At 63.0% G+C, this 53,852-nt stretch carries 61 protein-coding genes, 1 tRNA gene and 1 riboswitch (2 of these 63 cut by a window edge); of the genes, 45 read left to right on the top strand and 17 right to left on the bottom strand.

Annotated elements, in window-relative coordinates:
• The 3 genes from B0G80_RS14300 to B0G80_RS14290 form a co-directional block, all read right to left on the bottom strand.
• On the bottom strand, positions 1 to 82 hold the beginning of the coding sequence (locus B0G80_RS14300; protein ID WP_116118415.1) for a hypothetical protein. Its footprint begins 389 nt before the window's first position; 82 of the gene's 471 nt are visible here — the first part of the coding sequence; the start codon lies at positions 80 to 82; its stop codon lies off the left edge, out of view.
• Positions 83 to 318: 236 nt separating this feature from the next.
• Complete coding sequence (locus B0G80_RS14295) at positions 319 to 1,128, bottom strand: SDR family NAD(P)-dependent oxidoreductase (protein ID WP_116118414.1); 810 nt, start codon at positions 1,126 to 1,128, stop codon at positions 319 to 321.
• Positions 1,125 to 2,876, bottom strand: coding sequence for an ABC transporter ATP-binding protein/permease (locus B0G80_RS14290; protein ID WP_116119657.1), 1,752 nt, complete (start codon positions 2,874 to 2,876; stop codon positions 1,125 to 1,127). Before B0G80_RS14290 ends, B0G80_RS14295 begins: the two co-directional genes overlap by 4 nt.
• 392 nt (positions 2,877 to 3,268) lie before the next feature.
• A riboswitch (TPP riboswitch) is annotated at positions 3,269 to 3,392 on the top strand.
• 216 nt (positions 3,393 to 3,608) lie between these two features.
• On the opposite strand from B0G80_RS14290, the gene B0G80_RS14285 reads away from it, so the two are divergent.
• The 29 genes from B0G80_RS14285 to tatC all read left to right on the top strand — a co-directional run bounded on the left by B0G80_RS14285 (position 3,609) and on the right by tatC (position 25,800).
• On the top strand, positions 3,609 to 4,739 hold the full coding sequence (locus tag B0G80_RS14285) for an FAD-dependent oxidoreductase (RefSeq protein ID WP_116118413.1): 1,131 nt from the start codon (positions 3,609 to 3,611) through the stop codon (positions 4,737 to 4,739).
• An 81-nt stretch (positions 4,740 to 4,820) separates the two neighbouring features.
• Entirely contained in the window at positions 4,821 to 5,018 is a 198-nt protein-coding gene (thiS, locus tag B0G80_RS14280; protein WP_106284181.1) for a sulfur carrier protein ThiS, read from the top strand.
• A gap of 56 nt (positions 5,019 to 5,074) precedes the next feature.
• Complete coding sequence (locus B0G80_RS14275; protein ID WP_116119656.1) at positions 5,075 to 5,890, top strand: thiazole synthase; 816 nt, start codon at positions 5,075 to 5,077, stop codon at positions 5,888 to 5,890.
• Entirely contained in the window at positions 5,887 to 6,990 is a 1,104-nt protein-coding gene (gene thiE / locus B0G80_RS14270) for a thiamine phosphate synthase (protein WP_116118412.1), read from the top strand. Before B0G80_RS14275 ends, thiE begins: the two co-directional genes overlap by 4 nt.
• 99 nt (positions 6,991 to 7,089) lie before the next feature.
• Positions 7,090 to 7,911, top strand: coding sequence for an ABC transporter ATP-binding protein (locus B0G80_RS14265; RefSeq protein ID WP_106284183.1), 822 nt, complete (start codon positions 7,090 to 7,092; stop codon positions 7,909 to 7,911).
• Entirely contained in the window at positions 7,908 to 8,675 is a 768-nt protein-coding gene (mlaE, locus tag B0G80_RS14260; protein WP_106284184.1) for a lipid asymmetry maintenance ABC transporter permease subunit MlaE, read from the top strand. The genes B0G80_RS14265 and mlaE overlap by 4 nt, the downstream gene beginning before the upstream one ends.
• Positions 8,676 to 8,766: 91 nt before the next feature.
• Positions 8,767 to 9,327 carry an outer membrane lipid asymmetry maintenance protein MlaD gene (gene mlaD, locus B0G80_RS14255; RefSeq protein WP_116119655.1) on the top strand — a complete coding sequence of 187 codons (561 nt, stop codon included), beginning with the start codon at positions 8,767 to 8,769 and terminating at the stop codon, positions 9,325 to 9,327.
• Positions 9,328 to 9,338: 11 nt separating this feature from the next.
• Positions 9,339 to 10,373 (top strand): VacJ family lipoprotein, encoded by a 1,035-nt coding sequence (locus tag B0G80_RS14250; protein ID WP_116118411.1) that lies wholly within the window; start codon positions 9,339 to 9,341, stop codon positions 10,371 to 10,373.
• 115 nt (positions 10,374 to 10,488) lie between these two features.
• Entirely contained in the window at positions 10,489 to 11,121 is a 633-nt protein-coding gene (locus B0G80_RS14245) for a phospholipid-binding protein MlaC (protein WP_116118410.1), read from the top strand.
• Positions 11,118 to 11,411 (top strand): lipid asymmetry maintenance protein MlaB, encoded by a 294-nt coding sequence (locus tag B0G80_RS14240; protein ID WP_116118409.1) that lies wholly within the window; start codon positions 11,118 to 11,120, stop codon positions 11,409 to 11,411. Before B0G80_RS14245 ends, B0G80_RS14240 begins: the two co-directional genes overlap by 4 nt.
• Positions 11,412 to 11,582: 171 nt before the next feature.
• Positions 11,583 to 12,515, top strand: a complete 933-nt coding sequence (locus B0G80_RS14235; RefSeq protein WP_116118408.1) for an ABC transporter ATP-binding protein — start codon at positions 11,583 to 11,585, stop codon at positions 12,513 to 12,515.
• Positions 12,512 to 13,267 carry an ABC transporter permease gene (locus B0G80_RS14230; protein WP_116118407.1) on the top strand — a complete coding sequence of 252 codons (756 nt, stop codon included), beginning with the start codon at positions 12,512 to 12,514 and terminating at the stop codon, positions 13,265 to 13,267. The genes B0G80_RS14235 and B0G80_RS14230 overlap by 4 nt, the downstream gene beginning before the upstream one ends.
• 15 nt (positions 13,268 to 13,282) lie before the next feature.
• Positions 13,283 to 13,522, top strand: coding sequence for a BolA family protein (locus tag B0G80_RS14225; RefSeq protein WP_006052280.1), 240 nt, complete (start codon positions 13,283 to 13,285; stop codon positions 13,520 to 13,522).
• A gap of 111 nt (positions 13,523 to 13,633) precedes the next feature.
• A complete protein-coding gene (gene murA, locus B0G80_RS14220) occupies positions 13,634 to 14,896 on the top strand; it encodes a UDP-N-acetylglucosamine 1-carboxyvinyltransferase (RefSeq protein WP_116118406.1) in 1,263 nt (420 codons plus the stop codon).
• Entirely contained in the window at positions 14,893 to 15,591 is a 699-nt protein-coding gene (gene hisG / locus B0G80_RS14215) for an ATP phosphoribosyltransferase (protein WP_106284191.1), read from the top strand. The genes murA and hisG overlap by 4 nt, the downstream gene beginning before the upstream one ends.
• A gap of 53 nt (positions 15,592 to 15,644) precedes the next feature.
• Positions 15,645 to 16,967, top strand: coding sequence for a histidinol dehydrogenase (gene hisD / locus B0G80_RS14210; protein WP_106284192.1), 1,323 nt, complete (start codon positions 15,645 to 15,647; stop codon positions 16,965 to 16,967).
• 167 nt (positions 16,968 to 17,134) lie between these two features.
• A complete protein-coding gene (hisC, locus tag B0G80_RS14205; RefSeq protein ID WP_116118405.1) occupies positions 17,135 to 18,205 on the top strand; it encodes a histidinol-phosphate transaminase in 1,071 nt (356 codons plus the stop codon).
• A gap of 107 nt (positions 18,206 to 18,312) precedes the next feature.
• Complete coding sequence (gene hisB / locus B0G80_RS14200) at positions 18,313 to 18,900, top strand: imidazoleglycerol-phosphate dehydratase HisB (RefSeq protein WP_064267519.1); 588 nt, start codon at positions 18,313 to 18,315, stop codon at positions 18,898 to 18,900.
• Positions 18,901 to 18,979: 79 nt separating this feature from the next.
• Positions 18,980 to 19,600, top strand: a complete 621-nt coding sequence (locus B0G80_RS14195) for a MarC family protein (protein ID WP_106284194.1) — start codon at positions 18,980 to 18,982, stop codon at positions 19,598 to 19,600.
• Positions 19,597 to 20,238, top strand: a complete 642-nt coding sequence (gene hisH, locus B0G80_RS14190; protein WP_116118404.1) for an imidazole glycerol phosphate synthase subunit HisH — start codon at positions 19,597 to 19,599, stop codon at positions 20,236 to 20,238. Before B0G80_RS14195 ends, hisH begins: the two co-directional genes overlap by 4 nt.
• A 214-nt stretch (positions 20,239 to 20,452) precedes the next feature.
• Positions 20,453 to 21,205, top strand: a complete 753-nt coding sequence (gene hisA / locus B0G80_RS14185) for a 1-(5-phosphoribosyl)-5-[(5-phosphoribosylamino)methylideneamino]imidazole-4-carboxamide isomerase (protein ID WP_116118403.1) — start codon at positions 20,453 to 20,455, stop codon at positions 21,203 to 21,205.
• Positions 21,206 to 21,437: 232 nt separating this feature from the next.
• Positions 21,438 to 22,211 carry an imidazole glycerol phosphate synthase subunit HisF gene (gene hisF, locus B0G80_RS14180; protein WP_013589770.1) on the top strand — a complete coding sequence of 258 codons (774 nt, stop codon included), beginning with the start codon at positions 21,438 to 21,440 and terminating at the stop codon, positions 22,209 to 22,211.
• Between the two features lies 1 nt (position 22,212).
• Positions 22,213 to 22,623 (top strand): phosphoribosyl-AMP cyclohydrolase, encoded by a 411-nt coding sequence (gene hisI, locus B0G80_RS14175; RefSeq protein ID WP_181196648.1) that lies wholly within the window; start codon positions 22,213 to 22,215, stop codon positions 22,621 to 22,623.
• Positions 22,620 to 23,015 (top strand): phosphoribosyl-ATP diphosphatase, encoded by a 396-nt coding sequence (locus B0G80_RS14170; protein ID WP_116118402.1) that lies wholly within the window; start codon positions 22,620 to 22,622, stop codon positions 23,013 to 23,015. Before hisI ends, B0G80_RS14170 begins: the two co-directional genes overlap by 4 nt.
• A 93-nt stretch (positions 23,016 to 23,108) precedes the next feature.
• Positions 23,109 to 23,504 (top strand): hypothetical protein, encoded by a 396-nt coding sequence (locus B0G80_RS14165; protein WP_106284198.1) that lies wholly within the window; start codon positions 23,109 to 23,111, stop codon positions 23,502 to 23,504.
• A gap of 81 nt (positions 23,505 to 23,585) precedes the next feature.
• The gene (locus B0G80_RS14160; RefSeq protein WP_106284199.1) at positions 23,586 to 23,951 is read left to right on the top strand and encodes a histidine triad nucleotide-binding protein; all 366 of its coding nucleotides are present in this window, start codon (positions 23,586 to 23,588) and stop codon (positions 23,949 to 23,951) included.
• Between the two features lie 237 nt (positions 23,952 to 24,188).
• The gene (tatA, locus tag B0G80_RS14155) at positions 24,189 to 24,428 is read left to right on the top strand and encodes a Sec-independent protein translocase subunit TatA (RefSeq protein ID WP_106284200.1); all 240 of its coding nucleotides are present in this window, start codon (positions 24,189 to 24,191) and stop codon (positions 24,426 to 24,428) included.
• A gap of 39 nt (positions 24,429 to 24,467) precedes the next feature.
• Positions 24,468 to 24,986, top strand: a complete 519-nt coding sequence (gene tatB, locus B0G80_RS14150; protein WP_116118401.1) for a Sec-independent protein translocase protein TatB — start codon at positions 24,468 to 24,470, stop codon at positions 24,984 to 24,986.
• Positions 24,987 to 25,020: 34 nt separating this feature from the next.
• The gene (tatC, locus tag B0G80_RS14145; protein ID WP_106284202.1) at positions 25,021 to 25,800 is read left to right on the top strand and encodes a twin-arginine translocase subunit TatC; all 780 of its coding nucleotides are present in this window, start codon (positions 25,021 to 25,023) and stop codon (positions 25,798 to 25,800) included.
• Between the two features lie 135 nt (positions 25,801 to 25,935).
• Here tatC and B0G80_RS14140 read toward each other — a convergent pair whose 3' ends face one another.
• Positions 25,936 to 27,159, bottom strand: a complete 1,224-nt coding sequence (locus B0G80_RS14140; RefSeq protein ID WP_106284203.1) for a Do family serine endopeptidase — start codon at positions 27,157 to 27,159, stop codon at positions 25,936 to 25,938.
• Positions 27,160 to 27,178: 19 nt separating this feature from the next.
• Between B0G80_RS14140 and B0G80_RS14135 the strand changes: the two genes are divergently transcribed.
• The 8 genes from B0G80_RS14135 to B0G80_RS14100 all read left to right on the top strand — a co-directional run bounded on the left by B0G80_RS14135 (position 27,179) and on the right by B0G80_RS14100 (position 33,831).
• Entirely contained in the window at positions 27,179 to 27,925 is a 747-nt protein-coding gene (locus tag B0G80_RS14135; protein WP_106284204.1) for a Nif3-like dinuclear metal center hexameric protein, read from the top strand.
• Between the two features lie 230 nt (positions 27,926 to 28,155).
• Positions 28,156 to 28,776, top strand: a complete 621-nt coding sequence (gene petA, locus B0G80_RS14130; protein ID WP_106284205.1) for a ubiquinol-cytochrome c reductase iron-sulfur subunit — start codon at positions 28,156 to 28,158, stop codon at positions 28,774 to 28,776.
• Positions 28,776 to 30,155, top strand: a complete 1,380-nt coding sequence (locus B0G80_RS14125) for a cytochrome bc complex cytochrome b subunit (protein WP_116118400.1) — start codon at positions 28,776 to 28,778, stop codon at positions 30,153 to 30,155. Before petA ends, B0G80_RS14125 begins: the two co-directional genes overlap by 1 nt.
• Positions 30,156 to 30,176: 21 nt before the next feature.
• Positions 30,177 to 30,932 (top strand): cytochrome c1, encoded by a 756-nt coding sequence (locus tag B0G80_RS14120; RefSeq protein ID WP_116118399.1) that lies wholly within the window; start codon positions 30,177 to 30,179, stop codon positions 30,930 to 30,932.
• Between the two features lie 95 nt (positions 30,933 to 31,027).
• Positions 31,028 to 31,639 carry a glutathione S-transferase N-terminal domain-containing protein gene (locus B0G80_RS14115; RefSeq protein WP_006052302.1) on the top strand — a complete coding sequence of 204 codons (612 nt, stop codon included), beginning with the start codon at positions 31,028 to 31,030 and terminating at the stop codon, positions 31,637 to 31,639.
• Between the two features lie 69 nt (positions 31,640 to 31,708).
• A complete protein-coding gene (locus B0G80_RS14110; protein ID WP_116118398.1) occupies positions 31,709 to 32,218 on the top strand; it encodes a ClpXP protease specificity-enhancing factor in 510 nt (169 codons plus the stop codon).
• A 19-nt stretch (positions 32,219 to 32,237) separates the two neighbouring features.
• Positions 32,238 to 32,313 (top strand) — tRNA-Thr (locus tag B0G80_RS14105).
• A gap of 393 nt (positions 32,314 to 32,706) precedes the next feature.
• On the top strand, positions 32,707 to 33,831 hold the full coding sequence (locus B0G80_RS14100) for a class I SAM-dependent methyltransferase (RefSeq protein WP_116118397.1): 1,125 nt from the start codon (positions 32,707 to 32,709) through the stop codon (positions 33,829 to 33,831).
• A gap of 52 nt (positions 33,832 to 33,883) precedes the next feature.
• On the opposite strand, the gene B0G80_RS14095 is transcribed toward B0G80_RS14100, so the two are convergent.
• Positions 33,884 to 35,149 (bottom strand): TIGR03862 family flavoprotein, encoded by a 1,266-nt coding sequence (locus tag B0G80_RS14095; RefSeq protein WP_116119654.1) that lies wholly within the window; start codon positions 35,147 to 35,149, stop codon positions 33,884 to 33,886.
• Between the two features lie 382 nt (positions 35,150 to 35,531).
• On the opposite strand from B0G80_RS14095, the gene B0G80_RS14090 reads away from it, so the two are divergent.
• Positions 35,532 to 35,741 (top strand): DUF1059 domain-containing protein, encoded by a 210-nt coding sequence (locus B0G80_RS14090; RefSeq protein WP_106284210.1) that lies wholly within the window; start codon positions 35,532 to 35,534, stop codon positions 35,739 to 35,741.
• Positions 35,742 to 35,831: 90 nt separating this feature from the next.
• On the opposite strand, the gene B0G80_RS14085 is transcribed toward B0G80_RS14090, so the two are convergent.
• Positions 35,832 to 36,152 (bottom strand): hypothetical protein, encoded by a 321-nt coding sequence (locus B0G80_RS14085; protein WP_012434486.1) that lies wholly within the window; start codon positions 36,150 to 36,152, stop codon positions 35,832 to 35,834.
• 383 nt (positions 36,153 to 36,535) lie between these two features.
• Between B0G80_RS14085 and B0G80_RS14080 the strand changes: the two genes are divergently transcribed.
• Positions 36,536 to 37,372, top strand: coding sequence for an SAM-dependent methyltransferase (locus B0G80_RS14080; RefSeq protein ID WP_116118396.1), 837 nt, complete (start codon positions 36,536 to 36,538; stop codon positions 37,370 to 37,372).
• 60 nt (positions 37,373 to 37,432) lie between these two features.
• On the opposite strand, the gene B0G80_RS14075 is transcribed toward B0G80_RS14080, so the two are convergent.
• Both B0G80_RS14075 and B0G80_RS14070 read right to left on the bottom strand, forming a co-directional pair.
• On the bottom strand, positions 37,433 to 37,987 hold the full coding sequence (locus B0G80_RS14075) for a DUF1415 domain-containing protein (protein ID WP_116118395.1): 555 nt from the start codon (positions 37,985 to 37,987) through the stop codon (positions 37,433 to 37,435).
• A gap of 94 nt (positions 37,988 to 38,081) precedes the next feature.
• Complete coding sequence (locus B0G80_RS14070) at positions 38,082 to 38,738, bottom strand: TetR/AcrR family transcriptional regulator (RefSeq protein WP_116119653.1); 657 nt, start codon at positions 38,736 to 38,738, stop codon at positions 38,082 to 38,084.
• Between the two features lie 154 nt (positions 38,739 to 38,892).
• Here B0G80_RS14070 and B0G80_RS14065 point away from each other — a divergent pair, with 154 nt between their 5' ends.
• On the top strand, positions 38,893 to 40,176 hold the full coding sequence (locus B0G80_RS14065; protein WP_116118394.1) for an MFS transporter: 1,284 nt from the start codon (positions 38,893 to 38,895) through the stop codon (positions 40,174 to 40,176).
• Between the two features lie 228 nt (positions 40,177 to 40,404).
• A complete protein-coding gene (locus B0G80_RS14060; RefSeq protein WP_181196649.1) occupies positions 40,405 to 40,998 on the top strand; it encodes a nitroreductase family protein in 594 nt (197 codons plus the stop codon).
• A gap of 58 nt (positions 40,999 to 41,056) precedes the next feature.
• Here the strand turns inward: B0G80_RS14060 and B0G80_RS14055 are convergent, their stop codons facing one another.
• Positions 41,057 to 42,532 carry an MFS transporter gene (locus B0G80_RS14055; RefSeq protein WP_116118393.1) on the bottom strand — a complete coding sequence of 492 codons (1,476 nt, stop codon included), beginning with the start codon at positions 42,530 to 42,532 and terminating at the stop codon, positions 41,057 to 41,059.
• Between the two features lie 189 nt (positions 42,533 to 42,721).
• Between B0G80_RS14055 and B0G80_RS14050 the strand changes: the two genes are divergently transcribed.
• Positions 42,722 to 43,972: an Hsp70 family protein gene (locus tag B0G80_RS14050; RefSeq protein ID WP_116118392.1), complete on the top strand. Its 1,251-nt coding sequence runs from the start codon at positions 42,722 to 42,724 to the stop codon at positions 43,970 to 43,972.
• Between the two features lie 110 nt (positions 43,973 to 44,082).
• On the opposite strand, the gene B0G80_RS14045 is transcribed toward B0G80_RS14050, so the two are convergent.
• Positions 44,083 to 44,286, bottom strand: a complete 204-nt coding sequence (locus B0G80_RS14045; protein WP_007180251.1) for a cold-shock protein — start codon at positions 44,284 to 44,286, stop codon at positions 44,083 to 44,085.
• 482 nt (positions 44,287 to 44,768) lie between these two features.
• Here B0G80_RS14045 and B0G80_RS14040 point away from each other — a divergent pair, with 482 nt between their 5' ends.
• Positions 44,769 to 46,364, top strand: coding sequence for an APC family permease (locus B0G80_RS14040; RefSeq protein WP_116118391.1), 1,596 nt, complete (start codon positions 44,769 to 44,771; stop codon positions 46,362 to 46,364).
• Between the two features lie 88 nt (positions 46,365 to 46,452).
• On the opposite strand, the gene B0G80_RS14035 is transcribed toward B0G80_RS14040, so the two are convergent.
• The 7 genes from B0G80_RS14035 to B0G80_RS14005 all read right to left on the bottom strand — a co-directional run bounded on the left by B0G80_RS14035 (position 46,453) and on the right by B0G80_RS14005 (position 52,604).
• A complete protein-coding gene (locus B0G80_RS14035) occupies positions 46,453 to 47,238 on the bottom strand; it encodes a class III extradiol ring-cleavage dioxygenase (protein WP_116118390.1) in 786 nt (261 codons plus the stop codon).
• 158 nt (positions 47,239 to 47,396) lie between these two features.
• Entirely contained in the window at positions 47,397 to 47,996 is a 600-nt protein-coding gene (locus B0G80_RS14030; protein ID WP_116118389.1) for a UbiX family flavin prenyltransferase, read from the bottom strand.
• A gap of 42 nt (positions 47,997 to 48,038) precedes the next feature.
• Entirely contained in the window at positions 48,039 to 48,350 is a 312-nt protein-coding gene (grxD, locus tag B0G80_RS14025; protein ID WP_012434475.1) for a Grx4 family monothiol glutaredoxin, read from the bottom strand.
• 118 nt (positions 48,351 to 48,468) lie between these two features.
• On the bottom strand, positions 48,469 to 49,329 hold the full coding sequence (gene prmC, locus B0G80_RS14020; RefSeq protein WP_116118388.1) for a peptide chain release factor N(5)-glutamine methyltransferase: 861 nt from the start codon (positions 49,327 to 49,329) through the stop codon (positions 48,469 to 48,471).
• Positions 49,330 to 49,336: 7 nt separating this feature from the next.
• Positions 49,337 to 50,419 (bottom strand): peptide chain release factor 1, encoded by a 1,083-nt coding sequence (gene prfA, locus B0G80_RS14015; protein ID WP_116118387.1) that lies wholly within the window; start codon positions 50,417 to 50,419, stop codon positions 49,337 to 49,339.
• A gap of 124 nt (positions 50,420 to 50,543) precedes the next feature.
• On the bottom strand, positions 50,544 to 51,830 hold the full coding sequence (hemA, locus tag B0G80_RS14010; protein ID WP_106284222.1) for a glutamyl-tRNA reductase: 1,287 nt from the start codon (positions 51,828 to 51,830) through the stop codon (positions 50,544 to 50,546).
• Between the two features lie 63 nt (positions 51,831 to 51,893).
• On the bottom strand, positions 51,894 to 52,604 hold the full coding sequence (locus B0G80_RS14005) for a response regulator transcription factor (RefSeq protein WP_116118386.1): 711 nt from the start codon (positions 52,602 to 52,604) through the stop codon (positions 51,894 to 51,896).
• 204 nt (positions 52,605 to 52,808) lie between these two features.
• Between B0G80_RS14005 and B0G80_RS14000 the strand changes: the two genes are divergently transcribed.
• Positions 52,809 to 53,063 carry a hypothetical protein gene (locus B0G80_RS14000; protein ID WP_106284224.1) on the top strand — a complete coding sequence of 85 codons (255 nt, stop codon included), beginning with the start codon at positions 52,809 to 52,811 and terminating at the stop codon, positions 53,061 to 53,063.
• A gap of 19 nt (positions 53,064 to 53,082) precedes the next feature.
• Positions 53,083 to 53,852 carry the beginning of an aminopeptidase P family protein gene (locus B0G80_RS13995; protein WP_116118385.1) on the top strand. 1,045 nt of this gene lie beyond the right edge of the window, so only the first 770 of its 1,815 coding nucleotides appear in the window; it begins with the start codon at positions 53,083 to 53,085; its stop codon lies beyond the right edge, outside the window.

Genomic DNA, 53,852 nt, shown 5'->3' with positions numbered 1-53,852 from the left:
CAACGCTTGTGACGAGCAGCGCGGCGCCGAGAGCTAGCGCCAGGCGCTGGGTCAAAGGATGGGAGCGGCGATCGAATGACATGGACGGAGACTCCAGTAGCGATGAATGACGTGGGGCAGGACCGGGTACGGCCCGCACGGCTATCGTCGCCGCTGGGAGGCGTTTCCAAAGCGCGGAACAGCTTAGGCGCTTCGCAAATGCTTTCGAACTCTTCTCGCGTGTTTCGGGATGTTGCGGTGTATTGCGCTGAGAGCGAAGGAATGCAGCGGGGCGCAGTTGCGATCTGGTGTGGCTGAGTGAGGCAGTTCGCCTGTCACTCAACCAAGCGTGAGGCCACCGTCCACATGAATCACCTGGCCAGTGATATGACGCGCTTCATCGGAAAGCAGGAACGCGATCAGCGCGGCGACATCCGCGGGTTCGGCGACATGCCCGAGCGGCGTCGCCTGCGCGGCGCGAGTCCATACCGATGCATTATCGGCACTCGGCCCGCGATCTTTACGGGTATAGCCGGGCGCCACGCAATTGACCGTTACGCCATGCGGTGCAAGCTCGGCGGCCGCGGTTTTCGCTAGCGATTCGAGCGCCGCCTTCGCAGCGGCTGTCGCGGCAAACGGCGTATCCGAGCGATAGCGGTGCGCGACGAACGAACTGAGCGCGACCACGCGGCCGCGCTTCGAGGTTTCCAGCGCGGGCGTCGCGCGTTTGACGAGCGCCGCGAACGCCGCCGGCATCGCCGCGAAGGCTGCGCTCAGCGCGTCGGGATCGAGCGCATTCAGCGTTTGGCGCTGCGCGTGTCCTGCGTTGGCGACCAGTTGATCGAGTGCACCGAAGCTCGCCAGCGTTTGATGAATCACATGTTCCGCAGCGCCGCGTTCGGCAAGATCGCCAAACACCGTCGCGCAGCGCGCACCGTTCGCGCTGCAGTCGGCGGCGACTTGCGCGAGCCGTTCACGCGCTTCCTGATCCGCGCCGCGTGCGTGCAACATCAAGGCCGAGCGTGGCGCGGCGATGCGTCTGGCCAATGCCGCGCCGATGCCGGAGCCCGCGCCGGTGATCAGCACGACGCGCTCGAATCCGGCGCTGCCCGCGTCGTTCAGGTCGCTGACGCGGCTCAGGGTGGTCATGCCGCGACCGCTTCGCCCGAGCGCTCGACGTCGAGCGTCTCGTCATGGAACGCAGCCAGCGACTCGCGATGCGCGACGCTGACAATCGCGGCCTTCGGCAGCCGCTCGGTGAACAGGCGATACAGACGCGCTTCGTTTTCCGCGTCGAGCGCGCTGGTGGCTTCGTCGAGGAACAGATAGTCCGGTTTGTGCAGCAGCACGCGTGCGGCGGCGAGGCGCTGTTGCTCGCCCGGCGACAGAATACGGGTCCAGTGTCCCGTTTCCTGCAGACGGTCCGCGTATTCCGACAGATGGCAGACGACGAGCGCTTCGCGGCATTCGTCGTCCGTGTAGGTGTCGGCGGCGGACGGATAGGCGAGCGCCGCTTTGAGCGTGCCGATCGGCATGTAGCTGACCTGCGGAATGAACATCATGCGCGCGTTGACCGGGGCGTCGATCGAACCATCACCGAACGGCCACAAGCCGGCGAGCGCGCGCATCAGCGTGCTCTTGCCCGAGCCCGACGGGCCGCGCACCAGCCAGCGCGAGCCCGGCTGAATCGCGACATCGCGAATGCGCGACAACGGATTGCCGTTGGGCAGGGCGAGTTTGAGGCCGTCGGTGGAGAGCTTGTCTTCGTCGACGAAATGCAGATTGATGCCGCCATGCGCGGTAGCCGGCGAGACCGATTCCTTCAGACGCGGCGCGTGCACCACGCGCTTGAATTCACGCAACCGGTTCACGGTAGCGCGCCATTCGACCAAAGTGCCGTAACTGTTGATGAACCACGAGAACGAATCGCTGACCGTGCCGAAGGCGCTGGAGATCTGCATCAGCACGCCGAATGTGAAGGCGCCGGCGAAGTAGCGCGGCGCGGCGACCACCAGCGGAAAGATGATCGCGATCTGGCCATAGAAGCTCAGCACGAAGGTGAGCCGCTTGGTGTACTTCATCACCTGCCACCAGTTGTCGCGGATACGGCCGAACAGCGAATGCGCGTTCTTCTTCTCGGTCTCCATGCCGTTATAGAAGGCGATCTGTTCGGCGTTTTCACGCAGACGGATCAGGCCGAAACGGAAATCCGCCTCGACTTTCTGCGCCTGATAGTTGATCGGCACGAGCGGATGGCCGACCTTCTGGATGATCAGCGAACCGACCACGGCGTAGAGCGCAGCGGCCCACACCATGTAACCGGGAATCTCGATCGGCATGCCGCCAAGCGAGATGGTCAGCGCGCCGGCCAGCGACCACAGGATCGTGATGAACGACACCAGCGTGACGACGGTGGACAGCAGGTCGAGCGTCAGCGAGAGCGTGCTGGTGGCGAACGACTGGAGGTCGTCGCTGATCCGTTGGTCGGGGTTGTCGGCGAGGCGGTCGCGCTCGATCCGGTAGAAGGCGCTGTCGTTCAGCCACTCGTTCAGGTAGCGCGTGGTCAGCCACTGGCGCCAGCGGAAGCCGAGCATCTGGCGCAGGTAACGGCCGTACACCGCGAGAATGATGAAGCCGAACGCGAGCCCCGAGAACACCATCAGCAGGTGCGGGAAGTCGTGCACGTTCTTGGTTTGCAGCGCGTTGTAGAAGTCGGCGCTCCAGCGGTTCAGCCGTACGTTGATCCACACCACGAGCAGATTCATCACGATGATCGCGATGAGCAGGCCCCATGCCGTTTTTCGTTCTTCGGAAACCCAGTAGGGTTTGATCAGGCTCCAGGCGGAGACTTTTTCGTCCGGCGGCACCACGGGGCTGGCAGAGGTATTCGGTGTCATGAGCATCCTGAAGTAGTGCTGGCCCATCGGGGTGGCCCATTGGGGCTGACCCCGTTCGGGCAGCTCGTCTGCGGGCTGCCCTGCGGCGGGTTTGCGGTACATGCCCGGGCGTCGTGCTCGACGAACGCACGCCCGGGTGAGCGTCAGATTCTGGCGTGAAGCCCTTAAGCGAAAATTAATTTGCGCCGCGAGGCCCCGCGCCGCTGCAGTTGCGAACACGGTGGGACGGCGTGCCGCCCGCGCCGCGTTCGTGCGGCGTCCTGTGCTGGCATTGTGCCAGAGCGCCGCCTTCGGCCGCATTGATAACGTGAAAGATGGTGTCGGATCAAATCGCGTGCGACGCGGCCAGCCGCTGGTTTGCGGGCGCCGCGCCTTTTATGGTCTAATGACCTTCGACGAAACAGGGGTGCTTCGCGCACAGGCGGCATGGTTTTCATGGCGCAGCGGCGAGGCTGAGAGACACCCTTTGCACCCGATCCGGGTAATACCGGCGCGGGAAGTTTCCGGAAGCAGCCAGTCTTCCATTCCCCGCCGGGCAGCGTCCGTCATTGGATCGCGCATTGCCCGGCCGGCCTCACCCGCCGGTTTCGTCCTGGGTACGAGCGTTTTGTTGCCGTACGGAAAGGACTCGATGACCGCCTATTCTTCAGATATGTGTTTTGCTCTTCGTCACGCCGCCGTCGGCGCGCCGTGCTTCAGCTTTGCTTGCCGTCCTGAAACGGAGTGTGCGCGATGACGCGTTCTGCACAACCCGATTTCGCCGTGCTCGGCGGTGGCCTGTGCGGGCGGCTGGTGGCGTGGCGGCTTGCCGGTCAGGGGCATCGCGTGGCGCTCTATGAACGTGGCGATGCCGCCGGCACGCAATCGGCCGCGTGGGTCGCCGCAGCGATGCTGGCACCGCTCGCGGAAGCCGCCAGCGCCGAACTGCTGATCACCCGTCTCGGCGCGAGTTCGCTCGACACCTGGCCGCAAGTGCTGGCCGAACTTCCTGAGCCGGTGTTCTTTCAGCGCAACGGCACGCTGGTCGTCTGGCATCACGCCGACCGCACCGAAGCGCCGCTATTCGAACGCCGGGTGCGCTCGAACGCTCCGGATGAATTGCTGGACGGCGGCTTCGTCACCCTGGCGGGCGCGCAGCTCGGCGCCGCCGAGCCTGCTTTGGCGGGCCGTTTTAACCAGGGCTGGCTGCTGCCGCGTGAAGGCCAGCTGGACAATCGTCAGGTGCTGACCGCGCTGGCCGCGGGCCTCGCGCAACGCGGCGTCGACACGCACTGGAATACGCCGGTCGACGAGCGTGCGCTGCCGCCCGCGCGTATCACAATCGATTGCCGCGGCCTCGGCGCGAAGTCCGTGCTGCCTACGCTGCGCGGCATTCGTGGCGAAGTCGCGCGCGTGCATGCGCCCGGTATCAAGCTGACGCGGCCGGTGCGGCTGCTGCATCCACGCTATCCGCTCTACATCGCGCCGAAGCAGGACGATCTCTACGTGATCGGCGCCACCGAAGTGGAAGGCGAGGACATGTCGCCGGTCAGCGTGCGCTCCGCGCTCGAACTGCTGAGCGCGGCGTTTTCCGTGCATCCCGGCTTCGGCGAGGCACGCATCCTCGAACTGAATTCGCAGTGCCGCCCAACTCTGCCGGACCACCGTCCGGCCTTGCTGTGGGACGGCGCGCAGACACTGCGCGTGAACGGCCTGTACCGGCACGGCTACATGATCGTGCCCGAAGTCGCCGACGAAGCCGTGCGCTTCGCCGCGGCGCTGCTCGACGGCCGCATCGGCGACGCCGATGCCTTCGCCGACTGGCAGCGCGACGCGCGCTGGAGCGAGCTTTTTCAACTGGACTCCACGCGGGAGCCGGCATGAGCGTTGCGCGACCCGTCATGACTCAGACGAGCGCTGCCCGCCACACCGCTTTCGCCATCGACTGAAACGTATTCGAACACCATGGACATTCATATCAATCAGAAGCCGTTGTCGCTGCCCGAGGGCGCGACTGTCGCGGACGCGCTGACCGCGTTCGGCGCGCGTCCGCCGTTTGCGGTCGCCTTGAATGGCGACTTCGTGGCGCGCACCCAGCACGCGGCGCGCGCGCTGCAGGCGGGCGACAGGCTCGATGTCGTGCAACCCGTGGCTGGCGGCTGAACGACCGCCATGCATTGCCTGAAACGCCGGATTGCCGGAGACAAAAGATTATGCAAATGACTTCCCCAGAAACCGCCGACGCGCTCACGCTCTACGGCCAGACTTTCGCGAGCCGCGTGTTGCTTGGCACCTCGCGCTATCCGTCGCTGCAATCGCTATCCGATTCGATCGATGCCGCGCGGCCTGGCATGGTGACCGTCGCGCTGCGCCGGCAAATGAACGAAGGCGGCGCGGAAGCCGGCTTCTTCGACCTGCTCAAGCGCCACGGCGTACCGCTACTGCCGAACACGGCTGGCTGCCTGACCGTCGGCGAGGCGGTGACGACCGCGCATATGGCGCGCGAAATCTTCGAAACCGAGTGGATCAAGCTCGAACTGATCGGCGACGATTACACGCTGCAGCCCGACCCGGTCGGCCTGATCGAAGCGGCCGCGCAATTGGTCAAGGACGGCTTCAAGGTGCTGCCGTATTGCACCGAAGACCTGGTGATCGGCCGTCGCTTGCTGGACGCCGGCTGTGAAGCGTTGATGCCGTGGGGCGCGCCGATCGGCACCGGCAAGGGCGTGATCAATCCATATGGCCTGCGCGTGTTGCGCGAGCGTCTGCCGGAAGTGCCGCTGATCGTCGACGCCGGTCTCGGCGTGCCGTCGCATGCGGCGCAGGTGATGGAATGGGGCTTCGACGGTGTGTTGCTGAACACCGCGGTTTCGCAGGCCACTCATCCCGACGCGATGGCGCGCGCTTTCGCGCTGGGCGTCGAAGCGGGGCGCCAGGCTTTTCTGGCGGGGCCGATGGCCGAGCGCGAAAGCGCGCACGCGAGCACGCCGGTGGTCGGCATGCCGTTCTGGCATCAAGACGGGAGCGCCGCATGACGCAGACGTTGACATTGAAAGACCGCGACCTGTTCTGGCCGCCCGCCGACGAACTCACCGAAGCCGCCGAGCGCATCCGCGCCCGGCTGGGCGACTGGCCGCCGACGCATGCGCCGTGGCGCATCTGCCTGACCGCGCCGGACGAGCCGAACGGCGGCGATCTGATCGTGATCGCCGACGCGCAGCAGCATGGCGAGCAGATGGCGCGCTGGCTGGTGCGGGGCGCCGGCGTGATCGAAGCTGCCGAGAACAAGGCCACGTTGCATCTGGGCGGCGAAAAATACCGCCTCGAAGGTCATCTGGCGGAAGACTGGATTGCCGCGCTGGCGGCGTTCCTCGACTGCGGCTTCGACCCGCATGACGCACTGGTGCTGGCGCTCGCCTGGCGCGACGGCGACGAAACCCGTGCCGACGACGCCTTTCCCGCCGATCTCAGCCATTTTCCGCGTCTCGCCGGTTTGCCTGACGCCCCTGAGCAGGCGTTCGCGCGCTGCCCGGACCGGCTGGGCCTGTATCCGGTGCTGCCGACGGCGGAATGGGTCGAACGGGTGGTGGGCTTCGGCGTGAAGACGGTACAGTTGCGCCGCAAATCAGCCGAACCTGCCGATGAGCTGAAGCGTGAAATTGCCCGCTGCGTGGCCGTCGGCCGTCAGCACGACGCTCAGGTGTTTATCAATGACCACTGGCAGGCCGCGCTCGACGCCGGCGCCTACGGCGTCCACCTCGGCCAGGAAGACGTGCACACGGCCGACCTCGCGGCGCTGGCAGCAGGAGGCATCCGCTTGGGCCTGTCGACCCACGGTTTCTACGAGATTCTGAAAGTGCTGCATTTCCGGCCAAGCTACATCGCTCTGGGCGCGGTGTTTCCGACCACCACCAAGGTCATGCCGACCGCGCCGCAGGGCCTCAGGCGTCTGGCCCGCTACGTGCGCCTGCTCGACGGCGTCGTGCCGATGGTGGCGATCGGCGGAATCGACCTGCAGGTCCTGCCTGACGTGCTGGCGACGGGTGTCGGCTGCGCGGCCGTGGTGCGGGCGGTGACGGAAGCGGCGGACCCGGCCGCTGCAGTTTCTGCACTGCAACAAGGGTTTACGCGATAATCGTCATGATTGGATTGGTTAAGGGACAGGGCACTCTCACGGCAACTTTTGCACGGTGGCCCTATAATTCGCCTTCCGTGTAAAAGGACTGTCCGTTTCGTGTCTTCCTCCCCCGAGACCTTACTCGAGCTGCGCGACGTCGACTTCGGTTACGGCGACCGGCTCGTTCTGTCGAACCTGAACCTGCGCTTCAAGCGCGGCCAGGTGGTCGCGGTCATGGGCGGGTCGGGTTGCGGCAAGACCACCGTGCTGCGTCTGATCGGCGGCCTGGTGCGCGCGCAGCGCGGCCAGATCCTGTTCCAGGGCCAGGACATCGGCCGGCAGACGCGCGAGGGCCTTTACGCTCTGCGCCGCAAGATGGGCATGCTGTTTCAGTTCGGCGCGCTGTTCACCGACATGTCCGTGTTCGAAAACGTCGCCTTCGCGCTGCGTGAGCACACTGACCTTCCTGAAGAACTGATCCGCGACCTCGTGCTGATGAAGCTCAACGCGGTCGGTCTGCGCGGCGCGCGCGACCTGGCGCCGTCGGAGATTTCGGGCGGCATGGCGCGGCGCGTGGCGCTGGCGCGCGCCATCGCGCTCGATCCCGAGCTGATGATGTACGACGAGCCATTCGCCGGTCTCGATCCGATTTCGCTCGGCATCACCGCGAACCTGATTCGCGCGCTCAATCAGGCGCTCGGCGCCACCTCGATTCTCGTCACGCACGACGTGCCCGAATCGTTTGCGATCGCCGATTACGTTTACTTTCTCGCCAACGGCGGGGTTCACGCCGAAGGCACGCCCGCCGAATTGCGCGCGTCGACCGATCCCACCGTGCGTCAGTTCATCGACGGCGCGCCCGACGGTCCCTTCAAATTTCACTATCCCAGCAAGACGCCGCTCGCGGCGGACTTCGGCATCGGCGGAGGTCAGTCATGATCAGTGCGATCGGCCGCTCGGTGATCGACGGACTGGGCACAGCCGGCTACGCCACGCGCTTTTTCTTCCGGCTGCTGCTCGAGTTTTTTCCGTTGTTGCGCCGTCCTCGTCTTGTCACGAAGCAGATCCACTTCGTAGGTAATTATTCGCTGGTGATCATCGCGGTGTCGGGTCTGTTCGTCGGCTTCGTGCTCGGCTTGCAGGGCTACTACACGCTGAACCGCTACGGTTCGGAGCAGGCGCTCGGCCTGCTGGTCGCGCTGTCGCTCGTGCGCGAACTCGGCCCGGTGGTGACGGCGCTGCTGTTCGCCGGGCGTGCCGGCACGTCGCTCACCGCCGAGATCGGCTTGATGAAGGCGGGCGAGCAACTGACCGCGATGGAAATGATGGCCGTCGACCCGGTCAAGGTGGTGGTCGCGCCGCGCCTGTGGGCCGGCATCATCTCGATGCCGATCCTCGCCGCGATCTTCAGCGCGGTCGGCGTATTCGGTGGTTATGTGGTGGGCGTGCTGCTGATCGGCGTCGATGCCGGCGCGTTCTGGTCGCAGATGCAAGGCGGCGTCGATGTCTGGCGCGACGTCGGCGCAGGCGTTATCAAGAGCGTGGTGTTCGGCCTCGCGGTGACGTTCGTTGCGCTGTTTCAAGGCTACGAAGCCAAGCCGACGCCGGAAGGCGTGTCGCGCGCCACGACCAAGACGGTCGTGTACGCGTCGCTTGCGGTGCTCGGCCTCGATTTTCTGCTGACCGCACTGATGTTCAGCTAAGACTGCGCTGCACGTTTTCCGCCGGCGGCGCGTCACAGGACGCGCGCGGCGGGGAGTGTCTGCGGCGTGGCGGATTCACTTTGGGATGACGATGAAAAAGACTGCTGCTCTCGACTTCTGGGTCGGCCTGTTCGTGGTGCTGGGTTTCGTGGCGTTGCTGTTTCTCGCGCTGAAGGCCGGCAACATGAGCTCGTTGTCGTTCCAGGCAACCTATCCGGTCAAGCTCAAGTTCGACAATATTGGCGGACTGAAGGCGCGCGCGCCCGTGAAGAGCGCGGGTGTGACGGTTGGCCGGGTCGCTTCGATCGGCTTCGACAGTAACGCGTATCAGGCGCTCGTCACGATCGACCTCGACAAGCAATACCAGTTTCCGAAAGACACCTCGGCGAAGATCCTGACTTCGGGGCTGCTCGGCGAACAATACATCGGGCTCGAACCCGGCGGCGACAGCGAAATGCTCAAGGCGGGCGACACCATCTCCATGACGCAATCGGCGATCGTACTGGAAAACCTCATCGGCCAGTTTCTGTATAGCAAAGCGGCGGACTCGGGTGCGTCCAAGCCTGGCGCGGCGGCGGGTACTCCCGCGCCGGCGCCTGCCGCAGCGCCTGCGGCGTCGAGCTTGCCCGCCTCCGGCGCGGCCGCTCAATAAGGAGAACAAGAATGCAGACCACACGCATCAGCGGCGCGCGCGCCTTCCAGGCCGGCAAGCTGGCGGTAGCCGCAGCGCTGCTCGCCGGCTGTACGACTGTCCAGACGCCGACCAAAGGCGACCCGCTCGAAGGTTTGAACCGCACGATCTTCACCGTCAACGACAAGCTCGATCAATACGCGCTCAAGCCCGTCGCGAAGGGCTACGTGTTCATCACGCCGCAGCCGGTGCGCGACAGCGTGACGAACTTCTTTTCGAACATCGGCGACGTCTACATTGCGGCGAACAACCTGCTGCAGTTGAAGATCACCGACGGTGTCGAAGACATCATGCGGATCGTGATCAACACGGTGTTCGGCGTTGGCGGTCTGTTCGACGTGGCAACGCTCGCCAAGCTGCCCAAGCACGACAACGACCTTGGCCTTACGCTTGGGCACTACGGCGTGCCGGCGGGCCCATACCTCGTGTTGCCGTTGTTCGGGCCGAGCACCGTGCGCGACGCGGTCGGCTCGATCGGCAATTACTATGTGAATCCGCTCAGCTACATTCATCCGGATGGTCTGAGCTGGGCGCTGTACGGGCTGAACGTCGTCAACACGCGCGCGAATCTGCTGAACGCGAGCGATGTGCTGGAAGGCGCCGCGCTCGACAAATATTCGTTCGTGCGTAACGCGTATTTGCAACGCCGTCAGTATCTGCTGTCGGACGGCAAGCAGGCGCAGGGCCTGCCGAACTACGGCGACGAAGCGCCGCTGCCGAAGTACGACGACGTCGACAGCGGTGCGGCCGGTGCGCCGGCAGGCGCCGTGACCGGCACGGCGGGCGCGCAGGGTGCTGCGGCGGCGAAGGCAGCGCCTGCTTCGGGTGCGACCGCGGCAACGCCGCCGCAAGCGGCGTCCGGCACGGCAGCCGCGCCGGAGGCCGCATCGGGCAGCTCCGAATCGCCGCCACTGGACCTGAACGGGGGCCCTGAAACGACGCAGATCCCGGCCGGCCAGCTGGTGCCGCCGTCGCGTTTCAACTTCCCGTCATTCAAATTGCGTTGATCGTGCTGCCGTAACAGATCGATACGACTCTCGCAGTTTGCGCATGGATTGCTGCTGAACTCGCGTGTTAATGTCGGCTCAAACGGTTGCACTATTTTTTAAGGCAAGGCTCCAAATGAAAAAATTCTTCCTGATTCCGCTGTTCGCCGCGTTGTTCTCGTTTGCCAGTGCCGGCGCATCGGCACAGACGGTCGACTCCAATTCACCCGACGGCATGATCAAGACCGTTACCCAGCAGGTGATCGACGCCATTCGCGCGGACAAGTCGATCCAGCAGGGCGACATCTCGCACATCACGAAGCTGGTCAACGAGAAGATTCTGCCGTACACGGATTTCCGCCGCACCACGCAACTGGCGATGGGCCGCAACTGGCGCACCGCTACACCGGAGCAGCAAGACGCGGTGGTCGAACAGTTCAAGATGCTGCTGATCCGTACGTACTCGGGCGCGCTGGCTCAGGTGCGCGATCAGCAGATCCAGTACAAGCCGTTCCGCATGAATCCGGACGACACCGACACGGTGGTGCGCTCGGTGGTGATGAACAACGGCTCGCCGATCGAACTCGACTACCGTCTGTACAAAACGCCGCAAGGCTGGCGCGTGTATGACATCAACGTGCTCGGCGCATGGCTGATCCAGGCGTATCAGCAGCAGTTCAACGAGCAGATCCAGCAGAAGGGCGTGGACGGACTGATCCAGTTCCTCACGCAGCGCAACCAGCAACTCGCCGCGGGCAAGCAGTCGTGAGCGAAGTGCTGAGCCCTGTCGCCAGCCGCTTCGAGAGCGGTGCGACACTGACCCACGCGAGCGCGAATGCCGCGCTCGCGGCGGGTTTGCAGCGTATTGCGGCGGGCGCGAGTGGCGTGGACTGCGCGCCGCTCGCGCAGTTCGATTCGTCCGCGCTGGCCGTCCTCCTCGCGTGGCAGCGTGCCGCCCAAGCACGCGGCGCCACGTTTGAGATCGTCAATCTGCCGGCTGGTCTCGCCAGTCTCGCGCAAGCCTACGGCGTCGATACCCTCATCGGCGCGCGACATTGACGCTCTAACGCGTCATCTCCGAACACCTCCTACTGAGATAGGGCCACGGATTTTTGCCCTATAATCAAACGTTTTTTGGGGCACCTAACCGGCCCCAATTCCGTTCCTTCCAAGCATTTGCGCGCCCCCTCGGGGCTCCTTTAGGCGCCGCGACGCACGCGGCCCACAGTCATGTCAGCCATAGAAATTCGTAACGTCAAGAAGCGCTACAAGGATTTGCAGGCGCTCAAGGGCGTCAGCCTCACAGTTGAAGAAGGCGAGTTCTTCGGACTGCTCGGTCCGAACGGCGCGGGCAAGACGACGCTCATCAGCATCCTCGCCGGGCTCGCGCGCGCCGATGAAGGCAGCATCGCGGTGCGCGGCCACGACGTCGTCAGCGATTTCCGCGACGCGCGCCGCGCGCTCGGTGTGGTGCCCCAGGAACTGGTGTTCGATCCGTTCTTCACGGTCCGCGAAACCTTGCGCATCCAGTCCGGCTATTACGGGCTGCGCAACAACGACGCGTGGATCGACGAAATCATGGCCAACCTCGATCTCACCGACAAAGCCGACGCCAACATGCGCGCGCTGTCGGGCGGCATGAAGCGCCGCGTGCTGGTCGCGCAGGCGCTGGTGCACCGGCCGCCGGTGATCGTGCTCGACGAGCCGACCGCGGGCGTGGACGTCGAATTGCGGCAAACGCTGTGGAAGTTCATTTCGCGCCTGAACCGCGAAGGCCACACCATCGTGCTGACCACGCACTACCTCGAAGAAGCCGAATCGCTGTGCGACCGCATCGCCATGTTGCGGCGCGGCGAGGTCGTGGCGCTCGAACGCACCAGCACGCTGTTGCAACGCTTTGCCGGCATGCAACTGTTCCTGCGATTCACGCAAGGCGTCTTGCCGGTCGATCTGCGTCCGCTCGAAGTGGACAGCGGCACGGGCAACGGCAATGGCCGTCAGCATCTGCTGCGTCTGGCAAGCTACGACGACGTCGAAAGAATTCTCGCGCAGTGCCGCGCGGCGGGCTGCGTATTCGAAGAAATCGAGGTCCGCAAAGCCGATCTCGAAGATGTGTTCGTTCAGGTGATGAACGGTCCGGAAGTGATCGAGGGGCTTGCATGAGCGGTTTCCGTACGCTGTTTTACAAAGAGCTCCTGCGTTTCTGGAAGGTGGCGTTCCAGACCGTGCTGGCCCCGGTCATCACCGCGCTGCTGTATCTGACGATTTTCGGCCACGCTTTGCGCGGTCACGTGGAGGTTTATCCGGGCGTCGAATACACGAGTTTCCTGATTCCGGGTCTCGTGATGATGAGCGTGTTGCAAAATGCGTTTGCCAATAGCTCGTCGTCGCTGATCCAGTCGAAGATCACGGGCAACCTGGTGTTCGTGCTGCTGCCGCCGCTGTCGCACTACGAGATGTTCGGCGCCTATGTGCTGGCGGCCGTGGCGCGCGGGTTGGCGGTCGGCTTCGGCGTATTCATCGTGACGATCTGGTTCGTGCCGGTCAGTTTCACCGCGCCGCTCTACATCATTCTGTTCGCGATTTTCGGCGCGGCGATTCTCGGCACGCTCGGTTTGATCGCCGGCATCTGGGCCGACAAATTCGATCAGCTCGCGGCGTTTCAAAATTTTCTGATCATGCCGCTCACGTTCCTCTCGGGCGTGTTCTACTCCACGCACACGCTGCCGCCGGTGTGGCGCGAAGTGTCGCGGCTGAATCCCTTTTTCTACATGATCGACGGCTTTCGCTACGGTTTCTTCGGGATGTCGGATATCAATCCGCTCGCGAGCCTCGCGATCGTTGCCGGTTTCTTTGTGGTGCTGGCCGTGGTGGCGATGCGCATGCTCGCTTCCGGCTACAAACTGCGCCACTGATCAGGAGCTTCTCTTATGTTGCCGACTCCCGAACAGGTCAAGCAATACATCGCGGCTGGGCTCGCCTGCCAGCATCTCGAAGTCGAAGGCGACGGCCAGCATTTCTTTGCGACCATCGTTTCGCCGAGCTTCGAAGGCAAGCGTCTGATCCAGCGACATCAACTCGTGTATGCGGCGCTCGGCGACCGCATGCGCGAAGAAATCCACGCGCTCAGCATGAAGACGCTGACGCCCGCCGAATGGCAGAACGCGTAATCTGGAAATTTAGTGCGAATTACTCAAGAAGGGCGTGACGCCGGTAGCGGCGCGCCGAACACAGTCAAAGCAGCCCCGGCCGAAGTCCGGGTCAATCAGGAACTGACAGGCATGGATAAACTCGTCATTGAAGGTGGCTACCCGCTGTCGGGAGAAGTCGTCGTCTCGGGTGCGAAGAATGCGGCGTTGCCGATTCTGTGCGCGAGTCTGCTCAGCGCGGAACCGGTGCATCTGGACAACGTGCCCGACCTGCAGGACGTGCGCACAATGCTTAAACTGCTCGGCCAGATGGGCGTGCAGATCGAAAGCGGCGATGGGCGCGTGTCGCTGAACGCGGCGAAGGTGGATAACCTCGTCGCGCCGTACGAAATGGTCAAGACCATGCGCGCGTCGATCCTCGTGCTCGGCCCGCTGGTGGCGCGCTTCGGTCACGCACGTGTTTCGCTGCCGGGCGGCTGCGCGATCGGCGCGCGTCCGGTGGATCAGCACATCAAGGGCCTGCAGGCCATGGGCGCCGAGATCACGATCGAGCACGGCTTCATCGAAGCACGCGCGAAGCGTCTGAAGGGCGCGCGTATCGTCACCGACATGATCACCGTGACCGGCACCGAAAACCTGCTGATGGCAGCGGTGCTGGCCGAAGGTGAAACCGTCATCGAGAACGCGGCGCGTGAGCCGGAAGTCGGCGACCTCGCGCATCTGCTGGTCGCCATGGGCGCGAAGATCGACGGCATCGGCACGGATCGCCTCGTGATTCAGGGCGTCGACAAGCTGCACGGCGCGAAGCACACGGTGATTCCGGACCGGATCGAAGCCGGCACATTCCTGTGCGCGGTGGCGGCGGCCGGTGGCGACGTCACGCTGCGCAAAGTGCGTCCGCTGATTCTCGAAGCGGTGACCGAAAAGCTGCGCGAAGCCGGCGTCACGGTCGAAGAGGGCGACGACTGGATGCGCGTGCGCATGGATAAGCGCCCGAGCGCGGTCACCTTCCGCACCTCCGAATACCCCGCGTTCCCGACCGACATGCAGGCGCAGTTCATGGCGCTGAACACGATCGCGACGGGCACCTCGCAGGTTGTCGAGACGATCTTCGAAAACCGCTTCATGCACGTGCAGGAACTGAACCGCCTTGGCGCCAATATCACGATCGACGGTAACACCGCGCTCGTGACCGGCGTCGAACAGCTTTCGGGCGCGAAGGTGATGGCGACCGATCTGCGCGCGTCGGCGAGTCTCGTGATCGCGGCGTTGCGTGCCGACGGCGAAACGCTGATCGACCGGATCTATCACCTCGACCGCGGTTACGACCGCATGGAAACCAAGCTCACCGCGCTCGGCGCGAAGGTGCGCCGGGTTTCGGGTAGCCAGGCATGAGCGCCGTGCCGCAAACTTCGTCGTCGCCGGCGGTGAGCGCGCCGCTCACGCTGGCGCTGTCGAAAGGGCGTATCTTCGAGGAAACGTTGCCGCTGCTCGCCGCAGCCGGCATCGAAGTGGCCGAAGACCCGGAGACCTCGCGCAAGCTGATTCTGCCGACCACCGACGCGAACCTGCGCGTGATCATCGTGCGCGCCACCGACGTGCCGACCTATGTCGAATACGGCGCGGCCGATTTCGGCGTGGCCGGCAAAGACGTGCTGCTCGAACACGGCGGCAGCGGTCTGTACCAGCCGGTCGACCTGGATATTGCGCGCTGCCGCATGTCGGTCGCGGTTGCCGCCGGTTTCGATTACGCCAGCGCGGTGCGCCAGGGCGCCCGCTTGCGTGTGGCGACCAAGTACGTTGAAACCGCGCGTGAGCATTTCGCCGCCAAGGGCGTGCACGTCGACCTGATCAAGCTGTACGGTTCCATGGAACTGGCGCCGCTGGTCGGTCTCGCCGATGCGATCGTCGACCTGGTGAGCTCGGGCAACACCTTGCGCGCCAACAATCTGGTCGAGGTGGAGGAGATCATGCAGATCTCGTCGCGCCTCGTGGTGAACCAGGCGGCGCTGAAGCTCAAGCGCGCTGCGTTGCGGCCGATCCTCGACGCGTTCGAACGCGCGTCGAAGGCCGGCGCCACGACGGCCTGATAGCGTCAGTGTGACCACGTTCTAAAGCGCGCCTTACCGAAACGGATACCCGTATGTCTATCAAGATTCGCAAGCTCGATTCCGCCGCTCCCGACTTCCAGAAGTCGCTGCACGCGGTGCTCGCATTCGAGGCGAGCGAAGACGAAGCAATCGAGCGCTCGGTCGCGCAGATTCTGAACGACGTGAAGGCGCGCGGCGACGCCGCGGTGCTCGAATACACGCAACGCTTCGACCGTGTCGAGGCAAAGAGCGTCGACGCGCTCGAACTGCCGATGGCGGAGCTGGAAGCGGCGCTCGAAAGCCTCGAACCGAAGCGCCGCGCGGCGCTCGAAGCGGCAGCAGCGCGGGTGCGCGGTTACCACGAGAAGCAGAAGATCGAATGCGGCAGCCATAGCTGGCAGTACACGGAAGCCGACGGCACCGTCCTCGGCCAGAAAGTCACGCCGCTGGATCGCGCGGGTATTTATGTGCCGGGCGGCAAGGCGGCATATCCGTCGTCGGTGCTGATGAACGCGATTCCGGCGCGAGTGGCCGGCGTGCGCGAAATCGTCATGGTCGTGCCCACGCCGGACGGTGTGAAGAATCCGCTGGTGCTCGCGGCCGCGCTGCTGGGCGGCGTGGACCGCGTGTTCACGATCGGCGGCGCGCAGGCGGTCGGCGCGCTGGCGTACGGCACGGCGACCATTCCCGCGGTCGACAAGATCTGCGGTCCCGGCAATGCGTATGTCGCGTCGGCCAAGCGCCGCGTGTTCGGCACGGTCGGCATCGACATGATCGCCGGGCCGTCGGAAATCCTCGTGCTGTGCGACGGCACCACGGACCCGCGCTGGGTCGCGATGGACCTGTTCTCGCAAGCCGAGCACGACGAGCTCGCGCAGTCCATCCTGCTGTGCCCGGACGACGCGTTCATCGGCCGCGTGAAAGACGCGATCGACGAACTGCTGCCTACCATGCCGCGCCGCGATGTGATCCAGGCATCGCTCGAAGGCCGTGGCGCGCTGATCAAGGTGCGCGACATGGAGCAAGCCTGCGCGATCGCCAACGACATCGCCCCGGAACATCTCGAAATCTCCGCGCTGGAGCCGCATCAGTGGGGCCAGCTGATCCGCCATGCCGGCGCGATCTTCCTCGGCCGCTACACCAGCGAAAGCCTCGGCGACTACTGCGCGGGGCCGAATCACGTTTTGCCTACGTCTCGTACCGCACGGTTCTCATCTCCCTTGGGCGTCTATGATTTCTTCAAGCGTTCGAGCGTGATCGAGGTCAGCGCGGACGGCGCGCAGACGCTCGGCGAGATCGCCGCCGAGCTCGCTTACGGCGAAGGTCTGCAGGCGCATGCCCGTAGCGCGGAATACCGGATGCGGCAAAACAGCTGAACGCGCTGGATCCGGCGCTGAAGGCGCGGACGTCGAACCGGCCCGCGAACAGCGGCGACGGATTGCGCGTGGTTCATCGTTTAATAAAGACAATACAGACAACCTGGGGCGGCCCGCATGCCGCCAACGCCGGGCCGGCGTTCCCTTGCGACCGGCTTTACCGACCTATGACGACACCTCAAGACATCATCCGCCGCGACGTGCTCGCGATGACGAGCTATCCGGTTCCGGACGCCACGGGCTATATCAAGCTCGACGCGATGGAAAATCCCTTCACGCTGCCGCCCGTGCTGGCCGCGCATCTGGGCGAGCACCTGGCCGGCGTTGCGCTGAATCGCTATCCGGCGCCGCGCCCGGACGCGCTGATCGAGAAGATCAAGCGGGTGATGGGCGTGCCGGCCGGCTGCGACGTGCTGCTCGGCAACGGCTCGGATGAAATCATCAGCATGGTGTCGATCGCGTGTGCGCAGCCGGGCGCCAAAGTGCTCGCGCCGGTGCCGGGTTTCGTCATGTATCAGATGTCGGCGAAGCTGGCGAATCTCGAGTTCATCGGCGTGCCGCTGAAAGCGGATTTCACGCTGGACACCGAAGCGATGCTGGCCGCTATCGCCGAACACCAGCCGGCGATCATCTATCTTGCCTACCCGAACAACCCGACCGGCACGCTGTACGACGACGCCGACATGGAGCGCATCATCGCGGCGGCCAACAAGAGCCTGGTGGTGATCGACGAGGCTTATCAGCCGTTCGCGCAACAAAGCTGGCTGCCGCGCGCCGACGCGTTCGATAACGTCGTCGTGATGCGCACGGTGTCCAAGCTCGGCCTCGCCGGCATCCGTCTCGGCTATCTGGCCGGCAAACCCGGCTGGCTGACCGAATTCGACAAAGTGCGGCCGCCGTACAACACCAACGTGCTCACCCAAGCCGCCGCCGATTTCCTGCTCGACCATGTCGACGTGCTCGACTCGCAGGCGGCGCAATTGCGCGACGAACGCACGAAACTCGCGCACGCGGTGTCCCAATTACCGGGCGCCGAAGTGTTCCCGAGCGCCGGCAACTTCCTGCTGGTGCGCGTGCCCGACGCGTCGGTTCTGTTCGAAACGCTACTCACGGCGCGGGTTCTGATCAAAAACGTGAGTAAAATGCATCCATTGCTGGCTAATTGCGTGCGGTTGACCGTCGGTTCGGCGGAAGAAAACGCGCAATTGCTTGCCGGACTGAAACTCGTGCTGAACTGAACTGAACGGCCGCGCTGGCGCTTTTCCATATGATGGGAAGGCGCGCGTGGCCCGCCGTTTTTTCACCCCACTACCTGTCGCTTTCTAGCTAGATTCGAGGAATTACCATGCGCCTTGCGGAAGTCGTTCGCAACACCAGCGAAACGCAGATCCGTGTGAAGATCAATCTGGACGGCACCGGTCAGCAAAAGCTGGCCACCGGCGTGCCGTTTCTGGACCACATGCTCGACCAGATCGCGCGGCATGGATTGTTCGACCTCGAAATCGAAGCGCATGGCGACCTGCATATCGACGACCACCACACGGTCGAAGACACCGGTATCACGCTAGGCCAGGCCGTCGCGAAAGCGATCGGCGACCGCAAGGGCATCCGCCGCTATGGTCATTCCTACGTGCCGCTCGACGAGGCGCTGTCGCGCGTCGTGATTGATTTCTCGGGCCGTCCGGGTCTCGAATTCCATGTGCCGTTCACGCGTGCGCGCATCGGCACGTTCGACGTCGATCTGTCCATCGAGTTTTTCCGCGGTTTCGTGAATCACGCCGGCGTCACTTTGCATATCGACAACCTGCGCGGCCTGAACGCCCACCATCAGATGGAAACGGTGTTCAAGGCGTTCGGGCGTGCGTTGCGCATGGCCACCGAACTGGACGAACGCGCGGCGGGGCAGATTCCGTCGACCAAGGGCAGCCTCTAAGCCCTCAACAGCCGGTTCATAGGCCAACTCAATTACCAGGACCGGGACCCGCGTCGAGTGCGTGCGCTCCCGGTGTGCGATGGACATTCTGAAGTCGTTTATTTCGCTGCTGGCGTTGATCAACCCGGTCGGCGCCATCCCGTTCTTCATGAGCCTGACGGCGAATCAGAGCGACGCCGAGCGGCGTAGAACCATTCGCATTGCGGCGATCTCGGTGTTCTGCGTGATCGCGATCACCACGCTGCTCGGGCAGCAGATCATCAGCTTCTTCGGCATTTCGGTCGGCTCGCTCGAAGTGGGCGGCGGAATCATCATGCTGCTGATGGCGATCAACATGCTGAACGCGCAGATCGGCAACAGCCGTTCGACGCCGGAAGAGCGCCATGAAGCCGAGCAGAAGGACAACATCGCGGTCGTGCCGCTGGCGATTCCGCTGCTCACCGGTCCGGGCGCGATCAGCACTACGATCATCTATGCGGCCGGCTCGGCGCATTGGTACGACCGGATCAGCCTCGTCGCGATCGGCGCGGTGTTGGCGGCGGTCTGCTTTTTTTCGCTGCGGCTCGCCGAACCGATTGCCCGCTGGGTCGGTCGCACGGGTATCAACATCGGCACACGGCTCATGGGTTTGATGTTATCGGCGCTGGCGGTGGAATTCATCGTCGATGGACTGAAGGCATTGCTGCCTAACTTGAAATGAAAACTTCGATAGCGATTGTGGATTACGGAATGGGCAACCTGCGTTCGGTCGCCCAGGCACTGCGCAAAGCCGCGCCGGAAGCGGACGTGGCGATCGTCGACCAGCCTGAGGCGATTCGCGCGGCCGACCGCGTGGTGCTGCCCGGCCAGGGCGCGATGCCCGATTGCATGCGCAGTCTGGCCGAGTCCGGCCTGCAGGAAGCGGTGATCGAGGCGTCGCGCAGCAAGCCGCTGATGGGCGTGTGCGTCGGCGAGCAGATGCTGTTCGACTGGAGCGCGGAGGGCGACACGCCCGGCCTCGGCCTGTTGCCCGGCAAAGTGCTGCGCTTCGACCTGGAAGGCCAGTTGCAGGATGACGGTTCGCGCTTCAAGGTCCCGCAAATGGGCTGGAACCGCGTGCGCCAGGCGCAGCCACATCCGCTGTGGGACGGCGTCGCGGACAACGCGTTCTTCTACTTCGTGCACAGTTATTACGTGGCGCCTGACAACGCCGCCCATACCTCGGGCGAAACAGTGTACGGTGTGCCCTTTACCTCGGCGGTGGCGCGGGATAACATCTTCGCGACCCAATTCCACCCGGAAAAGAGCGCCGAAGCGGGGCTGCGCGTGTATCGCAACTTCGTGCACTGGAACCCGTGAGCGCCTTTCTTCATCCTGTTGTCGTGCGTCGCTCCGCCACAAGCGGACCGTATGTCGCGCGCAGCAATCGCAACACCATGCTTTCGCTGCCTCACGACGCCACGCAAGGGCGTCGAAAGAGTTGTACTAAACTAGCGAAACGGCGTCCCGGCGGGCTGGACCACCAGCCGCTGCCGCCGACCCTCAACCCCTTCCCAGACAACACCCGATTGCTATGCTGCTGATTCCCGCCATCGACCTGAAAGACGGTCAGTGTGTACGCCTCAAACAGGGCGATATGGACCAGGCGACGATATTTTCCGAGGAACCGGCGGCCATGGCCCGACACTGGGTCGAGCGCGGTGCCCGGCGTCTCCACCTCGTCGACCTGAATGGCGCATTCGCCGGCAAGCCGAAGAATGAAGACGCGATTCGCGCGATCATCGAGGAAGTGGGCGGCGAGATTCCCGTGCAACTGGGCGGCGGCATTCGCGACCTGAACACGATCGAGCGCTATCTGGACGACGGTTTGTCGTACGTGATCATCGGCACGGCGGCGGTGAAGAACCCCGGCTTTCTGCAGGATGCCTGCACGGCGTTCGGCGGCCATATCATCGTCGGACTGGATGCGAAAGACGGCAAAGTCGCGACCGACGGCTGGAGCAAGCTGACCGGCCACGAAGTGGCCGATCTCGCGCGCAAGTTCGAAGACTACGGCTGCGAGTCGATCATCTACACCGACATCGGCCGCGACGGCATGCTTCAGGGCATCAACATCGAAGCGACGGTGCGCCTCGCGCGCGCGGTCAAGATTCCGGTGATCGCGAGCGGCGGATTGTCGAACCTCGCCGACATCGAATCGCTGTGCGAAGTCGAAGACGAAGGCATCGAAGGCGTGATCTGCGGCCGGGCGATTTACTCGGGCGATCTCGACTTCGCGGCGGCGCAAACCCTCGCGGACCGGCTGCGCGAATCGGACGACGCTTAAGGCGGCTCAGGCGAACCTTCAGCCTCGCTGCCCGCGTCTCGTGTTTCCGGCCGGCGTCGCGGTGAACGAATCACCGGCAACCGAAGCGGACGCGACCATGCACCGGCAGAGCGCCTCAGGCCGTCCGCGTGCGACTCACCGGCGGCGCGGCTGGCCGCCGCCGACCTTGCGCCGCTCGTTGAAGTTCCCAGGCGAGCGGCCTCATCAGCGGTATTGGCAGAATTGCAAGATCATGGCTCTAGCTAAACGCATCATCCCCTGTCTCGACGTCACGGCTGGCCGCGTGGTCAAGGGCGTCAACTTCGTCGAACTGCGCGATGCGGGCGACCCGGTTGAAATCGCCCGCCGCTATGACGATCAGGGCGCCGACGAACTCACCTTCCTCGACATCACCGCGACCTCGGATCAGCGCGATCTGATCCTGCCGATCATTGAGGCCGTCGCCTCGCAAGTGTTCATTCCGCTGACGGTCGGCGGCGGCGTGCGCGCCGTCGAAGACGTGCGGCGCTTACTGAACGCGGGCGCGGACAAGATCAGCATGAACTCGTCGGCGGTGGCGAATCCGCAACTCGTGAAAGACGCCACGGACAAATACGGCTCACAGTGCATCGTCGTCGCAATCGACGCGAAGCGCGTCTCCGCGGACGGCGAGCCGCCGCGCTGGGAAGTCTTCACGCACGGCGGGCGCAAGGCCACCGGCCTTGAAGCCGTCGAATGGGCGCGCAAGATGGCCGAACTCGGCGCGGGCGAAATCCTGCTTACCAGCATGGATCGCGACGGCACCAAGAGCGGCTTCGACCTCGCGCTCACGCGCGCAGTGTCGGACGCCGTACCGATTCCGGTAATCGCTTCGGGCGGCGTGGGCAACCTGCAACATCTGGCCGACGGCATCAAAAGCGGCCATGCGGACGCGGTGCTCGCCGCGAGCATCTTCCACTACGGCGAACACACCGTGGGCGAGGCCAAGCGCTTCATGGCCGATCAGGGCATTTCGGTGAGGTTGTGACGTGGTGAATCCCTCGGCAGTCAATTGGCTCGACAAGGTCAAGTGGGACGTGAACGGCCTCGTGCCCGTGATCGCGCAGGAAGCGTCGACGAACGACGTGCTCATGTTCGCGTGGATGAACCGCGAAGCCCTAGCGAAGACCATCGAAACTCATCGCGCGGTGTATTTCTCGCGTTCGCGCCAACGCCTGTGGTTCAAGGGCGAAGAGTCCGGCCACGTGCAGCATGTGCACGAAGTGCGGCTCGATTGCGACGAAGACGTCGTCTTGCTCAAAGTGGAGCAGGTGTCGGGCATTGCCTGCCACACCGGCCGCCACTCGTGCTTCTTCCAGAAATTCGAAGGCTCGGTGGACGATGGCGACTGGGTCGCCGTCGATCCCGTGCTGAAAGACCCCGAACACATTTACAAATGACGCAATCCACGCAAACCACGTCGTCCGACTCCGACTCCACGACCGATACGCTGATGCGCCTCGCGGCGATCATCGACAGCCGCAAGGGCGGCGATCCAGACGTGTCGTATGTGTCGCGCCTGTTCCACAAGGGCGATGACGCGGTGCTGAAGAAAATCGGCGAAGAAGCCACCGAAGTCGTGCTGGCCGCCAAGGACGCGCGCCACGGCGGCGCACCGAAGGCGCTGGTCGGCGAAGTCGCGGACCTGTGGTTTCACTGCCTCGTGATGCTGTCGCACTTCGATCTGAGTCCCGCGGACGTGCTCGCCGAACTGGAGCGCCGCGAAGGCATGTCGGGTATCGAGGAAAAGGCGCTGCGCAAGAGCCGCGACCGCGAGCAGAACGGCGACTGATCGCAGTGGGTCCGCGCTTGCGTGTTGAAGTGGAGCGCACCGGCGCCCATATTGCAGGAACGCATCTGATCGCATCCTTGGGAGGACGCAAGCATGGAACAGTCGCACGAGAGGTATCCGCCGCCGGCCTATCGCAATGCTCTCGAGCCTGAGCGCGAGCGCAGCCTGCGTACGCTCACCCACGTGCTGTACGCGCTGTATGCGGTCCACTGGCTGACGGGCGGCCTGACGATCCTGATCGCGATCATCATCAACTACGTGAAGCGGCCCGACGTGGTGGGCACGCCGTACGAGGCCCATTTCGAGTGGCAGATCCGCTCCTTCTGGATGGCCTTGCTGGGCTACGCGATCGGCGGTGTGCTGCTGTTCGTGGTGATCGGCATTCCGGTTCTGTGGGCCGTGAGCATCTGGATGTTGTACCGTATTATCAAGGGCTGGCTGTATCTGTACGATAACAAGCCGCTCGCGAATCCGCGGGGCTGGTTCTAGGTTTCGTCCGACGGTTGCCGGGCCTGACATGAATCGCGCCGCGTCGGCTTCGCGCTTCAGCCATACTGTGTCAGGAATACGATGAGCCACGACCCGAACTGCCTTTTCTGCAAGATTGCCGCCGGCGAGATCCCGTCGACCAAGGTCCACGAAGACGACGAGTTCGTCGCCTTCCGCGACATTCGGCCGGCCGCGGATACGCATGTGCTGGTGATTCCGCGCAAGCACATCGCCACCCTATCGAGCTGCACCGAGAGCGATGCACCGCTGCTTGGTAGAATGCTGGTCCTGGCAGCGCGTTTGGCCGATCAACTGGGCGTGGCGTACACCGGCGGCGAAACGGGTTTTCGCACGGTAATCAATACCGGTCCGGGCGGCGGCCAGGAGGTGTATCACCTGCACGCGCACATTCTCGCGGGACCGCGCCCCTGGCAGCGCATGGGCTGACCCGGCAGTGCGGGAGTGTGTAGCGAGTTTTGGTCGCGGACAATAGCGCGGCCGTTGTTTTTGCCGCATTGTAACGACGCCGACGCGATCGTCTGGTCACAATGACATTCCGTGTCGCGGGTTGCAGCCGAAAAGGTCGCGGTAACGTATAGATGAAGCGTACGCGCTTCGATTCATGCCGCAAGGCGCCCGAGTTTCGCCGCATCCGGTGCGGTATCGGGGTTAAGGAGAGTAGTCATGGGTTCGTTGAGTATTTGGCATTGGCTGATCGTGTTGTTGATCGTAGCGCTCGTGTTCGGCACGAAGAAGCTGCGCAATATCGGCACCGATCTGGGTGGCGCGGTGAAGGGCTTCAAGGAAGGCATCAAGGAAGGCGAGACGCCGGCAGCCGAAGCGCAGCAGCGCGAACTGCCGCGCAACGGCGCCGTGGACGTGGAAGCAAAGGAAAAGACGCCGCGTTCCGGCGATTACCGCTAAGCCGCGGCTTACCCGCGTTACTGACGGACATTCCACTTCATGCTGGACCTCGGTCTAACCAAGATGGCGCTGATCGGCGTCGTCGCGCTGGTCGTACTCGGGCCTGAGCGCCTGCCACGCGTCGCCCGTACGGCCGGCGCGTTGTTCGGCCGCGCGCAGCGGTATATCAACGACGTGAAGGCCGAAGTCACGCGCGAAATCGAACTCGACGAATTGCGTCGGATGAAAAGCGAGTTCGAGGCCGCCGCGACCAACGTCCAGACCTCCGTTCAGGACAACCTGCGCAAGCACGAGTCCGAAATGAACGACGCGTGGAACAGCGGCTCGTCGGTGTCGCCGAGCATTGCCGGTGGCGCGCTCGAAGATGCCGGCAATACGTCGTGGTCGGGCAGCACGCCCGCTGCGGCGGCCAAACGCAAGAACTGGCGCGTCAAGCAGACGGCCATGCCCACCTGGTACAAGCGCGCGACCACGCGCCGCACGCGTGTGCAGTCGGGTGCGGCGCGCGTGGCGAGGCATACGCCGACCAGCATGCGTCGTCCGACGCGGTTCTTCTGATGTTCAGAACGACAATCTCTAACCGAGGGCCGGCGTGAGCGACCCCCAGCAAACCCAGGACGAAGGCACTGAAGAGACCTTCATTTCCCACCTCGTTGAATTGCGCGACCGCATCATTCGCGCCGGCCTTGCCGTCGTCGTGGTGTTCGTCGGACTCGTGTACTGGGCGCCGGATATCTTCCGGTTGCTGGCGCGGCCTTTGATGCAGAACTTGCCGAAGGACGGCAAGATGATCGTCACCGACGTCACCGGCTCGTTCTTCGTGCCGATGAAGGTGACCATGCTGGTAGCCTTCGTGATCGCTTTGCCTATCGTGCTCTATCAGATCTGGGCCTTCGTCGCGCCAGGTCTTTATCAGCACGAGAAGAAACTGGTCGGGCCGCTGGTGGGCAGCAGCTACACGCTGTTCCTGTGCGGCATGGCGTTCGCGTACTTCGTGGTGTTCCCGACCATTTTCCGCGTGATGGCGCACTACAACGCGCCGCTGGGCGCGGAGATGACCACGGACATCGACAATTACCTGAGCTTCGTGCTGACCATGTTCATTGCGTTCGGCGTGACGTTCGAAGTGCCGATCGTCGTGGTGCTACTGGTGCGCATGAACGTGGTGACGCTCAAGAAGCTCAAGGAGATTCGACCGTATGTGATCGTCGGCGCGTTCGTGATTTCGGCCGTGGTCACGCCGCCGGACGTGTTCTCGCAACTGATTCTGGCGATTCCGCTGATCGTGCTGTACGAGGCGGGGATCATCGCGGCGCGGTTGATCGTCGGCAAGCAGCCGGTGGTGATCGAAGACGCGAGCGCGTCGGAATGATGGTGTAGCGCTTCGGCGAACGCACGCAAGCAAAAAGGGCAGTCCGTAGTGGACTGCCCTTTTTGTTTGGCACGTGGCGCATGGCTTGTGCTTGCTTATTGCGGGACGTTGGATTCGCTTTGCCTTTCGCTATGGTCAGCCGCCGTCGTCGTCCTGATCGCCGCTGCCACCGCCATTGTCCTCGGCCGGTTGCTTCGGCGGAGGCGGGCGTTTGCCGATGGTGACCTCCAGATCCATCTCATGGCTCTTGCGCACGAGATGCACCTTCGCGGCGGTGCCCGGCTTGATCTGCGCGATCACGTTCAGAAGACGCGTGGTGTCGGTAATTTCCTGACCGTTCACGCTCATGAGAATGTCGCCTGGCTTGATGCCCGCACGGTCAGCGGGGCCGTTCTTCAGCACGCCAGCGACAATTGCGCCCGACTTTTGCTCCAGCCCGAACGATTCGGCGATCTCCGGCGTGACATCCTGCGGTTCGACGCCGATCCAGCCGCGCGTCACCGAACCCGTGGTGATGATGCTCTCGAGCACGCTCCTCGCCGTCGAGACGGGAATCGCAAAGCCAATGCCGAGCGAGCCGCCCGAGCGGGAATAGATCGCGGTGTTGATGCCGAGCAGATTGCCGTTCACGTCGACGAGCGCGCCGCCCGAGTTGCCCGGATTGATCGCCGCGTCGGTCTGAATGAAGTTTTCGAACGTGTTGATGCCGAGGTGATTGCGCCCAAGTGCGCTGACAATGCCCATGGTCACCGTCTGGCCGACGCCGAACGGATTGCCGATGGCGAGCACCACGTCGCCCACGCGCGTCTGGTCCATGCGGCCGAGCGTGATGGTGGGCAGGTTGGTCATGTTGACCTTGAGCACGGCCAGATCCGTTTCCGGATCGACGCCGATCACCTTCGCATTCGTGGTGCGGCCGTCGGCCAGCGCGATTTCGATCTGATCGGCGCCGTCCACGACGTGCTGGTTCGTTAGAATGTAACCTTCCGAACTCACTATCACGCCGGAGCCCAGATTGGATGCGGGTTGTTCCTGCTGCTTGCGGTTCTTGTCGCCGAAGAAGTAGCGGAACAGCGGATCTTTCGCGCGCGGGTCGGGCGGCAGTGAGCCATCCTTGCTGGAAAACACATTGACGACCGCGGGCATGGCCTTTTGCGCGGCGTCCGCGTACGACGCCTGAGCTGGGCCGCTGCCGATGCCTGGCGCTACTTCCCGCAGCGCGACGATCGGTTCGGCGAGTTGCTTGCCGAATTGCCCTTGACGCTGGAGCCACTGCGGTTTGAGGGTCGCAATGATGAACATGAGCGCCAACAGCACGGTCACCGCTTGGGCAAAGAACAGCCAAAAGCGTCTAAGCATCTGAAGACTAGAGGTTTATATGGATCGGATCGAACTTGAATTGTACTTGAACAATCTCCTTGAAACCGCGCGCTTCAAGGACTATTGCCCTAATGGATTGCAGGTCGAAGGGCGTCGCAAGATCAATAAGCTCGCGACCGGCGTGACCGCCTCGGCGGCCTTTCTGGAGGCCGCGCTCGATTGGGGCGCGGACGCCGTGCTGGTTCATCACGGCTACTTCTGGCGCAACGAAGCGCCGCAGATCACCGGCCGTAAACACGCGCGGCTCAAGCTGCTGATCGCCAACGACCTGAACCTGTTCGCCTATCACCTGCCGCTCGACGACCATCCCGAGTTCGGCAACAACGCGCAGATCGGCCAGAAGATGGGCTGGATCAGCGACGCGCGCTTCGGCGAGAACGACCTCGGCTGGCTCGCCACGTTTCCCATGCCGATCACGCTCGCGCACTTCACCGCGCAAGTGGAGCAGACGCTCGGCCGCACACCGCTCGTATTCGGCGACGCGGACCGCGAACTGCGCCGCGTGGGCTGGTGCACGGGCGCCGCGCAAGGCATGTTCGACGCGGCCATCAACGCGGGCGCCGACGTTTATCTGACCGGCGAAGTGTCGGAATCGGTGATGCACACGTCGGCGGAAAGCGGCGTCGCGTTTCTCGCGGCGGGCCACCATGCCACCGAGCGCTTCGGCGTGCAGGCGGTGGGCAAGCATCTGTCCGAGCAGTTCGATATCGAGCATCTCTTTATCGATATCCCTAATCCGGTTTGAATCGCCGAGTTACGTAAAACGCATTAGGGAAGAAAAAGGCACGAATAACGCAGAGGGCACTTAAAAGGAGGTGCGAAAAAGTTTGCGATCCGTACGGAGTAACCCTGATTTATCAAAGGCTTCGCACGGTTTTTGGCAATCGGGCCTTGTAAATGGCGACTCCATTCGCGCAAACTAGCGGCGGTAGAAGAGACGTGAAGGAAAAATCCAACTCAGAAGTGGGGCGTGTGATGCGAGACAAGGAAGATGAACGCGTCGACGGCAGCCGCCGTACCTGGCTGATAGCGACGACCGTAGCAGGTGGCATAGGAGGCGTTGCCACTGTCGTACCCTTTGTTAGTTCGTTTGCACCATCTGAAAAGGCCAAGGCAGCAGGTGCCCCGGTCGAGGTCGATATCAGTGATCTCAAGCCTGGCGACATGAAGACCGTTGCCTGGCGTGGTAAGCCCGTGTGGATCATCAACCGCACCGACCGTATGCTCGCCGATGTCCAGAAAGCCGATAACGAAGTAGCGGATCCCCACACCAAGAATCCTTTTTCGATGCCGTTGCCGGAGTACTGCAACAACGAGTTCCGTTCACGCACCGACCACAAAAACCTGTTCGTCGCCGTCGCCGTGTGCACCCATCTGGGCTGTACGCCAACGCCGCGCTTCCAGGAGGGCGCGCAGCCCAATCTTCCAGACGACTGGCCAGGCGGCTTCCTGTGTCCTTGCCACGGCTCGACCTATGACATGGCCGGCCGCGTCTTCAAGAACAAACCTGCGCCGCAGAACCTCGACATTCCGCCTTACATGTTCACCTCGGCCACCGGCCTCGTGATCGGCAAGGACGAGAAAGGAGACGCGTAATGGCGATCGAACACGAAGTAGAGACGACCGGGCTGGTCGGCTGGATCGACCGGCGCTTTCCGCTGACTTCCACCTGGAAGAAGCACGTTTCCGAGTACTACGCGCCGAAGAACTTCAACTTCTGGTACTTCTTCGGTTCGCTTGCCCTGCTGGTGCTGGTCAACCAGATCGTCACCGGCATCTTCCTCACCATGAACTACAAGCCCGACGCAACGCTCGCGTTCGCGTCGGTCGAGTACATCATGCGCGAGGTGCCGTGGGGCTGGTTGATTCGCTATATGCACTCCACGGGCGCGTCGATGTTTTTCGTCGTTGTCTACCTGCATATGTTCCGCGGGTTGATGTACGGCTCGTACCGCAAGCCGCGCGAACTGGTGTGGATTTTCGGCTGCGCAATTTTCCTTTGCCTGATGGCGGAGGCGTTTTTCGGCTATCTGCTGCCGTGGGGCCAGATGTCCTTCTGGGGCGCGCAGGTGATCGTCAACCTGTTCTCGGCGATTCCGTTCATCGGGCCGGATCTGTCGCTGTGGATTCGCGGCGACTACGTGGTCTCGGACGTCACGTTGAACCGCTTCTTCGCGTTTCACGTGATCGCGATTCCGCTGGTGCTGATCGGTCTGGTGGTCGCCCATCTGGTCGCGCTGCACGAAGTGGGATCGAACAACCCGGACGGCATCGAAATCAAGGCGAAGAAGGACCCGGACGGCATTCCGCTCGACGGCATTCCGTTCCACCCGTATTACTCGGTGCACGATTTCATGGGTGTCACGGTGTTCCTGATCATCTTCGCGGCGATCATTTTCTTCGCGCCGGAGATGGGCGGCTACTTCCTCGAAGCGAACAACTTCGTGCCGGCCAACCCGCTGCAAACACCGCCTGAAATCGCTCCGGTGTGGTACTTCACGGCCTTCTACGCGATGCTGCGCGCCACGACCGATCCGTTCAAGATCGTGCTGATGGTGGTAATCGGGTTGCTCGGCCTGCTCGCGTTGGTGCGCGCTCGCGGCAAGTGGAAACTCGGCCTGCCGGTGCTCGCAGTGCTGGTGATCCTGGCCATGGCGTTGACCGAGTCGAAGTTCTGGGGTGTGGTGGTGATGGGCGGCGCGGTGGTGTCGCTGTTCTTCCTGCCTTGGCTCGACCGCTCGCCGGTCAAGTCGATTCGCTACCGGCCGTTTTTTCACAAGGTGTTCTACGGGATCTTCGTGCTCGTGTTCCTGACGCTGGCTTTCCTCGGCACCAAGCCGCCGTCGCCGGTCGCCACGTTGATCGCGCAGGTCTGTGCGCTGATCTACTTCGCGTTTTTCCTCGGTATGCCGTTCTGGACGCGGCTTGGCACGTTCAAGCAGCCGCCCGAGCGGGTGCGGTTCAAGCCTCACTAATCGCGAGCCAGGAGAACACGAATGAAAAAACTGCTTACGAAGTGCGCGCTGATCGGCGCGACACTGCTCGCGGTGCTGGCCGCCCCGGCTTACGCGGACGAGAATTTCCCTCTCGACCGCGCGCCGGATAACGCGGAAAATTTCGCGTCCTTGCAGCACGGCGCGCGATTGTTTGTAAACTACTGCCTGAATTGCCACAGCGCGAACCTGATGCGCTACAACCGCCTCACCGACATCGGCATTACGCCGAACGAAATTCAGGCGAACCTGTTGTTCACCACGGATAAAGTCGGCAACACGATGACCGTGGCGATGCGGCCGGCCGACGCGCAAGCGTGGTTCGGCGCGAGTCCGCCGGATTTGTCGGTGGAAGCGCGGGCGCGCGGCAAGGACTGGCTGTACACGTATTTGCGCACTTTTTATCGCGACAATACGCGGCCGACCGGCTGGAACAATCTGGTGTATGAAAACGTGAGCATGCCTCACGTGCTGTGGCAGCTTCAGGGCGAACGTACCGCGAAGTTCGGGGATGAAACCGACGAAAAAACTGGCGAGACGGTACACAAATTTGTCGGCTTCCAGCAGGTCACTCCGGGGACGATGTCGCCGGTAGATTATGATTCTGCTGTGGCCGACCTCGTGTCGTACCTGTCATGGATGTCCGAACCGACCCAGAAAACCCGCAAACAGCTTGGCGTGTGGGTGCTGTTGTTCCTCGGTATCCTGAGCTTTTTCGCCTGGCGATTGAACGCCGCGTACTGGAAACATATCAAATAATCACGCCGTCACCCGGCGTGGGGCCGGCGCCAGGAAAAACCTGTTGGACGGTTTTTCCGCGCGCTGGCCTTTCAGCTTTTTGAGGAAACGTAAACATGATGGTTCTGTATTCCGGCACAACTTGCCCGTTCTCCCAGCGCTGCCGGCTGGTGTTGTTCGAAAAGGGCATGGACTTCGAGATCCGCGACGTCGACCTGTTTAACAAGCCGGAAGACATCGCCGTGATGAATCCGTATGGTCAGGTGCCGATTCTCGTCGAACGGGACCTGATTCTGTACGAATCGAACATCATCAACGAGTATATCGACGAGCGCTTCCCGCACCCGCAACTGATGCCGGCCGATCCGGTTCAGCGCGCGCGTGCCCGCCTGTTCCTGCTGAACTTCGAGAAAGAGCTGTTCGTGCACGTCGGCACGCTCGAAAACGAAAAGGGCAAGGCGGCGGAGAAAAATCACGAGAAAGCCCGTCTCGCGATCCGCGATCGTCTGACGCAACTCGCGCCGATCTTCCTGAAGAACAAGTACATGCTCGGCGAAGAGTTCTCGATGCTCGACGTCGCGATCGCGCCGTTGCTGTGGCGTCTGGATCATTACGGCATCGAACTGTCGAAGAACGCCGCACCGCTCATGAAGTACGCCGAGCGCATTTTCAGCCGCCCGGCCTATATCGAAGCGCTGACGCCTTCGGAAAAGGTGATGCGTCGTTGAGCTTGGCTTTTGGACGAGGGCGCCGCGCGGTTGAGTGGGCGCGGGCCCGCGTTCGTTAGAGGACTGTAGATGCAAGAGATTTCCACCAAGCCCTACCTGCTGCGCGCACTCTACGAGTGGTGCACGGATAACGGCTATACGCCGCACATCGCGGTCCGGGTCGACAATCAGACGCGCGTGCCGCGTCAGTTCGTGCGCGACAACGAAATCGTGTTGAACATCAGCTTCGAGGCGACCAGCCAGCTGCAGATGGGCAACGAGTGGATCGAGTTCAGCGCGCGTTTCTCCGGCAAGTCGCACAAGATCGAGGTGCCGATCGCCAATATTCTTGCGATCTATGCGCGCGAGAACGGCCAGGGCATGGCATTCCCGGTCGAGTCGGCAGGCGGCGAAGCGCAGGATTCGGGCGCGGACGCGGAAGTGGCGGACGACACCGAAGCCCCCGCGCCGCGAGCGGTCGAAACGGCACCCGCTACGGGTGCCGCCACCGCCAAAGCGGATAGCGAGACGGCCGGACCGCAGCCTGACGACGATGGCTCAAAAGGCGGCGGAAGGGCTCGCCTCAAGATCGTAAAATGAAGTAGAATCACGGCCTCATGCCGGCTTAGCTCATCAGGTAGAGCGCTTGACTTGTAATCATGAGGTGGCGGGTTCGAGTCCTGCAGCCGGCACCAGTTGTACTAAACGGGGTTTCTGTTCAATCAGAAACCCCGTTTTTTCTTGGTGCGCGCTTATCGACGAAAGTCACGGTGTCCGAGCCGCTGCGCGGCGCTTCCGCCTGCAAAAGGACGGGTTTCATGAAATATCGGTGAGGCGCAAATCGGTCCAAAATCACCATATCTCTTTCACCTTGTCGATTGTGGACTGAAAAGTCTACGATTTGTCGGCCAAGGCCGGCAGATAACGCGCGTTACCCGTCCAGCCGGCGAATAGCGCACCGCGGACCCGGACGACAGAGGTACTATTCGGGCGTCAGTCGGCAACGCTTCCAAGTACTCCGGCGGGCACCGCCCCCGATGACGCGCCTCCTCAGTGCGTCGCTCCCGCAACACCGATCCCACCTCACCATGACCAGCCCTGCAACCATCACCTGGCCCGAAGCCGACGGCCCCCGCACCGCGCGTTGGCGCTCCGAAGCAGCCGTGCCGCCGCCCAAGCGCGTCATCGTTGCGGACGACCGTACCACCGCCGATTCCGCGTACCGACTCGCGTGCGAAGGGACGGCGCTCCTGTGGAACGGCGACTTTCAGAATGCTCGCCAGCTGCTGCAAGCGGTAACGCGCCGACTGGAGCGCAAGCCGCGCAAGCAGGGCGAAACGCCGCTCGACGCATTCAATTTGCATCGCCAAGCGCAGTCGCAGCGCGCGCGTACGCTCGGCATGATCCTGATTCCGCTCGACGCCACGTACACCATTCCGCTGCGCCGCGCGCCCGATGTCCAGCAAGCCTGCGTCGAAACCTACGGACCGTCGAACGACGAACCGTCCGTCGTGTCGCTGCGTGAACTGCTCGGCATGATCGGCGCGCACGAGTGGCGCAAGAAGGGCGTCGAGATTCCCGCGCTGGGCGACCGGATTCATCCGCATTACGGCGTGTTCTCGCCGGTGCGCGGCGAATATGTGGATCTCGTCGCGCGCACGCCGCTGCCTTCGCTGAACAAGGCGTTCGATATCGGCACGGGCACGGGCGTGTTGTCGGCACTGCTCGCCAAACGCGGCGTAAAGAAAATCATCGCTACCGATCAGGATCCGCGTGCGCTCGCTTGCGCGCGCGAAAACCTCACGCGTCTCGGTTACGACCAGCAGGTCGACGTCGTGCAGGCCGATCTGTTTCCGGAAGGACGCGCGCCGCTCGTGGTGTGCAATCCGCCGTGGGTGCCGGCAAGGCCCGCTTCGCCGATCGAGTACGCGATCTACGATCCGGAAAGCCGCATGCTGCTCGGCTTCCTTAACGGGCTGGCGGAGCATCTGTCGCCGGGTGGGGAAGGCTGGCTGATCATGTCGGATTTCGCCGAGCATCTCGGTTTGCGCACGCGCGACTGGTTGCTGGCGGCCATCGACAAGGCGGGTTTGAGTGTGGTGGGTCGAGAGGACATTCGTCCGCGACACCCCAAGTCGACCGATGAAACCGATGCGCTGCACACGGCGCGCATGGCCGAAGTGACGTCGCTGTGGCGTCTGAAAGCGCGCTAAGCGCTGAGACGCATTGCGGCTCGCTCAACAACGAGAGCGGCAATGCGGCGCGTCAGGTCGATGCGCGGCCAACGTACGCCGCCGCCCCGCGCCCTGCCGCGAGGCCGCTGGCAAAGCAGGCGGTGAGCAGGTAGCCGCCCGTCGGCGCTTCCCAGTCGAGCATTTCGCCCGCGCAGAAGACGCCGGGCAGTCGCTCGATCATCAGATGTTCGTTGAGCGCCTCGAAGGGAATGCCGCCGGCGGTGCTGATTGCTTCCGCGATCGGACGGGCGCGCGTGAGCCGCACCGGCAGCGCCTTGATCGCGTGCGCGAGACCGTTGGCGTCCGCGAAAGCTTCTTTCGACAGAATCTCATGCAACAGAGCCAGTTTTACCCCACCAATCCCGATCCGGCCGTGCAAGTGGCTTGACATCGAACGTGAGCCGCGCGGCCGCGTGACTTCGGCGACGACTCGCTCCAAAGCCAGGCCTGGCGCCAGATCGAGCATGATCGTGACGTCGCCGTCAGCCAGAATCCGCTCCCGAATCTGGGCCGACAAGGCATAGATCAAACTGCCTTCGAGGCCCGTTTCGGTCAAAAGTATTTCACCTTGTCGATTGTGGACTTTATTGTCTACATCGGTGAGCGTGATGGCCACAGGCTTGACCGGTTGACCCGCGAAACGCTCGCGCAGATAGGGGCTCCAGTCGGCGTCGAAGCCGCAGTTCGCTGGCAGCAGGGGCGTGACGGGCACATCGCGCGAGGCGATCAGCGGGACCCACGCGGCGTCCGAGCCGAGACGTGGCCAGCTTGCGCCGCCGAGCGCAAACACTACGGCGTCGAAGGTGACGGCATGCTCGCCGTCCGGCGTGGCGAAACGGAGCGTATGCGTGGCGGCGTCGGCGGCTTGGGCGTCCCAGCCGCACCATTTGTGGCGCATGTGAAAGCGCACGCCCGCCTCGCGCAGTCGATGCAGCCACGCCCGCAGCATCGGCGCGGCTTTCATGTCGGCCGGGAAAACGCGCCCCGAACTGCCGACGAATGTCTCCACGCCCAACTCGTGCAGCCACGCGCGCAAAGCGTCGGGATCGAAGGCCCGCACGAGCGGCGCGAGCTGCTCGCGGCGCGCGCCGTAGCGGCCGAGAAACGGCTCGAGCGGCTCCGAATGCGTGATGTTCATGCCGCCTTTGCCCGCCATCAGAAATTTGCGGCCGACCGACGGCATGGCGTCATGGACGTCGACCTGCACACCTTGCTGCGAGAGCGCCTCGGCGGCCATCAAGCCGGCGGGGCCGCCGCCGATCACGGCGACGCGGGCGGAATGGAATGAGGATGGCATGCGGGCCTGCGGAAGAGCGGAAGTGGCGGCGCGCCGACGGTCCGGATGATCCGGCGGCGCGAAGGCCGCTATTTTCACACCGTGGACAGCGCAGGGCAAACGCGCGAGCGGATCGGCAGGCCGAAATAGGATGGGTTCAGGCGGTCCTGCATCCGGCCGGTTTGCTTCGGTGCCTTTGTTATCGAGCGGCGCGACCTATACTTTTCAGACACCTTCCATCGGACGCCGCACGCGTCTTTCTCGCGTCAGACCAACTCGCCACTTTCCCCGCCACCCGGCGCTATCCGCGCGATCGGAGCTGCCGTGTTACGGCCGGCGATCTGGTCCGCGCGTCTGCTGCCTGCGTGGATGTCTGAACGTCATCTGAATCAAGGAGACTGCCATGTCCCGCAAATACATCGATTGCCGCGAGTTTCCGAGCGAAACGAACTGCACCGTCGCCCTGTCTGCCGACAGCGAGAGCGAATTGCTCGACGCCGCCGTGCAGCACGCGGTCACGGTGCACAAACATACGGATTCGCCGGAATTGCGCTCGCAACTCAAGACGCTCTTTCACGACGGCACGCCGCCGGTCGAAGCACCGCGCGCGTGAGCTGCTGTCTTTTGGGGAGCTACAGAACGAGCGACCCGCGCGAACGGCACCTTGCCGCCCGCGCGGGTCGCAGCATCGTCGAACTATGTCCTAGCCGGGGTACGCCTCGTCCACCTTCAACCCGGCGAGCTTGAAGATCACCCGCAGCGTTTGCGGCTTGATATCGCGCCGCGAAGCCAGCGTAGTCATGACGAAGTCGAGCACTTTGGCGTACTTGAGCATGGTCAGACAGGTTTCCATGTCCACGCTGCCGTCGCGCATGACTTCGGCCAGACGGAGCATCTCCGTCGAGATGTCGCGCGCCATTTCCAGTTCGAGTTGCTGCTTCTCGGACCACGCCGGGGTGGCGATCAGTTTCGCCAGCATTTCCTGAAATTTCTGTTCGACGTTTCCGTTGGGTACCGTATCCATTGCCGCCTCTTCTATTTTCCGAGCACGCGTCCGCTTGAAGTCTCGGCGCGCTGCTGGTTACGTAACGTTCGGCCCGTGTTCCGGGACCGTCCTCCCCACATGCATTCGGTTCGCGTGGTGAAAGCCACGGCCGCAGCCCGTTGTTATAGGCGGCACAGCCGGCACCATCGTGCCTGGCCGTTACGCAAGCTGCTTTTGTACCTTTCCGAAACCTTCCACGCGGCGCTTTTCGTGCAGGAAGTGTTCCAGGTTTGTGCTCTTTCTGGCATGGTTTGGCGGCTCCTTCGGTCAGCAAGCCGCACTTTGGGTAAACTGGCAGCAACTTTTCCCTTTTTCCGTCGCCTGTCGCACGTTCACGCTGCAATTATTGGCGATTTCCCTCGATGTCCACCAAAACGCACGAAATCCGCCCCAACCAATCCGTCGAATTGCTGAAGGAGCTGCATATCCTCACGCGCGACGGCAAGATGAACCAGGACAGCCGCCGCAAGCTGAAACAGGTCTATCACCTGTTCCAGTTCATCGAGCCGCTGCTCAAAGACCTCAAGAACGAGCAAGGCGCCGTGACCCTCGTCGACCACGGCGCGGGCAAGTCCTATCTAGGTTTTATCCTGTACGACCTTTTCTTCAAGGAATTTCAGGGCGATGGGAGCGGTGCGTCACACATATATGGTATTGAGACGCGCGAGGAGCTTGTCGCGAAGTCGGAGGAACTGGCGCAACGGCTGGGATTTACCGGCATGTCGTTTCTGAATCTGTCGGTGGCGGACTCGATCACGTCGGACCGCTTGCCGGCCCGGATCGACATCGTGACCGCGCTGCACGCCTGCAACACCGCAACCGACGACGCGCTGCGCTTCGCGCTCGAAAAGAAGGCGAAGTACATCGTGGTCGTGCCGTGCTGTCAGGCCGAGGTGGCGGGGGTTTTGCGGCAGAACAAGGGCAAATCGCTCGGCAACGCCCTCACGGAAATCTGGCGGCATCCGTTGCACACGCGGGAGTTCGGGAGCCAGATCACGAACGTGCTGCGGTGTTTGCAACTTGAAGCGCACGGCTATCAGGTCAGCGTGACCGAGCTGGTCGGTTGGGAGCATTCCATGAAGAACGAACTCATCATCGCCCAGTACAAGGATTTGCCGAGGCGTCGGCCGGCCGAGCGCCTGAACGAGGTGATGGAAACCCTCGGGATCGAGGAGCTGAAGGAACGGTTTTTCGTTTGAGACTGATGGGGCGGCAGTGCACGGTCGCTTTTGCGGACCGTTGCGCGTATTAGCGCTTCATCAACGCTTCATCAACGCATTCCAGCCCGCCAGCCCGATTCGTCGGAGCGTTTCCTGATTCCGCTCGTAAATCTCTTCAGCGTCGGGAAAAGCCTGAACCGCGCGTTCGATGCTGTCCTCGCGCAGCAAATGCAAAATCGGATACGGCGCACGATTCGTGTAGTTCTCGATATCGTCGGGCTCGCTGCCTTCGAACTGATAAAACGGATGGAAACTCGCGATCTGAACGACGCCTTCGAGCCGAAGCTGCTTGAGCATGCGGTCGGCGAAAAACAGGCAATCGTTGTAGTCGAGAAAATCGCTGAGCGCTTGCGGCACGATTAACAGCGTCGTATCCACGGCGTCAGGGTCGGCGGCGACGAGCGTCTGAAGCTCGGTTTCCAGATCGGTCAGCACGCCTTCCATGTCCACGGCATCGCTGACGGCATAGCGAATCTGTCCCTTCACATGGACTGCCTTCGCGAACGGGCAAAGATTGAGGCCGATCACAGCCTCGCTCAGCCAGTGACGAGTAGCGGCAACAACGGCATCGTGGGATTCGGCGGACAACGACATGGCAGGCGGCGCGGGAGATAAAGCGCCATTTTAACGGGCGGACCGACGTCGATCCGCGCCTCGCTCAAACAGAACGTCAAAGCAGAAAATTCGGTTAGCTGCCGCTGCAGTTGCTGCCTCTGCCGCTGCCGCACGCGGCGGCGATCAACTGTGCGGCGACTTTCGGCGCGGCCAGAATGGGCCCGCATCCGGGCCCGTAGGTCTGGCTGGCCGCATACACGCCTTCGATCATCAAACCCAGCGCGTTGGCGAGCGCTACCGGATCATCGGCGCCGGCCGCCGTGGTCAGTTCCGTGAGCCGCGCCATTAAGCGCGCCTTGTTGCGAAACACGAATTGCCGCGCCGGATGCGTCGCCTCCGGAAACTCCACCGACACGTTCACGAAAGGACAGCCGCGATAATCGTCGACAGACGCGCGCACCGCGAGGTCGTCGAAATATTGTTGTAGCTGCCTTGCCGGTTCGCCCGGATGCTTGGCGAAGCTTCGCTCCACATAGCTGAAGAACTGCTCGTCCTTGCGCTCCAAGTAGGCCATGACCAGTTCGTCTTTCGACGAAAATTGCCGGTACAAGCTCATCTTGTTCACGCCGGCGCGCTCGACCACCGCGTCCACGCCGACGGCTCGCACGCCCTCGCGATAGAACAACTCGTCCGCAGCACGCAGCAAGTGCTGCTGTGCCTGCGGGCCGGCGGTCTGCGCGCCGCGCGTGCGGCGCGCAACGGCCGGCTTTGGGGTTTGACTGTCCGACATGGTGACCACCTGAACTCAATTAACGCCTTGACATGTTACCGAGCAGTAACTAAGATCGCAACACCTATTGTGACTGATCTGTCACAAGTCCTTTACCGAACACGTAACAATCTAAGCGGCGTCGCCTGCGGAGCAGGTGTCGATTGGAGAACCGATGAACTGGGCAGCAAGACTGATTGGCGGACGTTTCCACTACGGCTGGTTGACCGTCGCAGTGGTTTTTCTGGTGCTGCTGGCGGCGGCCGGCACGCGCGCCACGCCGAGCGTGATGATGCTGCCGCTCGAGCATCAATTCGGCTGGAGCCGCGCAACGATTTCTCTCGCGATCTCCGTGAACATCGCGCTGTACGGTCTGATGGGACCGTTCGCGGCGGCTGCGATGCAACGTTTCGGTGTGCGTCCCACGCTGCTGGCCGCGCTGGGGACGATGGCGGCGGGCGTCGCGCTGTCGTCGCTGATGACGCACCCGTGGCAAATGGTCCTGATCTGGGGCGTGATGGTCGGCGGCTCGACGGGTGTCGCGGCGCTGTCGCTCTCCGCAACGGTGGTGACGCGCTGGTTCACCACGCGACGCGGCCTCGTCATGGGCATTCTCACGGCAAGTTCGGCGACCGGCCAACTCGTGTTCCTGCCGATGCTCGCCGCCATCGCCGAACACCATGGCTGGCGGCAAGTGGTGTGGGTCGTCGCGATTGCGGCCGCGGTCGTGATTCCGCTGGTTGCATTTCTGTTGCCCGAGCGCCCGGCCGACATGAAGCTGCGCCCGTATGGCGAACCGCACGATTCGCCCATCAACAGCACCGTCACCAAACAGAATCCGCTGGCGATCGCCTTCGGCACACTCGCCATGGCCAGCAAGACGCGCGACTTCTGGTTGCTGTTCTTTAGCTTCTTTATCTGCGGCGCGAGCACCAACGGCTATGTCGGTACGCATCTGATCGCGATGTGCGGCGACTACGGCATGACGGAAGTGCAGGGCGCTTCCCTGCTTGCCGCGATGGGCATCTTCGATCTGTTCGGCACGACCCTCTCGGGCTGGTTGTCCGACCGCTTCAATAGCCGCGTGCTGCTGTTCTGGTACTACGGTCTGCGCGGGTTGTCCTTGATGTATCTGCCGCACGCGTTCGGCATCGACTTCTTCGGGTTGCCGCTGTTCGCCGTGTTCTACGGCCTCGACTGGATCGCGACCGTGCCGCCGACCGTGCGTCTGGCCACCGACGTCTACGGCAAGGAATCGGCGCCCGTGGTGTTCGGCTGGGTCGTTGCCGGGCATCAACTCGGCGCGGCGTTCGCGGCGCTCGGCGCGGGTATGCTGCGCGCGAGCCTCGGTACGTACACGGTGGCGTCGATGATTTCCGGCGGCTTGTGCCTCGTGGCGGCGGTGATCGTGTTGCGGATCAACCGGCCCGCCAAAGTGCCGCAACCGCAGGTCGCGTAGAGCCGCACGCAATCGACTTGCACGATGCCGGCAAATGCACCGGTTTGAAACCGCGCGCGGCTGTTCGGGCATCGCGACAACGACGGCCCCCGCAAGGGGCTGTTTTGCTATTGCAGCCGGCGCTAAACAAACTGCTCGCTTGTTGGCGCACGCGTGCCGAAGCCCGGTTATGCTATGTGACCCCCGGGCAGTTGCCCGTCGATCATGAATTTCGACCGAGAGAAGCGCATGACCAACAAACCCGCCCCTACCGCAATTGCCATTCACGAGCTGATTGCAGGCCGCTGGAGCCCGCGCGCGTATTCGAGCGAGCCGGTGAGCCGCGAGCATCTGCACTCCGTGCTCGAAGCGGCACGCTGGGCGCCGTCTTCGTATAACGCGCAGCCGTGGCGTTTTCTCGTATTCGACCGCAGCGTCGATGAAGTCTCGTTCAAGCAGGCCTTCGCCACGCTGGTGCCGTTCAACCAGGGCTGGAATGCGCCCGCGCCGGTGCTGATCGCGGTGACTACGCACACACTGACCAACAAGGGCGAGGTGAATCGCTGCGCACCGTACGATGCGGGCGCCGCGGCGATGGCGCTGGTCTTGCAGGCACATGCGCTCGGCCTCGCCGCGCACCAGATGAGCGGTTTCGACCCAAACGCGTTCCGCGCCGCATTCAAGCTGCCGAACGACGTCGAAGTGATCGCGATGATTTCGCTCGGTCATTACGGCGACGTGGACAAACTGGATCCGGTTTTGCGCGAGCGCGAGAAGTCGGTGCGTCAGCGTCTGCCGCTGGCGGAAATCGCTTATGGCGGCGGCTGGAAGAAGGCGTTCTGAGCGGTTTTTCGGCTTATGTATTGAGTAAAACGAACGCGCGGCGCTGACCGCGCGTTTTTCATTCGGTGTCGTCCGCGACACTCGACAGCGGCGTCGCCACGCTCTCCAGCGACTTGCGCTCCGCGTCCACGCCCCAGATTGCCGCGATCACCGCCGCCGCCAGCATCAGACCCGCCCCGACCAGATAGCCGGAAAACACTTCGCTGCGCTGATGCGTGTCGATCAGCCGGCCAAAAAACGCCGGCCCGGCGATGCCGCCGAGCGCCGTGCCGAACGCGTAGAAAACCGCAATGGCCAGCGCGCGAATTTCCAGCGGAAACGATTCGCTGACGGTCAGATACGCCGAACTCGCGGCCGCCGACGCGAAGAAGAAAATCACCATCCACGCGATCGTCTGCATCGCGACGGTGAGCATCTGCTGCTCGAACAGGTAGCCGCTCAGCGTCAGCAGGACGCCGGAGATCGCGTAAGTCGCCGTGATCATTTTGCGCCGCCCGATCACGTCGAAGAGCCGCCCGAGCAGCAGCGGTCCTAGGAAATTGCCGAGCGCAAAGGGCATTAGATACCAGCCGATGCCGTCGCCCGGCACGTGGTAGAAATCGGTGAGCACGAGTGCGTAGGTGAAAAAGATCGCGTTGTAACAAAACGCCTGCGCGGTCATCAGCGACAGACCGACCAGCGCGCGCCGTCGGTGCACGTTAAAGAGCGTATGGAATACCTCGCGCAGCGGCGTGTGTCCGCGAGCGCGTAGGCGCAGGCGCGTGAGGTCGTTGTCGGAGAGCGCGTGGCCTTCGTTGCGAAAGCGCGTTTCGATGCCTTCGACAATCGCGCGCGCGTCGCGCTCGTCGCCGTGCGTAAGGAGCCAACGCGGGCTTTCGGGCACCCAGATGCGCATGGGCAAAATCCCCAGCGCGAGCACCGCGCCGATGAAGAAACAGGCGCGCCAGCCCCAGTCGGGCGGCAGCAGATGCGGATCGAGCAGCACTAGCGAGCCGGCCGCGCCGAGGCCCGCGCCGACCCAGAACGTGCCGTTGATGCCCAGATCGGTCCAGCCGCGCACACGGGCTGGCGTGAATTCCTGGATTGTCGAATTGATCGCCGTGTATTCGCCGCCGATCCCGGCGCCGGTCAGGAAGCGAAACAGCAGAAAACTGGCTAGATTCCAAGACAGCGCGGTTGCCGCCGTCGCTGCCAGATACAGGGCTAGCGTGATGAAAAACAGCTTGCGACGTCCGAGCCGGTCGGTGAGCCAACCGAATCCCAGCGCGCCGAGCACCGCCCCCGCGATGTAGGCGCTACCGGCCAGACCGACGTCGGCGTTGGTAAAGTGCAACGATGGACTAGACTTCAACGCACTTGCGACCGCGCCCGCCAGCGTGACTTCCAGACCGTCGAGTAGCCACGTCACGCCAAGCGCCGCCACGATCAGCGAGTGAAACCGGCCCCACGGCAGACGGTCGAGCCGCGAGGGCAGATCCGTTTCGACGACCGTGGCGTTTTTTTCGTGGACAGCGGCAGTAGGCGGCGCGCTCATTGCTTGAAGTCTCCTCAATTCCGAAAATTGGCGGCATATCCTGTCAAAATGAGCAATATTCGTTCCGTCGAACTGCGTTTTTGCGTTCTCGCGAGCGTGCCTGAAACGTCAGTTGATGCTGATTGGGCTTTCGTGTTACAAAGCCGCTCCCCCTTCTGTCCGCGCCAGCCGTGAGCGGCGATTCCTGCCATGAACTATTGCGCGATTGACTTCGGTACTTCCAATTCGGCTGTGGCCGTTCCTGTCGACGGCGCGCTCAAGCTCGCGCCGGTCGAGGGCGCCTACACGACGCTGCCGACCTCGGTCTTTTTCAATACCGACGAAAACACCCGCGAATTCGGGCGGGCGGCGCTTGCAGCCTATATCGACGGCTTCGACGGCCGTCTGATGCGTTCAATGAAGAGCATTCTCGGCTCGCCGCTCGCCGAGAACTCCACCGATCTCGGCGACGGCTCGGCGATCAAGTACACGGACGTGATCGCGATTTTCGTCGAGCATCTCAAGCGCTCGGCGGAAAAAAGCGCCGGCGGCCCGATTCATCGCGCCGTGCTGGGCCGCCCGGTGTTTTTCGTCGACGACGACCCGCGTGCCGATCAGATGGCGCAGCAGCAACTCGAAGCCGCCGCGCGCTCAGTCGGCCTGCGGGAAATTCACTTTCAGTATGAGCCGATCGCGGCCGCGTTCGACTATGAATCGCATCTGACGGAAGAAGGGCTCGTGCTAGTGGCCGATATCGGCGGCGGCACCTCGGACTTTTCGTTGGTCCGGGTCGGGCCGGAGCGGATGAAGCGCGTCGAGCGCAAGGACGACGTGCTGGCCCACCACGGCGTGCACGTCGCCGGCACGGATTTCGACCGTCGCGTGGAACTGGCGACGATCCTGCGGGAAATGGGATATCAGACGCTCGACCCGGAAGGCCGTGAGATTCCGAACCGGATTTATTTCGATCTGGCGACCTGGCATCTGATCAACACCGTCTACGCCCCGAAGCGCGTCAACGAACTCGCGCTAATGCGGCACCTGTTCACCGAGGTCAAGCATCACGACCGCCTGATGCGCGTCGTGGAACGCCGCCTGGGTCATGCGCTGGCCGCTCACGCGGAAGAGGCGAAGATCGGCGTGGCGGCGGGCGGAGAGACCGTGATCGACCTCGATGAAGTGGAAGACGACCTGCGTCTGGCGTTCGACGAAGCGCAACTCATCAAGGCCGGCCAGGACGAAACGCTGCGCATCGTGCAGGCGGCACGCGACACGGTGCAGGCGGCCGGCGTGGCGACACGCGACGTCAATGCGATTTACTTTACGGGCGGTTCGACCGGATTGGCATTTCTATCGGGCGCGTTGGCGGCGGCATTTCCTGATGCTAAAGCGGTATTCGGCGACCGTCTCGCGAGTGTCGCAACTGGACTCGGCATTCACGCGCGGCGTGTATTCGGATAACCAGAATCATCAATCGCATACTGCGAAGATAATCACCGTTCGCAATAGCGGCGGATATAAAAAAACCCCGCCGAGGCGGGGTTTTTTGCGTCCAGAAGGAAGCGTGTTGCTTACACCGGCTTGATGTTAGCAGCTTGCTTGCCCTTCGGGCCCGTCTTCACTTCAAACGTAACCTTTTGGTTTTCTTGCAGCGTCTTGAAGCCTTCCGTGCGGATTTCCGAGAAATGCGCGAACAGATCTTCGCCACCGCCGTCCGGCGTGATGAAGCCAAAGCCCTTTGCGTCATTGAACCACTTGACGGTACCGGTTTCCATATTACTTGTTCCTAAAGATGGTAAATAAGGCCGAAGCCCAGAGAGTGCATGAAAATCAAGGAAGGGGTAATGGGACCAACCGGAGTACCGTTGATGGGCGAACTACGAAAGACCAATTCACTCGCCGCTTGAAATCCTGCCCCGACTTTATACGGCGATTTTGAGAGAAGGTCAACAGTCTCCCCACAACTTTACGAACTTTCGCTAGCTTGGCGTAAAAGTTGCTTACAAAGCTTGCTATTCGTCTGAATTTTTTGCTAGGGACAACCCTTAGTTTCGATGCGGGGGCTGGGTGCAACCGTTAAACTACGCGCCTCGCGTCGGTTGCACCCGGTTTGGAATGGCCGTCGCGTACGCATGATTGTCGCCCATTTCCAGCGCCTCCAAGGCGATGTGACGCGGTGCCGACATGGTTCTGCTGCAAATTTGCATGGAGCGGAGTTGGTGCTGAAGCGCTCACTCCGGCCGACACAGGAGAAGACGTGAAAAGTTCTATACAACGGAACATCGGGCCGTTCGCGCTGATGCTGACGGGCTTAGGTTCCATCATCGGATCGGGCTGGCTTTTCGGCGCGTGGAAGGCTGCAAAAATTGCCGGCCCCGCTGCCGTTTGTGCATGGGTGATCGGCGCGGTCGTGATTCTCGCGATCGCATTGACGTACGCGGAACTCGGCGCGATGTTCCCCGAGTCCGGCGGCATGGTGCGTTATGCGCGCTACTCGCATGGTGCGCTGGTGGGGTTCATCAGCGCATGGGCCAACTGGATTGCCATTGTCTCGGTGATTCCGATCGAGGCTGAAGCGTCCATTCAATATATGAGCACGTGGCCCTATCCGTGGGCGCATGCGCTATTCGTGGATGGATCATTAACTACCAACGGCTTATTACTGTCCGCGGCGCTCGTGATCATTTACTTCATGCTGAACTACTGGGGCGTGAAACTGTTTGCGCGCGCCAATTCGGCGATCACAATCTTCAAGTTCCTGATTCCCGGCGCGACGATCCTCGGCTTGATGTTCGCGGGCTTTCACAAGGAAAACTTCGGCGAAGCGAGCACCTTCGCGCCGTACGGCTGGTCGGCGGTGCTGACGGCGGTATCGACGAGCGGCATCGTGTTCGCGTTCAACGGTTTCCAGAGCCCGATCAATCTCGCAGGTGAAGCGCGTAATCCGGCGAAGAGCGTGCCGTTCGCGGTGATCGGCTCGATCCTGCTCGCGCTGGTGATCTACGTACTGCTGCAGATCGCGTATATCGGCGCGGTGAACCCGAGCGACGTGATGAAGGGCTGGACCCACTTCAACTTCGCTTCGCCGTTCGCGGAACTCGCGATCGCGCTGAACCTGAACTGGCTGGCGATCCTGCTGTACGTTGACGCATTCGTGAGCCCGAGCGGCACCGGCACGACCTACATGGCGACCACCAGCCGCATGATCTACGCGATGGAGCGCAACAACACGATGCCGAAGATGTTCGGCAACGTGCACCCGTTCTACGGCGTGCCGCGTCAGGCAATGTGGTTCAACCTGCTGGTGTCGTTCATTTTCCTGTTCTTCTTCCGCGGCTGGAGTTCGCTCGCGGCGGTGATTTCGGTCGCGACCGTGATCTCGTACCTGACCGGCCCGATCAGCCTGATGGCCCTGCGCCGCGCGGCGACCGACCTCGAGCGTCCGCTGCATATTCCCGGCATGAAGATCATCGCGCCGTTCGCGTTCGTCTGCGCGTCGCTGATCCTGTACTGGGCGAAGTGGCCGCTGACGGGCGAAATTATTCTGCTGATGGTCGTCGCGCTGCCGGTGTACTTCTACTTCCAGGCGAAGTCCGGATTTGCCGGCTGGGGCCGTGATCTGAAGGCGGCGTGGTGGCTGGTCGCCTATCTGCCGGTGATGGCGATCCTGTCGCTGATCGGCAGCAAGCAGTTCGGCGGTCACGATCTGATCCCTTATGGCTGGGACATGCTAGTGGTTACTGCGTTTTCGCTCGCGTTCTACTACTGGGGCGTGGCGAGCGGTTATCGCTCGGAATATCTGGACGAGCGCAGCGAGCATGACGAAGTGCTCGAAGGCATCGGCGCTCATTAAGGTGTTGCGCTGAAGTCTGCGGAAAAAAACCCTCGCCGGAGTTGCTCAGGCGGGGGTTTTTCTTTTCCAAGGTGCCTATGACGTTGCGTCAGGCTGTGCCGAATACGTAGTTCGTCATGGCGAGCGAGCGCTGATAGGTTCCAAGCGACTGGACAGCCAGCGAATAATCGTCGTCCGCTGCGCCCAATGCGGCGAATACCGGCAGCAGATGCTCCTCGGTGGGATGCATCAGCACCGCATGTGGCGCTTGCCGGCGATAGTCGAGCAGCGCGTCGATATCATGCACGGCGAGTTTTTCCTCGAACCAGTCGGTAAATTCGGCGACCCGTGGATCGGCGTCCTCAGGGCGCGCGGAGAAGTCGGCGGCGCGCAGATTGTGCGTGATCTGGCCGGAGCCGATCACCATCACGCCATCGTCTTTCAGCGACCGCAGCGCCCGGCCGACTCGAAAGTGATGCGCCGCGTCCATGTGCGGCTGGATCGACAACTGGGCGACGGGTATATCGGCCTCCGGAAACATGAGCAGCATCGGGACCCACGCACCGTGATCGAGTCCGTGCGGCTGAGCGCCCGCGAGGATGCCGCTCTCGCCGAGCAACACGGCGGCGCGGCGCGCCACATCGGGCGCACCCGGGGCCGGATACTGAATTTCGTACAACTGACGCGGAAAGCCGTAGAAATCGTGAATGGTTTCCGGCGCCGTGGACGTGCTGGCCACCGGCTGGGCCGTGCCCCAATGGGCCGACAGCATCAGCACGGCTTTCGGACGCGGCAACTGGGCGCTCAGCGTACCGAATTCGGCGGACGGCAGCGACGGGTCGATCGGCAGCGTGGGCGCGCCGTGGGACAGAAAAAGCGAGGGTAAGCGGTTCATGGCAGCTACGCGGCCGCGAGGGCGCGGCGCAAAGATTGGGTTGCTACCAATATAGGGGTGTACCGCGATTTGATAAACGGGCTAAAACAGAATTGATTGTGTCGCAGATGTTGTGAATCCGTGCGTATGCACGGACATCGCCCGGCGGAGCTGACGCGTTATTCCTGCGTGCCGCGCAGCCCAGCCCACGCCGGCGACAAAGCCGGTCCGAGCGCAAACAGATCCAGCACGCGCGCCACGGTGTGATCGACCATTTCGTCGATGGAAGCGGGTTGGTTGTAGAAGGCAGGCAAAGGCGGGAAGATTACGCCGCCCATTTCAGTGACGGCCGTCATGTTGCGCAAATGCGCCAGATTGAACGGTGTTTCGCGTACGAGCAGCACGAGGCGGCGGCGCTCCTTGAGCGTGACGTCGGCGGCGCGCGTGATCAGGTTGTCCGAGAAACCGTGCGCGACGCTGGCGAGCGTCTTCATGGAGCAAGGGGCGACGACCATGCCGTCGGTGGCAAACGAGCCGGACGCGATGCTCGCGCCCACGTCGCGCACCGAATGGACGACATCCGCGAGCGGATGCACGCCTTCTTTGCTCAACTGCAGTTCGTGCTGGATATTGAGCCAGCCCGCGCTCGAAATCAGCAGATGGCTCTCGACGCCGCCCAGCCGGCGCAGCGTTTCGAGTATCCGGATGCCGTAGATGGCACCCGTCGCGCCTGTGATCGCGACGATCAGCCGGCGTGGCGCCGCAGCGCGTGTTTCCATGGCTCGCGGCGCCTAGGAGAGAAGCGGATGAACCGGAGCCGCTTAGGCCGCGGCGAACAGTTGCTGCAGTTCGCCCGATTCGTACATTTCCATCATGATGTCCGAGCCGCCGACGAATTCGCCCTTCACGTAGAGCTGCGGAATGGTCGGCCAGTTCGAGAACTGCTTGATGCCCTGGCGGACTTCGTCGTCTTCGAGCACGTTGACGGTCTTGATCTCACCGACGCCGCACGCCTTCAGAATCTGAATAGCGCGGCCCGAAAAGCCGCACATCGGGAACTGAGCGGTGCCTTTCATGAAGAGGACGACATTGTTCTCGTCGACGATTTGCTTGATGCGTTGTTGCGTATCCATGACTGACCTTGCGGTTCCGTGATGTGTAGGGAATAGGCTGAAATGATAGCGGATTTCGATACAGCCGGCCGAGCGCCGCTTTGTCCGTGCAGCGTTTGTGGATATTTGCCGATTCGCGTCAGCCGTCCAGACGCCCGCCACTGATCCGTTCGATGCCCGCCAGGTCACGCTCCGAGCGCACTTGCACGAAACCTTGTGCCGTCAACAGCGCGCGCACGGCTTCGGCCTGATCGTAGCCGTGCTCGATCCACAATACGCCGTCGGCGGCGAGCCGGGCGGGTGCGCCCGCGATGATGACGCGGATCGCGCTGAGCCCGTCGGCTTCGTCGGTGAGCGCGCCGCGCGGTTCGAAACGCAGATCGCCTTCGTCCAGATGCGGATCGCCGCTCGCGATATACGGCGGATTGCTGACGATCGCGTCAAAGCGCAACGAGGCGTCCAGCGAGTCGTACCAGTCGCTTTGCGTCAACGCCACGCCGCCGCCGGGGCGTTGCGCGTCGAGCAGGCGGGCGGCGTTGCGCGTGGCGACCGCCAGTGCTTCAGCGGAACGGTCGAGCGCCCACACTTGCGCATCGGGCCGCATCGACGCAATCGCGACGGCAATGGCGCCGGTCCCCGTGCCGAGATCCAGCACGCGCGGCCGCACGTGGTTTTCCAACGCCGTCAGCGCCGTCTCGACCAGCAATTCGGTTTCAGGGCGCGGAATCAGCACGTGCGGCGTGACTTCGAAATCCAGCCCAAAAAACTCACGCGCGCCGACCAGTTGTGCCACAGGCTCGCCGGCTATGCGCCGCGCTTCCAGCGTCTGGTAACGCTCGACGAACTGGGTGTCGAGCGCTTCGTCGCTGCGTGTAATCAGCTGCGTGGGCCGCCAGCCGAGCACGTGCGTGAGCAGGATGCGCGCTTCGAGCGGCGGCAGCGTCGAGGCGCGCAGTAGCGCGGCAGGTGTGGCGGACGTGGCAGGTTTGGCCGAACTCATGCGCGCTTCAGTCCGCGTCGCCCAGCGAGGCCAGCAATTCCGCCTGGTGCTCGCTGACGAGCGCCGCGATCAGTTCGTCGAGATCGCCGTCCATAATCGCGTCGAGGCGGTAAAGCGTCAGGTTGATACGATGATCCGTCAGTCGCCCTTGCGGGAAGTTGTACGTGCGAATCCGCTCCGAGCGGTCGCCCGAGCCGATCAGGCTCTTGCGCGTGGCGGCTTCCTTCGCCTGCTGCTCGTGCGATTGCTTGTCCTTGATGCGCGCGGCCAGCACCTTCAGCGCGCGATCCTTGTTCTTGTGCTGCGAGCGGTCGTCCTGACATTCGACGACGATCCCCGTCGGCAAGTGCGTGACGCGCACCGCGGAATCGGTCTTGTTGATGTGCTGCCCGCCCGCGCCGGACGCGCGAAACGTGTCGATCCGCAAATCAGCCGGATTGATCTCGACTTCACCGATTTCGTCCGCTTCCGGCATGACCGCGACCGTGCACGCCGACGTGTGAATGCGCCCTTGCGTTTCGGTCGCCGGCACACGTTGCACGCGGTGGCCGCCGGACTCGAACTTGAGCTTCGAATAGGCGGCTTCGCCCGCAATGCGCACGATCACTTCCTTGTAGCCGCCCAGGTCCGACTCGCTCGCCGACATCATTTCCGCTTGCCAGCGGTTGCGTTCGGCATAGCGCAGGTACATGCGCAGCAGGTCGCCCGCGAACAGCGCGGATTCGTCGCCGCCCGTGCCGGCGCGGATTTCGAGGAAGATGTTGCGGTCGTCGTTCGGATCTTTCGGCAGCAGCATTTTCTGCAACTCGGCGCCGAGCTTTTCCATGCGCTCGCGGGCGGCGCGAATTTCATCTTCGGCGAAGTCGCGCATCGACGCATCCGCCAGCAATTCCTGCGCGGTGGTTGCGTCGTTCATGGCCTGCCGCCACAGCGCGTAGTGGTCCACCACCGGTCCGAGCTCGGCGTGTTCCCGCGTGAGCTTGCGGTATTGGTCGAGATTCGAGGTGATGTCCTCGCGGCTCAACAGATCGTTCAGTTCGGCCAGCCGGGTAGTGAGCTGGTCGAGCTTGCGTTGCATGCTCGTTTTCATCGGACGGGGTATCGGAGCGGGCTCCGGCAAAGACGACGACTAGGGGAATGGGCGGATGCCCTGGTCTGAAGCACGTCGCGGGCCACTTGCGGGTAGCCCGGTCAGCGCGGCGGTGGCTGCGCCGCTAACGCTCCGTGGAACCGGAGTGTTTGTAGAAACCGCTCATGAGTTCGATGAGCGTGTCGCGGTTCTCGCTGCTCGCGCGATTGAGCGCGTGCGTAGGACCGTGGATCAGTTTATTGGTGAGCGATTGCGACAGCGCTTCGAGCACGGCGGCCGGATCTTCGCCGCGCGCGAGCATTTTCTGCGCGCGTTCGACTTCGGCGCGGCGCAGCACGTCGGCCTGCGTGTGCATATGGCGGATCACCGGCACGATGCTGCGTGCGTCCAGCCATTGCATGAAATTCTGCACGCGCGTTTCGATGATCGCTTCGGCCTGCGCGACCGCGGCTTGCCGCGACGCATTGCCTTCGCGGACGATCGCGCCGAGGTCGTCGACGGTATAGAGGAACACGTCTTCCAGTTTGCCGACTTCGGGTTCGATATCGCGCGGAACGGCCAGATCGACCATGAAAATTGGCCGGTGACGACGCGCTTTCACTGCCCGCTCGACCGCACCCAAACCGATGATCGGCAAGGTGGACGCCGTGCACGACACGATAATGTCGAACTCATGCATGCGCGAAGGCAGTTCCGACAGCGGAATGGCCCGGCCGTTGAAACGCTCGGCCAGACGCGTGCCGCGCTCGGCCGTGCGATTCGCAACGACGAGTTCACGCGGTTGCTGCGCCGCGAAGTGCGTGGCGCACAGCTCGATCATTTCGCCCGCGCCGATGAACAGCACGCGCTGGTTCGAGACCTTGTCGAAAATCCGCTGGGCGAGGCGCACCGCGGCGGCCGCCATGGAAACCGACTGAGCGCCGATTTCGGTCGTGCTACGCACTTCCTTCGCCACGGCGAAGGTGCGCTGGAACAACTGGTTCAGATAGGTGCCGAGCGCGCCCGCTTCGGACGCGGTACGCACCGCGTCCTTCATTTGTCCGACGATTTGCGTCTCACCCAGCACCATCGAATCCAGCCCGGAAGCGACGCGAAACGCATGGCGCACGGCTTCCGACTGCGGCAGCGCATAGACATGCGGCGCGAGCTGCTCGATGGGCAGGTTGTGGTACTTGGAGAGCCACTGGATTGCGGCTTCGCGCGCCGCCTGGTCGTCGGTCGCGCAGTAGAGTTCGGTGCGATTGCAGGTGGAGAGAATGGCCGCTTCAGGCGCCGTGCGGGCCGACGGGCCGAGCCATATGCTCTTGAAGGTGTCCAGAGCAGGCTTGATCTGTTCGAGCGGAAACGCCACGCGTTCGCGCAAGGCGACAGGCGCAGTGTGGTGGTTGATTCCGATCGTTAGAAGCTGCATTTGGGGGAGCTATGGTTTAGCCCAATATTATAGCGTTTCCACGATTTCCACATTGCGCGCGGCTTATTTCGCGTTTACAACGGCCTCCAGCGGGATCGCGTCCAGTTGATAGCCGAAGCCGTAAAGCGGCGTCAGGCAATAGCCGTGTTCCGGATGAAGCTGCAATTTATTGCGCACGCGCGACGCGTGCGTGTCCACAGTGCGCGACCTTACGTCGCGACGGCGCGTCCAGACGTTTTCAAGAATATGCGCTCGCGACACCGGCCGCGAGAGATTGCTGAACAGCAGCAGCGCAAGGCGGAATTCCTTCGGCGTCAGCGAAACTGTTTGCTTGCGGAATGTGACGAGAAATTGCGCCGCATCGAACGCATATTCGCCGATGATGTCGCGCCGCCGGTTGGGCGGGCGCCGCAAGCCGGCGCGGCGCAGCAGCGCGTCGACGCGGGCCAGCATCTCGGGGCCGCGGACCGGTTTGGTCAGGCAGTCGTCGGCGCCGGCGTGCAGCGCGGCGACAATCTGGCTTTCGCGCGGCGCCGACATCAGCACGATCACCGGCAACCCCGGCAGGATGGCGCGGGCTCGCGGAATGACATCTTCGGCGGAATGGTCGCCGGCCCAGCTTTCGGTGATGAGAAGGTCGAAGAATTCTTCGTTCGCGTGCTTGAGAAACGGCACGCTCGCGATGAAGTGCTGACACAGATGACCGCCGGCGAAGACCAACCGGCCGACCAGTTCAGCATGCCGCAAGTCCGGCTCGATAAGGGCAATTCGCATGACGCGCTTTCAGCGTGGCAATGACCGGGGACCAGGCTTTTCCGTAAGGCTGACAGCTTGCCTAACATCACCCCGACCCCTAAACTCAACCGCTATGCGGAAAGCGCCGTGCTGAACTTCTATAGTTAATGAGACAAAAATGCTAGCTGTGTTGGCCCCTTGCGCCCATGAGACGAATCCGAAACTGCGCGAGGCCAGCCGCTAATGGGGTGGCCCGGCCTTGTAGTGTTGGGGGCGGCGATTGGCCTCGCGGGCTGGTGGTTGCATCCGCTGCGACGCGCGAGCCGCGCCCGGTGGTGGGTGGCGCTGCTGGCCGGCGTACTGGGCGCGGCCGTCGCGCACATGGCCGGCAACGTGATTGGTCTCTTCCATGACGGCGATACGCTCGAATGGCCGGTATGCACCGGCGTCGCGTTGATCGCCGTTGCCGTGACGGTCGGCTTGCTTTCCCGTCGATGAATATTTGCAGGTGACTCCGATGAATGCCCGACTCCCCGAAACTTCCTCCATTCCCGAACGGCTTGCCACCTTGCGCAACGCAATGGCGCGCGAAGGCGTGGCCGCCTATCTGGTGCCGTCCGCCGACCCGCATCTGTCCGAGTATCTGCCTGGGCGCTGGCAAGGCCGGCAGTGGCTGTCCGGTTTCACCGGCTCGGCCGGCACGCTGGTCGTGACCGCGGACTTTGCCGGCGTCTGGACAGACAGCCGCTATTGGGAGCAGGCCAATGCGCAACTGGCCGGCACCGGCGTTCAGCTCATGAAAATGACCGGCGGCCAGCAGACCGTGCCGCATTTCGAATGGCTCGCTCAGAACGTGCCGGCTGGCGCCACGGTCGGCGTGGACGGCGCCGTGCTCGGCGTAGCGGCGGCGCGTGCCTTGAGCCAGGCTCTCAACGCGCGCGGCGTGCAGCTGCGCACCGACGTCGATCTGTTCGACGCGATCTGGCCGCAGCGTCCGTCGCTGCCGGCGGCCGCCGTGTTCGAGCACGCCGCGCCGCATGCGAGCGTCGCACGCTCGGACAAGCTCGCGCAGATTCGCCGCGCGATGGCTGACAAAGGCGCGCAATGGCACTTCATCTCCACGCTCGACGATCTCGCGTGGCTGCTGAATCTGCGCGGCGCCGACGTCAGCTACAACCCCGTGTTCGTCGCGCATGCGCTGATCGGTGTCGACCACGCGTCGCTGTTCGTCGCAGACGGCAAGGTGCCGCAGGCGCTAGCCGACGCGCTCGCGAAGGACAACATCAG

This window comes from Paraburkholderia sp. BL6669N2, assembly GCF_003387275.1.
Taxonomy (GTDB): Bacteria; Pseudomonadota; Gammaproteobacteria; order Burkholderiales; family Burkholderiaceae; genus Paraburkholderia.
The sequence above is the reverse complement of the archived record's forward strand: the minus strand, read 5'-3'. Positions and strand labels throughout refer to the sequence as shown.

What these genes read in the sequence shown, in the direction of transcription:
- B0G80_RS14295 (WP_116118414.1), bottom strand. Translation starts at nt 1,128, where the DNA reads ATGACCACCCTGAGCCGCGTCAGCGACCTGAACGACGCGGGCAGCGCC.
- B0G80_RS14290 (WP_116119657.1), bottom strand. Translation starts at nt 2,876, where the DNA reads ATGACACCGAATACCTCTGCCAGCCCCGTGGTGCCGCCGGACGAAAAA.
- B0G80_RS14285 (WP_116118413.1), top strand. Translation starts at nt 3,609, where the DNA reads ATGACGCGTTCTGCACAACCCGATTTCGCCGTGCTCGGCGGTGGCCTG.
- thiS (WP_106284181.1), top strand. Translation starts at nt 4,821, where the DNA reads ATGGACATTCATATCAATCAGAAGCCGTTGTCGCTGCCCGAGGGCGCG.
- B0G80_RS14275 (WP_116119656.1), top strand. Translation starts at nt 5,075, where the DNA reads ATGACTTCCCCAGAAACCGCCGACGCGCTCACGCTCTACGGCCAGACT.
- thiE (WP_116118412.1), top strand. Translation starts at nt 5,887, where the DNA reads ATGACGCAGACGTTGACATTGAAAGACCGCGACCTGTTCTGGCCGCCC.
- mlaE (WP_106284184.1), top strand. Translation starts at nt 7,908, where the DNA reads ATGATCAGTGCGATCGGCCGCTCGGTGATCGACGGACTGGGCACAGCC.
- mlaD (WP_116119655.1), top strand. Translation starts at nt 8,767, where the DNA reads ATGAAAAAGACTGCTGCTCTCGACTTCTGGGTCGGCCTGTTCGTGGTG.
- B0G80_RS14250 (WP_116118411.1), top strand. Translation starts at nt 9,339, where the DNA reads ATGCAGACCACACGCATCAGCGGCGCGCGCGCCTTCCAGGCCGGCAAG.
- B0G80_RS14245 (WP_116118410.1), top strand. Translation starts at nt 10,489, where the DNA reads ATGAAAAAATTCTTCCTGATTCCGCTGTTCGCCGCGTTGTTCTCGTTT.
- B0G80_RS14235 (WP_116118408.1), top strand. Translation starts at nt 11,583, where the DNA reads ATGTCAGCCATAGAAATTCGTAACGTCAAGAAGCGCTACAAGGATTTG.
- B0G80_RS14230 (WP_116118407.1), top strand. Translation starts at nt 12,512, where the DNA reads ATGAGCGGTTTCCGTACGCTGTTTTACAAAGAGCTCCTGCGTTTCTGG.
- B0G80_RS14225 (WP_006052280.1), top strand. Translation starts at nt 13,283, where the DNA reads ATGTTGCCGACTCCCGAACAGGTCAAGCAATACATCGCGGCTGGGCTC.
- murA (WP_116118406.1), top strand. Translation starts at nt 13,634, where the DNA reads ATGGATAAACTCGTCATTGAAGGTGGCTACCCGCTGTCGGGAGAAGTC.
- hisG (WP_106284191.1), top strand. Translation starts at nt 14,893, where the DNA reads ATGAGCGCCGTGCCGCAAACTTCGTCGTCGCCGGCGGTGAGCGCGCCG.
- hisD (WP_106284192.1), top strand. Translation starts at nt 15,645, where the DNA reads ATGTCTATCAAGATTCGCAAGCTCGATTCCGCCGCTCCCGACTTCCAG.
- hisC (WP_116118405.1), top strand. Translation starts at nt 17,135, where the DNA reads ATGACGACACCTCAAGACATCATCCGCCGCGACGTGCTCGCGATGACG.
- hisB (WP_064267519.1), top strand. Translation starts at nt 18,313, where the DNA reads ATGCGCCTTGCGGAAGTCGTTCGCAACACCAGCGAAACGCAGATCCGT.
- B0G80_RS14195 (WP_106284194.1), top strand. Translation starts at nt 18,980, where the DNA reads ATGGACATTCTGAAGTCGTTTATTTCGCTGCTGGCGTTGATCAACCCG.
- hisH (WP_116118404.1), top strand. Translation starts at nt 19,597, where the DNA reads ATGAAAACTTCGATAGCGATTGTGGATTACGGAATGGGCAACCTGCGT.
- hisA (WP_116118403.1), top strand. Translation starts at nt 20,453, where the DNA reads ATGCTGCTGATTCCCGCCATCGACCTGAAAGACGGTCAGTGTGTACGC.
- hisF (WP_013589770.1), top strand. Translation starts at nt 21,438, where the DNA reads ATGGCTCTAGCTAAACGCATCATCCCCTGTCTCGACGTCACGGCTGGC.
- B0G80_RS14170 (WP_116118402.1), top strand. Translation starts at nt 22,620, where the DNA reads ATGACGCAATCCACGCAAACCACGTCGTCCGACTCCGACTCCACGACC.
- B0G80_RS14165 (WP_106284198.1), top strand. Translation starts at nt 23,109, where the DNA reads ATGGAACAGTCGCACGAGAGGTATCCGCCGCCGGCCTATCGCAATGCT.
- B0G80_RS14160 (WP_106284199.1), top strand. Translation starts at nt 23,586, where the DNA reads ATGAGCCACGACCCGAACTGCCTTTTCTGCAAGATTGCCGCCGGCGAG.
- tatA (WP_106284200.1), top strand. Translation starts at nt 24,189, where the DNA reads ATGGGTTCGTTGAGTATTTGGCATTGGCTGATCGTGTTGTTGATCGTA.
- tatB (WP_116118401.1), top strand. Translation starts at nt 24,468, where the DNA reads ATGCTGGACCTCGGTCTAACCAAGATGGCGCTGATCGGCGTCGTCGCG.
- B0G80_RS14140 (WP_106284203.1), bottom strand. Translation starts at nt 27,159, where the DNA reads ATGCTTAGACGCTTTTGGCTGTTCTTTGCCCAAGCGGTGACCGTGCTG.
- B0G80_RS14135 (WP_106284204.1), top strand. Translation starts at nt 27,179, where the DNA reads ATGGATCGGATCGAACTTGAATTGTACTTGAACAATCTCCTTGAAACC.
- petA (WP_106284205.1), top strand. Translation starts at nt 28,156, where the DNA reads ATGCGAGACAAGGAAGATGAACGCGTCGACGGCAGCCGCCGTACCTGG.
- B0G80_RS14125 (WP_116118400.1), top strand. Translation starts at nt 28,776, where the DNA reads ATGGCGATCGAACACGAAGTAGAGACGACCGGGCTGGTCGGCTGGATC.
- B0G80_RS14120 (WP_116118399.1), top strand. Translation starts at nt 30,177, where the DNA reads ATGAAAAAACTGCTTACGAAGTGCGCGCTGATCGGCGCGACACTGCTC.
- B0G80_RS14115 (WP_006052302.1), top strand. Translation starts at nt 31,028, where the DNA reads ATGATGGTTCTGTATTCCGGCACAACTTGCCCGTTCTCCCAGCGCTGC.
- B0G80_RS14110 (WP_116118398.1), top strand. Translation starts at nt 31,709, where the DNA reads ATGCAAGAGATTTCCACCAAGCCCTACCTGCTGCGCGCACTCTACGAG.
- B0G80_RS14100 (WP_116118397.1), top strand. Translation starts at nt 32,707, where the DNA reads ATGACCAGCCCTGCAACCATCACCTGGCCCGAAGCCGACGGCCCCCGC.
- B0G80_RS14095 (WP_116119654.1), bottom strand. Translation starts at nt 35,149, where the DNA reads ATGCCATCCTCATTCCATTCCGCCCGCGTCGCCGTGATCGGCGGCGGC.
- B0G80_RS14090 (WP_106284210.1), top strand. Translation starts at nt 35,532, where the DNA reads ATGTCCCGCAAATACATCGATTGCCGCGAGTTTCCGAGCGAAACGAAC.
- B0G80_RS14085 (WP_012434486.1), bottom strand. Translation starts at nt 36,152, where the DNA reads ATGGATACGGTACCCAACGGAAACGTCGAACAGAAATTTCAGGAAATG.
- B0G80_RS14080 (WP_116118396.1), top strand. Translation starts at nt 36,536, where the DNA reads ATGTCCACCAAAACGCACGAAATCCGCCCCAACCAATCCGTCGAATTG.
- B0G80_RS14075 (WP_116118395.1), bottom strand. Translation starts at nt 37,987, where the DNA reads ATGTCGTTGTCCGCCGAATCCCACGATGCCGTTGTTGCCGCTACTCGT.
- B0G80_RS14070 (WP_116119653.1), bottom strand. Translation starts at nt 38,738, where the DNA reads ATGTCGGACAGTCAAACCCCAAAGCCGGCCGTTGCGCGCCGCACGCGC.
- B0G80_RS14065 (WP_116118394.1), top strand. Translation starts at nt 38,893, where the DNA reads ATGAACTGGGCAGCAAGACTGATTGGCGGACGTTTCCACTACGGCTGG.
- B0G80_RS14060 (WP_181196649.1), top strand. Translation starts at nt 40,405, where the DNA reads ATGACCAACAAACCCGCCCCTACCGCAATTGCCATTCACGAGCTGATT.
- B0G80_RS14055 (WP_116118393.1), bottom strand. Translation starts at nt 42,532, where the DNA reads ATGAGCGCGCCGCCTACTGCCGCTGTCCACGAAAAAAACGCCACGGTC.
- B0G80_RS14050 (WP_116118392.1), top strand. Translation starts at nt 42,722, where the DNA reads ATGAACTATTGCGCGATTGACTTCGGTACTTCCAATTCGGCTGTGGCC.
- B0G80_RS14045 (WP_007180251.1), bottom strand. Translation starts at nt 44,286, where the DNA reads ATGGAAACCGGTACCGTCAAGTGGTTCAATGACGCAAAGGGCTTTGGC.
- B0G80_RS14035 (WP_116118390.1), bottom strand. Translation starts at nt 47,238, where the DNA reads ATGAACCGCTTACCCTCGCTTTTTCTGTCCCACGGCGCGCCCACGCTG.
- B0G80_RS14030 (WP_116118389.1), bottom strand. Translation starts at nt 47,996, where the DNA reads ATGGAAACACGCGCTGCGGCGCCACGCCGGCTGATCGTCGCGATCACA.
- grxD (WP_012434475.1), bottom strand. Translation starts at nt 48,350, where the DNA reads ATGGATACGCAACAACGCATCAAGCAAATCGTCGACGAGAACAATGTC.
- prmC (WP_116118388.1), bottom strand. Translation starts at nt 49,329, where the DNA reads ATGAGTTCGGCCAAACCTGCCACGTCCGCCACACCTGCCGCGCTACTG.
- prfA (WP_116118387.1), bottom strand. Translation starts at nt 50,419, where the DNA reads ATGAAAACGAGCATGCAACGCAAGCTCGACCAGCTCACTACCCGGCTG.
- hemA (WP_106284222.1), bottom strand. Translation starts at nt 51,830, where the DNA reads ATGCAGCTTCTAACGATCGGAATCAACCACCACACTGCGCCTGTCGCC.
- B0G80_RS14005 (WP_116118386.1), bottom strand. Translation starts at nt 52,604, where the DNA reads ATGCGAATTGCCCTTATCGAGCCGGACTTGCGGCATGCTGAACTGGTC.
- B0G80_RS14000 (WP_106284224.1), top strand. Translation starts at nt 52,809, where the DNA reads ATGGGGTGGCCCGGCCTTGTAGTGTTGGGGGCGGCGATTGGCCTCGCG.